The following is a 56619-nucleotide window of genomic DNA, read 5'->3' as shown; positions in this document are numbered from 1 at the left end:
TCCAGCAGATTTATGCGCGCCGGGCGCCACAAGCGGTCCCGTTAGGCTTTGCTTTGACCCTGGTCATGGGATTGATAGCCGTGGTCGCGGCGTCCGCTTTGTCGCCGGTGTTGGGTGCCTTTGTCGGCCTGACCGCCTTGGCGGCTCTCTGGTCGGGGGCGATCCTCGCGTCTCTGGTCGGGGATCGGCTGATCGATCCCGTGATGCCGTCCATAGGAGGCCTGTTCGTCTTCATGACATCCTCCGTGAGCTCTTACGCGCTGGTGGCCCGTCGCGAAGCTCGCATCCGGAGCCGCTTCGAGCAACATCTGGCGCCCGCGGTTGTGAAGCGGATCGCCGAGAATCCGGGCCTCCTGAAGTTGAGCGGCGAGAAGCGCGAGATCACCGCGCTGTGGACCGACATCGAGGACTTTACCGCGATGACGCATCGCGCAGGGCCCGAGCAGCTTGTCGCCGTGCTCGACGAATACATTGAAGGGATGGCGGCCATTGTGATGAAGCATGGCGGGATGGTCGACAAGATCGTCGGCGACTCCGTCCACGCGTTCTTCAACGCGCCGCTCGATCTCAAGGATCATCCGCAACGCGCGCTCGACTGCGCCGAGGAGATCCGGATATGGGCGAAGGAATTCCAGTCACGGAACGAACCGTCTCACATCGGCTTTGGCCGCACGCGTATCGGCATCGAAACCGGTGAAGCCATTGTCGGCGATATCGGGATCAGGTCGAAGCTCGACTACACGGCCCACGGCGATTCCATCAACTCGGCGGCGCGCCTGGAGGCGCTCAACAAGCGCTATGGATCGACCATCTGTGTCGGCCCATTCGCGGCCGCGCGCTGCACGACGACCCTGTTCCGGCCGCTCGGTGTCGCGTCACTGCGCGGCCTTGACGTGCCCGTCGAGGTTTTTGAACCCTGGCCGCCGGAGGCCTCGGCGGATTGGCGCGAACGATACATTGCGGCGTATCGGATGATCGAAAGCGATAAGGCTGGCGCGGCGCTGTTGTTTGAAGGCTTGGCCGCGGAATGTCCCGGCGACCCCGTTCCGCGGATGCTGGCCGCGGAGTTGCGATCCGTACTGTCGGCGTAGACAGGCGGCGCTCACAGCCTGGTCGGCGCACCGCTTCCGAGAATGGCGGCAATAGCGGAATTGCCCTCCGCCTCGAGCGCTGTGATGCGCTCCCGCGCCCAGAGATAGGCTGAGTCGAAAATCTCGGTGTGGCGTTCGAATTCGGTTACGCCGACTCCGGCCGGAATCGGTGGCCGCATGACGTGATCGAGCGATGCGGCCGGGATCGTATCATAGCGCTGGTGGGCGACGAGACTCCGCCACAGCACGTTGATCGCGTTGGGCGCCGCCGGAAGCAGCTTCTTGCGGAACGGCACCAGCATCGCGGCAGCCAGTTCCAGCCGGCCGGGCAACGCCGCGTAGTCGACGTCAAACGTCTCGACCTCGGGTTCGCCGAAATGCACGACCAGATTGGGGCCGCTCTTGAGTTGATGCATCGGGTCCAGCGGGACGTTGTCGATGAGGCATCCGTCGACCAGCATCGCGCCGTCCTTGGTGTAGAACGGCGGCAACAGCCCGGGTATGGCGCTCGATGCGCGCACCGCCTGCCAGAGCAACCCTGACTGGATCAGTTCGAGGCAGTGCGTCGAAAGGTTGGTTGCGACCGCCGCAAACGGCCGCCAGCAATCCTCGATCCTGCACTCCGCCCCGTATTGTTCGGCGAGCGCGCGATCGAACGCCTTGTGATCCAGCAACGCGTATCGTGGCCAGGTCGGGCGGCGGAAGCTGCGGCTCTTCACAAAGATCTCGTGGGCGCCGCGTTCGAGACGATCAGCCTCGAAGTTTTTGGCGAAGCCGGCGGCCATGGCGGAGCCGACGCTGGTTCCGACAAAGATGTCGAACATCACGCCGCGTTCGCGAAACGCCTTGTAGATGCCGGCATGGGCGGATCCGAAGCTACCGCCTCCCGCGGCCACGAATCCAATCGCACGCCCGGACAGAAAACGGATCAGGCTGTCGATATCGAGCTGATCCTCGAGCGCGACGTGATGGTGCATGAAGCAGGGCAGGCGCGCGAGCCACGCCGTGGTGCCACTGACTTCGCCGCTGCGGCGGTCATGGATGCGCACGATCCGCCGGGCCGACACCGGATGCACCTGGCAGGCGAAGGTTTCGATATCGGTCAGGCCTTCCGCAGGTGCATCTCCGCGACATGCCAGCACCACCATGTCCGCCTGCCGGATCGCCTTCCGCGTCCAGGCCGGCACCTCACCGCTGCCGAGATAGATCACGAGCGGCGAAACCTGCTCGAGCTTGTTGAGCCAGTCGGTGACTTCGGGGGCATCCAGCTCCCGGCCGGGAAACATCGAGCTGACGCGGGCTGGATCGACGATCTGGGCGTTGGTCCTGACGAGGGTCTCGCGCATGCGTCGATAAAAGTCGGCTGGAATCGGCTCAAATCCGCCATCGATCAGCGCCACCGTGCGCGCCATCGGCGAGGTGCGGGTCGTTGGAATCTGTTCCGTTCGCTTTGCAAACCGAAGCGCGAGCGCTGCAAGCAGCGCCTCGGCAATCGCCGGCGTGTTCTCCGCGAGGCTTTGGTAGGCGGCGCGCGTCAGCACGAGCACGCTGGTGTCGCGGATGGCGATCACATTGGCGGTACGGGCAAGGTTGGCGAAGAACCCGACCTCACCGACCAGTTCTCCGGCGCGCAGCTCGGCGATCGGGAGGGAGTCGCCGGTTCGGCGTACCGCGAGGGCACCGTGCAACACGATGTAGAGTGAGTCGGCAGGGTCCCCCTGCGCCACCAGCACTTCGCCGCGGACGAGGTCTTGCCGGACCATGGCATCAAAGGTCTTGAATCGCTGCTCCGGCGTGAGCGCCTTGAACAACGCGAGGTCCTCCGACAGCCTCCCCCACGCAAATACCGGACCTGGCTTGCTCATCGGCGCCTTCCACTGCGAGGCTGTGATGCTATCGCCGAAGAGGCTGGACTGCGAGCGATATCAAGGTCCGCGTCGCTTGCTGCGGCAACTGTCGATGGCTGGGCGTGGCTCCGGACAGGCGGTAAAGGCCGATCGTTGCTGCGCAGCAAAACGCGATGCGGCACTGCAACGACCGTCCAGAACAAAAGAGACCGCCTGTGGAGGCGGTCTCTTCCGTGGTGTCAGCACCTTCAGCCTTTAGAAGGGGAAGATGTTGCGGATCAGGTTACGGAGCCAGCCGAGGCCGTCGCCCCCACCGGTGCCGTTGCCGCCGCCGCCACCGGTGCCGCTGCCGTGCCCGCCGGCAGGTTTGCCGCCGTTAACGATGGAAAGCGCTTCGTCGTTGAGAAGGTCGTGGTTCATGCTCGTCTCCTGTTCTGTAGCGAAGGGATGATCCGCTTCTTCTATGGTCAGGAGACTAAGACCCGCGCGCGGCCTCGCGCGGTGACTGACGTCACGCTGCGAAAGGCGTTCGCGCCGGGTGATTCATATCACTAAAGCAATTGGCGCTTGGCGAAGGAAGCAAACATTCCCGGCGTGTTGCTGAGCTCGTCATAGCTTCCGGTCTGCACCACCTTGCCATCGACCAGCACGATAATGCGATCCGCCTGGCGGACCGTGGAGAGCCGGTGCGCAATGACGATCCGCGTCACATTGAGGTTGCCGAGCGAGTTGCTGACGATCGCCTGCGACTGGTTGTCGAGCGCACTCGTCGCCTCGTCAAACAGCAGAACGCGCGGCCGGCGCGCGACCGCGCGGGCGATCATGATGCGCTGCCGCTGGCCGCCCGACAGCGTATTGACGCCTTCGGCGACCACGGTGTTCATGCCCATCGGCATCGCCTTGATGTCGTCCTCCAGGCCGGCGAGCCGCGCCGCCTCCCAGGCTTGGTCGAGCGGCAGCTGGACGCCCACCGCAAATGTTATCGTAGAGGCTGCCGGTTGCCAGCTTGCCGTTTTGCAGCACGACGCCGAGCTGACGGCGCACCGCGCTGATGTCGAGCGTGTCGATGGCCTTGCCATCGAGGAACACCGTGCCGGACTCCGGCTTCTCGAACCCCAGCAGCAGCCGGAACAACGAGGACTTGCCGCTGCCTGACGGACCGACAATGGCGACGTATTCGCCTTGCGCGATTCGGAGCGAGACATTCTCGAGCACCGGCGGGCCACCTTGCGTATAGCGGAAGGTCACGCGCGACAGCTCGATCGTTCCGGACAGTTCGCCGGGAGATTTCCGTTCGTCCGACAGTTCGGCTGTCCCCGAAATCAGGGGCCGAAGGCGGGTGATGCGGGGGATGGCGATCAGCGATTCGCTGATGCCGGATGCCCAGGCGCCGATCGAGGCCATCGACTGCCCGAAGGCGGAAAAAAATGCCAGGAAGCCGCCGACATCCAGCAGCAGCTTGCTCTGCAGATATGTCGCCGCCGCGAAGATGATGAGGGTGGCGATCAGCGGATACGCCGTCTCGAAAACGCCAAGGGCATTGGAGGCCTTCTGCGACGAAATGAAATTGCGCTTCTGCCCGGCGAATTGCTTCGACCATACGGCGAGCGCACGCGCGGTCGCGTCGGCGACGCGCAGCTTTCCGATGCCGGCGATCAGTTGCAGCACGAAGCCGTCGATCTTGCCCTGCTGGGTAAAATACTTGTTTTCGTAGTAGAGGCGCAGCGCGCTGGTGGCGACGATCAGCAGCGCCCGAATCAGCGTCAGCAATAGCGCGATCAATCCCAGCTTGACATCATAGTAGAGCATCAGGGCGATGCTGAACCAGGCGAACACGCCCATCAGCATGCTGCGCAGCGCACGCCCGGTGAAGACCCGGCGCGCCGCGTCGATGCCCATCGAGCGGTCCACGAAATCGCCGACGGTGTATTCACGAAACAGCGACGTCGGCAGCCTGAGGACCCGATCGATCACCGCGGCCTGCAACCGCCAATCCATCAGGCCTTCGACCTTCAGCATCGCGAGCCCCTCCATGGTCTGGATACTGGCGATGGCGAGGGCCGTGACGGCGAGGGCGAGAGCGCAAAACGTGAGTTGATCGAGTTCGCTGCGGGGGATCACCGAATTGATCAGGACGTTGGTGATCAGCGGCGTCACCAGCGACAACAACCCGATCGCGACGATCGAAATCGCGATGCGAAGGAAGCTGCCGGTGGAGTGCCGGAACGAGAAGGTCAGTAGATCCCGGAACCGAAGCGGGCGTGCCGGAAGCGCCGGATAGAACGATACGGCCTCCGGCGCCAATTCCATGGCGACCGACCGGTCGACCGGCCGCCGCGTTCCCGTTGTTGTGTCGAGCATCACATAGCGGCGGTTTCCGCGGCGAATGAGCGCGACCGGATTTCGCGCCTCGCCGTGCCATGCGACCAGCGGCCCGGCGTCTTCGGTCCACCACTCGCCCCGCAACAGTGTCCGGCGCACGCGCAAGCGTGCCGCGCGGGCGATTTCCACCGCACCATTAAACCCGGCTTCGGCAAGCACGGAGCGGGGCGGGACGGAGAACGGCATCTTGATCGCTTCCACGACGATCCGGCAGGCGTTGAACAGGGGATCCGCCGAGTCGGTCGCCATCTCGGTATGGGTGGAGCGCTGCACGACGACGTCGGAAAGCCGTTCAAAGGATTCCGCGGTCTGCGTTGTGATCAATTCGGTGCGAAGCACCAGACGCCGTGCCTCGCGCTCGACGTCGCGCGCCAGATATTCCCTGATGCAGCTGGCCACGCTGAGATGGAACTGGTCGATGGCGCGCCACAATTGGTCGGCGTCCGGCATCGTCTCACTGCCGCGCGTACTGCAGCCCGATTGACCCGCTTCGATCCACATGCCTGACGTCAGCGGCAGTGGGGGTCCGTCAGCGGTGAGCGACGGTTCAAGCCCCATCGGCTTTGCCGTCCCGCCTTGCAGGGAGACCCAGACCATGCTGCGCGCCGGGCCGCGGCGCCGTTCGCCCGGCGGGATCTCGGCCGCGCCATCGCTCGCGACTTCGAGCATGTCCCAGCTCGGGTTGGGTCCGGCGATCAATCGCGCAAGCCGCCTGATCCAGGTGGTGACCGGGTCCGGGGACTGAACGTCCATGCGCGGCACAAGCAGGGCCTCGGTGCCGGGGCTTCCGACCGCGAGCACTTGAATTTGCGGATCCGACCGGTTGAAGCCTTCCTGCAGGTCGAGGATGATCTCTCCACTCTCGGCCCGGAACAGATGGTGCCGGGCGCCGTCGGTACTGCCTTCGACAAGCCGGACCGCGAAGACATCGACATGCCCCGCGGTGATCTGGAGCGCATAGCCGCGGTGATCAAGCAGCTTTGGATGCCGTCCATCGAATGCGATGTGGACCGCCGGATGGGTGGTCGCTTCCTGATTGGCCATCGCGTGGGCCTGCTGGAGGAGAGATTCACTCATTCCTGCGCCACTAGTCTTGCGTACGTGCCCTGAAGGCCCATCAGTTGTTCGTGGGTGCCCCGCTCGACGATCTTGCCCTGTTGCAGCACGATGATCTCGTCGCAGTCACGGATGGTGCTGAGGCGGTGCGCGATGATGATGCAGGTGCAGCCGCGCCGCCGCAGGTTGTCATCGATGATCTTTTCGGTGATCGGATCGAGCGCGCCGGTGGCCTCATCGAGCACCAGGATGGAGGGATTGGAGACCAGCGCCCGGGCGATCTCGATCCGCTGACGCTGGCCGCCGCTGAAATTGGTGCCGCCCTCGTTGATATAGCAGTCGTAGTTTCCCGTTCGCGTCGCGATGTCTTCGTGGATCACGGCATCCTTCAATGCCTGCGAAAGGTCGGCCTCGGTGATGGTCGAGTCCCACAGCGTGAGGTTTTCGCGTGCCGTCCCCTCGAACAGGAAGATGTCCTGGTCGACATAGGTGATCGAATTCGCAAATACCTGCGGCGGAATCTCAGGCAAATTCCATCCGTCGACGCGAACCTCGCCAGCCCAGGGTTTGTAGAGACCGCATATCAGCTTTCCGAGGGTCGATTTTCCACTGCCGGAAGCGCCGACAAGGGCCACCCGCGAACCCGGATGGATGTCGATCGAGATGTCGTCCAGCAGCGGCGGCTCCAGGATCGAGTAGCCGAACTTGATATTGCTGAGCTCGACCCGGCCGGTCAGTTTTGGCGGAAAGCGCTCCGGTGCGACCGTTGGCTTGTCCGACTTTCCGAGCGGATAATTGTAGACGTCTTCCAGGCGCTCCAGCCCGCCCTTGATGGTCTGCACGTTGCCGAAATAATTGACGAGTTCGGTCACCGGTTCGGAGAAGCTTGCCATCAGGGACTGGAAGGCCACGAGGCCTCCGAGGGTCAGCGATCCCTCGATGACGCGCAGGCCGCCAACACCGAGAATCGCGGCCACGGTCAGTCCCGTGAACAGCGTCGGCAGCATATCAAGATAGATCGAGGAGGCGCCGAGTTCCTGCTCGGCGTTCAATGCCTTGGCCTGGATGCCGGCCCATTGGCCGAACGCCTCGTCCTCCAGTCCGCTGGCTTTGAGGGTTTCGATGCTGCGCACCGCGCTGACGGTGGAGCCGACAAGCTTGCCTTGCTCGAGCGCTAGACTGCGGCTGAGGTCTTCGCGACGTCCTCCGATAAACTTCAACGCCAGCACATTCGCCAGCGTCATGCTCACGCCAATGATGGCCAGCGGGAGATCGTAGATGGCCATCGCCGCGGCGAAGAAGACGATCGACGTCAGATTGAGCGCATTCGATGCGACGCCGCTCGAGAGCAGGCGGCCGATCTGCTCGTTCGCGCCCACGCGGTTGGAGATATCGCCGGCGTGACGCTGGGTGAAGAACTCGACCGGCAGCGCCATGACATGCCAGAGAAAGCGGCTGACCATCACGACCGAAAGCTTGGTCTGCAGCCGCAGCAGCAGCGATTGGCGCACCAGCGTCAGCAGCGCGCGGATGATCGCGGTCAAGGCCATGCCGATCAAGAGCGGAATGAACCAGCTGCTGGTGCGCTGGATCAGGATGTTGTCGATGAATATTTTCGAAAAGCCGGCAGCGACGATGGCGGGCACCACCAGCGCGAGGCTTACGAGCACCAGCAGGCCGACGGGGGTCTTCGAGGAGCGCAATTCGCGCAGCAGCAATCGCAAGCCTTGCGGCTTGCTGCCCGACCGCTGGAATTCAGCCGTCGGCTCCATGGTGAGCGCAACGCCGGTGAAGGCGAGGTCGAGCTCGGCCATGTCGGTGCGCCGGCGTCCGGTCGCGGGATCATTGATATAAACGTCGTTGCCGTCGATCCCTTCGAGCACCACGAAATGATTGAAGTTCCAATGGATGATGCACGGCATCGGCAGTTCGTGCAGCGTCGTCGGCTCCTTGCGAAAACCCTTGGCATCGAAACCAAAGGTGCGCGCCGCCCGGACGATGTTGCTTGCCTTGCTGCCGTCGCGCGAGACGCCGCACGAAACGCGAAGCTGCTCCAGTGGAATCCACGCGCCGTGGTGCGCGAGCACCATCGCCAGCGCAGCCGCGCCGCACTCGACGGCTTCCATCTGAAGAATAGTCGGTGTCTTCTTGACGTTCCGGCGCCAAAATAGCCTTCGGAACCGGTGCCAGAGGGAAGGCGGCCGGAACTGTGGCGGAAGCGGTTGCTGCGGCGGGGCGCTATCCATCTATTCCGGTCAACCGCCTGATGAGGGGCACCACCAGGTCGAGCGGGCGTTGCCGTCGTGTGGTGATCTCCGCGCGCGTCAGCGTTCCGCTGCTGAGGCGGATCGGCGGCCCCTGTCCAACCGCCCAGCGATATCCGCTCACGGTTTCGGGGTCCTGCTCCAGGCTGACCGTTGCGGCGTAGGCGGCTCCTTCCTTTGAAAACCGGGTAACCAGATTGTCGTTGTGGAGTACGGCTGCCATTCCCTGCGGCGTCATCGGGAAATCCGAGATCGTCACGACGGTGCCGACCATGGTCCCGAATTCCTCGCGCTTCACCGTGCTTGGCTCGATGCGGACCGGCATTCCGAGCTTGACGTTCTTGCCGCGCTCGGCGGGAATATAGATCAGGGCTTCCAGCTTCTGGCCCTCGCTTTCGATCGCGACGACAGGTGCGCCGACCGCAAGCACGGCGCCCGCGGAGACCTTGATTTCGAGCACGCGACCATCGACCGGGCTGACGATTTTGGTGTTCAGGGTCAGCAGCCCCGCCGCGGAATCCATCTGCCGGCGGGCGTCATTGAGAGCAAACTCGGATGTCTGGTTCTCGCGTTCGCGCTGGGTTTCCAGATCGGTCTGTGTCGTCCGGAGCTTCAGGATCTCGTTGAAGGTATCTTCTTTTCGTTGCTGGGCGTCGGTGAGGTCACGGCGCCGCTCCTCAAGCGTGCGCCGCGTCGTCAATCCCTTCGTCATCAAATCCTCGAGGGTTTTGACATCGTTCGTCAGATAGTCGATGCGCTGCGTGGTCGCCTTGATGACCTGGTTGAACGCGGCTTCGAGCTTCGCAAAATTCTGTGCCTTCGACGCGAGCTCGCGCTTGGTCTTGTCGATCAGGTCGGCGTGCTGGCGTTCCTTCTCACGGAAGACCTCGACGGCAGCCTGGTGGCGTTGCTGGATATCGGTCTGAACGATCTCCGCGATCGGTTGTCCCTGGGTAACGCGGTCGCCGACCATGACGCTGATGGTCGCCAACCTGCCGGCGGCGGCAGAAGACGCCTCGACGACACGGCCGCCACCGCTGATCAGAATGCCCTGGCCTTCAGCACGGGTAGGGACGCGGCCGACAATGCCCCATGTGATCGCGGCGACAAGGGCGATGCAAATGGCGAATACCAGCATCCAGTCGAACGGTCTGGTAATGCGGACGAGATGGTCAAGCTGTTCGGGCGAAGCGGCGCGCTGCAGCGCGACGGCGCGAAATGTCCGCTGCGAGAGATCGGTCATTTTCCCGGGTCCGTAACCAAACCGGGGATGGCCTCCCCAGCCGCGAGCGGTCGCTGATTTTTCTCATCACGCACAGCTCTATTCCTCTCGGGGCAGATAATACACAAAAGGCGATGCAGAACAACCAAACGGGCCTGCCCACCCACGCCGGAACGCGCGTTCGTCGTGCAAAAATGACGCAGGCCAGCTCCGGTCCGCCCTAGCAGCGCATGCAATCGCGAACTATGCTTGGCGACCAGGTCCGAGGCTGATCCAATGGGCGTAACCGCCGTCTGGAAAATGATTGGCAGAGTGGTGGGGGGCGGCAAGAAACCCGCTTGCGCGCCTAATGCGCGATCCATGACCGGCCTGCGTCGCGAATGGGGGCGGCCGCTCGCCCTCGGAATCATGATGCTCCTGCTGGCGCCGAACGTGTCCAGCAGCGGCGTCCTCAGCGAAAGCGATTTCAAAAAGGTCGAAGCCATAAAGCCGCTATTCCAGAACTTGATGGGTGATCTCGTTCAAACCGCCAAGCGACCCGATATTTCCACGGGCGATGCCGATTGCATTACGTCGACAATCCGGGAACTGCTTCAGATCTCCGAGGAGCTTTCGAGTTACGAGTATCTCATCACGATCGAAAAGGAGATCACTGACTTTGGCGAAAACAGCCCGGTGAAGGGCGTCGTCAAATTCGCGATCGAAAAGACGAATACGATTCTTGCCGAGGAACGAAAACGATTGGTTCAGTTGTCGGACCGCTGTTCGCGCTTCCCCCTGGCCTTCGGCAAAACGCAGCAGGCGCTGCAGTTCATCGATACGACAACCAATCTTCTCAATTCCATTCAGGTACGTTTGTGAACTAGTCCGCTAGTGCCATAATACAGCTTCAAGCCACAGCCACTGTGATGCGTGTCACAAACTTCAGGCCATCGCTACGGCTCGGCTATTGGCGGAGCGCGTTCGCGTTGCCAGGTTACGCTACGATCGCCATCAAGGGGCAACGAGTCGGCCGCGCGGTGCCAGGTCTAAATGGCCGGCTTTGCCCAGTTCTGATACATCTTCAGCAGTGCCACGATATCCTGGCCGCGAAAGCCTTCGGCCAGCGCCAGGGCGTAGAGTTCGCGGGTCGCGGAAGCCGACGGTGTGGGCATCCGGGTCATCCGCCCGAGTTCGACCGCGAGCGCAAGGTCCTTCTCGCCCAGCTCCATCTTGAACCCCGGCGAGAAGTCCCCCTTGATCGCGTTCGGAAAGCGCTTGGTGAAGTGATGCGAGCGGCCCCCGCTGACCGACAGAACGTCATAGAGTTTGTCCGGCTCGACGCCGGCGGCCACGCCGAGCGCAAAGGCCTCCGCCGCGACCAGGACGTTGCCCATCGACATCATGTTGTTGACGATCTTGACGACCTTGGCGGTACCGACCGGGCCGGTGTACTTCCAGTCGTTGCCGAGCAGTTTCAGGATCGGCTCGGCGCGGGTCACGTCGGCCTTGTCGCCGCCGGCGATCAGGATCAGCTGGCCGGCACGCGCCTCGTTTGGGCTGCCGCTGACCGGACAATCGACCATCGCGATCCCTTTGGCGGCCGCTGCCTCGGCGGCCTGCCGCATCGTCTGCGGATCGATAGTACTCAGCTCGATGCACAGGGTGCCCTTCGCCGCATGGGCGACGATGCCGTTGGCGCCTAGCCAGGCTTCTGTCACCGCTTTCGGATCGGGCAGGCTGGTCAGTACGATTCCGCGGCCCGAGAGCGCCTCGGCGATGCTCGATGCCATCCGAAAGCCGTCCTTGGTCAGGCGCGCCCGCTGATCGGCGTTGACGTCATAACCGACGACGTCGAGGTTGGACTCCCTCAGTCGCCCCGCCATCCCCGATCCCATCTGCCCCATTCCGATGACGGCGACCTTCTCAGACATGGCTTTCTCCCGTTTGTTTTGTTGCGAGCCATCACTGCGGAAAACTCTTCGGTGCATCCTATACAGGCGCGTTGGTGCCAAAGCGACGCTGCAGCCCCGCCAGCGGCGCAAGGGCGTGCGCCGTCGGCGCATGGTGTGGAGCATTGTACTTCGGGTACCTACAGGGCGTGGCCGCATTGGCGCGCAGCCAAGTCAGGGATTGCAGCGGGTTTGATGACGGCCGATTTCCGGGATTAGCCTGCCGCCGCAAACCGGACATGCTGCCGAGATGCCAAAATCGACGTGATTGCCCCGATAGTAAGCGACTTTGCCCGTTGAATGTGAACCGGAACGCCAAGTACCGACACATATCTCAGGATTTCGAAGTTCGCCCAGGGAAATGGCATGAGGCCCACGGATTGGAGATTTCGGAGCGCGCTTTTTGCCGCCACGATATTCCTGGGTTATTCAGCTGCATTCCTGGGTTATTCAGCCGCCGCTGATCAGTGTGATTCTGCGCAGGACCCCGAGGCTGCGATCGCTGACTGTACCCGGGGCATCAAGTCGGGGAAATCGAAAGGGCGCGATCTGGCGGCTTACTACAACAATCGAGCTGTCGCTTTTCGCGCCAGGGGCGACAACCACCGCGCCATCGCCGACTTGAATGAGGCGATCCGGCTCGATCCTAAATTGGCCATGGCCTTCAACAATCGAGGTGCCGCATACAACGAACAGGGCGACAACGACCGCGCCATCGCCGACTTGAATGAGGCGATCCGGCTCGACCCAAAATTCACCATGGCCTTCAACAATCGAGGCAACGCCTACAACGCCAAGGGCGACAATGACCGCGCCATCGCCGACTTCAATGAGACGATCCGGCTCGACCCCAAACTCGCCAGGGCCTTCCAAAATCGGGGTAGCACCTACCACGACAAGGGCGATAACGACCGCGCCATCGTCGACTACAATGAGGCGATCCGGCTCGAACCCAAACACGCCAAGGCCTTTCTCGGTCGAGGTATCGCCTTCGGCGCCAAGGGTGACAACGACCGCGCCATCGCTGACTTCAATGAGGCGATCCGACTCGATCCCAAATCCGACATGGCCTTCGACAAGCGAGGCAACGTTTATCTCGAACAGGGCGACCTCGACCGCGCCATCGCCGACTACAGTGAGGCGATCCGGATCGATCCCGAAGATGCCAGCGTCTTCAACAGCCGAGGTGCCGCTTATCGCGCCAGGGGCGACTACGACCGCGCCGTCGCCGACTACAACGCGGCGATCCGGCTCGATCCAAAGTCAGTCAAGGCTTTCGTCGGCCGAGGTGTTACTTATCACGCCAAGGGCGACTTCGACCGCGCGATCACCGACTACAATGAGGCGACCCGGCTCAATCCGAAATCACCCCTGGCCTACTTTGCTCGCGGGCGCTCATATCTCTTTGCTGGTTCGGCCGAAGAGGCGCTGGCCGATCTTACCCAGGCAAGTGCGCATGCACCGGACAATGCCTATCTGGCCCTGTGGGTCGAGATCGCCAGTCAGCGAAACAATCTCCCGAGCCGCCTGGCGCAAACCAGTTCCCGGATCGACATGAACGTCTGGCCGGCGCCTGTCATCAGATTGTTCATGAGCCAGATAACGCCCGCTGCTGCACTTGCTGCCGCAGACCATCGTGACGCCAGCAGGAAGAGGGGGCAGGTCTGCGAGGCGAATTTCTACAGTGGCGAGCTCTCGCTGACGAAGGGGTTGAAAGACGAAGCAACCCGCCTTTTCCGTCTGGCGGCCAGCGATTGTCCGCGCAGTTTCCACGAGTGGGAGGCCGCCAACGCCGAACTGAAGGCGCTCGGCGTAGTGCCATGAGCATGTGTTTCACGCTAGATTCTTGATGTGACGCGTTTTCTTAACGCGAACCGGTGTCCGCTTCGCTGGAAAACGCTTTAGTTCACCGTCGCGCCTGATGACTGGATGATTTTCGTCCATTTAGCGGTTTCATCCGCGAGGAATTGTCCGAACGCCGCGCCTGAAATATTAGCCGGCTCGGCACCGAGTTCGGTGAACCGCTTCTGCACGTCGGGCATCTTCAGGATCGCGTCGACCTCGCTCTCCAGCTTCGCAAGCACCGGCGCGGGGGTTTTCGCCGGTGCCACCAGCCCGAACCAGGCGGAGGCTTCGAAGCCGGGCACGCCGGATTCTGCGACCGTGGGCACATCGGGAAGGGCGCTCGCACGTTTGGCGCCGGCCACGGCGATCGCCTTGATGGTCTTGGCTTGAACCTGCGGCAGCACGGCCGGGATGTTGTCGAACATCATGGGAATATGCCCCGCGATCAGATCGTTCATGGCGGGGGCCGCGCCGCGATAGGGGAGGTGAACGATATTGATGCCGGTCATGCTCTTCAGCAATTCGCCCGCAAGATGATTGGTGGATCCGTTGCCCGACGATCCGAAGTTGATGGTGCCCGGTTTTGCCTTGGCGAGCGCGACGAGTTCGCCGACGTTCCTGGCTTCAACCGACGGATGCACCATAAGCACGATCGGCACCGAGGCGACCAGCGCTACCGGAGCGAATGCCTTGGCGGGATCGTAGGGCAGGTTCTTGTAGAGCGCTGCGTTGATGGTGAGCGGCGGTGGTGCCGTCAGCAGCAGCGTGTGACCGTCCGGCTCCGAAGTCGCGACCGCATCCGCGCCGATGTTTCCGCCGGCACCGGCGCGATTTTCAATCAGGAATGTCTGGCCGGTCCGCTCGGTCAGTTTTTGCGCCACGATGCGGGCGATGATGTCGTTGGAGCCGCCGGCTGGAAACGGTACGACGATCTTGACGGGGCGGGATGGATAATCCTGCGCCGTGGCGGTGCCACCGAACAGGAATGCGCTGAAGGCGACGAGAATAGCGCGACGACGAAATGACCCCATGCTGCGTTTCCTCATCCCCTGCATCCGTCTTGCTGTCGCAAGATCTTATTGGTCGCTGATGGAGGAGAATTGCAGGAACAGCATGAATGTCAACCATGCGTTGTCCCGCACCGTATTGCCAACAGCCTTCGAACTCGCCGAAGGCACGGTTCGCACATTCCAGATTGCATTCGCGAAGGCGCGGGACGACGATGACATCGTCGATTCACGATTGTCGGGCTGACGAACATGGCTCCATATTGGCTCGTTCGGTTGAATGATCTGCTGGCGTGGCTCAATCCAGCGCTGGGCGGTGTTGCCGCCATTCTGGCGTTGCTTGTCATCGCAACGGCTGCCGAACGTTTGCCCCGGAATGGGTCCAGTGCAATCGCTGAAGCGGCGCGCCCCGTCAGTGTAGTTTCGCCGGCCGAATGTGTTCGCGCGGCCTTGCCGCCCGAATTGCGGGATCTACGACTCCACGACTAGGGGTGCGTGCTTTTGCGCCGGAGCCTTTTCCCTGCGGGGGATCGTTCCGATGGCGATGCCTCCCAGGATCAGGAGCATCGCGACCACCAGGTCGGCCGTGACCACTTCACCAAGAATGATCGCTGAACTTGCGACCCCGACGACGGGTGTCGCGAGCAGCCCGAGCGATGTGACGACGGCGGGCAAGCTGCGATTGACCGTCGCCATGGCCCAATAGGCCAAAGCCGTTCCGATGATCCCGCTGAAGAGAAACAGTCCAACCAGCTGCGCATTCCACTCCAGATGCGGAACACCGTCCTTTAGAAACGCCAGCACGGAGACCACCAGCGTGGCGAGCAGCGTTTGCCAGAACCCGAGCTGGAAGGGCGTCGAAATCCAGCGGTGCGCGCGCACGTAGACGATGCTCACCGCCCAACACAGGGCTGCCAGCAGGATGCAGCCGCTGCCGGCCAGGGTGTTGGCGTCGGCCCAATTGTAGGCGAATGGATTGAACATGAGGGCGAGGCCGGCAAGGCCGACGGCCATTCCCAGTGAACGCGATGGCGTCATTTTCTCGCCGAGGAACAGCCAGGCGGCAGGCATCACCCAAAGCGGTGTCGTGTAGCCAAGGACGATTGAACGGCCGACCGCGGCGTATTGCAGCCCGAATGCGACCAGCGCTGAAAATGCCACCATGTGAAATATCGAATTGACGAAGATCACAGGCAGATCGCCGCGACGTGGCACGATCATCTCGCCCCGCGCGAACAGAAGCGCGGCGAGGGCCACGGTGGCGATGGCGCAACGAATCGCCGTGATCCACAGCGGCGAAGCGCTCTGCACGAGGGTCTTGGTAATCGTCCAGTTCAGGCCCCAGGCGATCACGATCACCGCGAACAGCAGGAATGCGCCGCGGCGCGACAGATGGGTCTGCATGATGATCCCTATTGGCGGATTGGGCCGCACAAACCATAACCTTGACTGGCACGATTGATAGGTCCATTTTCAGGAAAATCATGGAGCCAGTTTTGTCCAGCCTGCTCTCCGGAACGATCGATCTGAAGTTCGTCCCGCAGGATGGCGGGAGCCTGACACGCCAGATCTACGATCGCCTGCGCACCGCAATCCTGTCGGGCGCCTTGCCGCGCGGATACCGGCTGCCGTCCAGCCGGGTGCTGGCGGAGGATTTCGCCGTCTCGCGAAACACGGTCTCCACCGTCATCGATCAGCTGGCGGTGGAGGGTTACATCGTCGTCGCACGCGGACGCAGGCCGGTGGTCGCGGCGGTCGAGAAAATGCAGCTGGTCTCCGGTGATCAATCTTTGGATCATGAGCCTTCCGGCTTCATGCGGGTCTCCCGTTGGGCGAGGCAGGTCAGCCGGTCGGACTGGCACTTCACGAACGAAGGAGGGAGTCCGCGGCCATTTGCTCCGGGGCTCGCCGATGCCCGCGAGTTTCCACACGAGGTGTGGGCGCGCTGTCTGCGCCGTGCGGCCCGCAGCAGGCATGCGGCGGGAATCAGGGCCAACCATCCGGCGCTTCGCGCGGCGTTGCTCAGCCATCTCGTGGAGCATCGCGGCGTCAAGGCCGACGCGCGCAGGCTGATCATTACTTCGTCGGCCCAGGCGGCCATCGAATTGATCTCGCGGGTCCTGCTCAATGAGGGCGATCTGGCGTGGATCGAAAGCCCGGGATATGGCGGCGCGCGCGTGGCGCTTGAGGCGACCGGTGCACGGGTCAAGGGAGTGACGCTGGATCGCAGCGGGTTGCGCCTCGCGGGGCGGACGGATCGTCCGCGGCTGATTTTCTGCACACCCTCGCATCAATACCCGACGGGCAGGCTGATGCCGATCAAGCGGCGGCAGGAACTTTTGGCGTTCGCCGCGGAAGCGGGCGCGGCTGTTATCGAGGACGACTACGACAGCGAGTTTCATTTCGACGGCCGGCCGGTGGTCGCGTTGCAGGGCATCGATACCGCCGGCAACGTCTTCTATGTCGGGACCTTCTCGAAACCGATGTTGCCGGATATCCGCGTGGGCTATGCGATCGTGCCCGACGGCCTCGTTGAGACATTCGAGAGGATGCAGCGGCATACCGGCCAAATGGTGATGGGTGCGATCCAGCTCGCGCTGGCGGAGTTTATCGGCGACGGCGATTTCGCAGCCCATATTCGCCGGATGACCCGCATCTATCGCGGCCGCCGTGACCGGCTGACACATGCCCTGGCTTCAGCGGCCGGAAGCAAGCTCGCGATCACGCCGCCGGCCGGCGGCATGCAACTTCTCGCACGGCTGGAACCGGGATCGGATGATTGCCGTCTCGTGGCCGATCTGGCCAAGGTTGGCATTACGGCGCGGCCGCTTTCCCGCCACTTTACCGGCAAGACCGCCGAGCACGGGTTGTTTCTTGGATTTGCCGCCTGGAATGAAACCGAAATCGATGCCGGTGCCGAACTTATCGGCAAGACGATCGCGAGGAATCTCCGCGGGCGATGATTCAGGCCGCAGGACGGAAATGCCCGGGTGAATGTTTGGTATCGCGCCGGATCAGGCGGCGAAGGGTGGACGGCTCCGCATAGCCGACTTGCCGGGAAATTTGATCGACCGACAGGCGCGTGGTTTCGAGCAGGTATCTGGCGGTCTCAAGCCGGATGCGTTGAACGAACTGAATGGGCGAGACGCCGCAGGTCGCCGCGATGCGCCGGGCAAATGTGCGCGGCGCGAGCGCGACGGCCTCGGCGAGTTCCTCGATCGCAAAATCGCGTGCGATATTTTCCCGCACCCATTTTTCCGCCCTCGCGATTTTCGGGTCCTGGCTCGCCAGATAATTGATCGCCATGAACGGCACCTGGGAGCGCCGTTTATCCAGCAGCAGATAATTGGCGCAGGCGCTGGCCAGCTTCGGTCCGGCAAACTTGCCGACGATCGCAAGCATCAAATCCATCTGCGCCATCGCCGCGCCGCCGGTCGCAATTGGCCAATCGGCGACGACAATCCGGTCGCTCACGAGTTCGACCGTCGGATAGCGCTCGCGGAACAGCGGGCCGAGCCACCAGGTCGTGGTCGCCCGCCGGCCGTCCAGCAATCCGGTTTCCGCGAGCAGGAAAGTGCTTGCGCACGCCGCCGCGATCGCGGCGCCGGCTTCGAACGATTGAATCAGCATGTCGCAAGCACGCCGGCAGGCCGTGCTCTTCAGTTTCGCGTCGAGTTCGTCCGCTGACGCAACTCCGAGGCCAAGGCCCGGGACAATGACGAGGTCGGCGCCACGCAGCCTTTCCCGTTTTCGGCGCGGGCCCAGGCGCACCGTCGTGACATCGAACGCCATAGCGCGTTTGGCCGTCTTGCTGATCTGGTTGGCAGTCGCCATCACGTCATGGGTGATGGCGGCGCCGGAAGCCAGGCAGCCCTCGATTTCAACGACCGTCACCCTGGTCATGTCCAAAAATCCCCGATCAATGTCATTTTTGACACTAGGCAATCCGGCGCGGTATCGCAATGATCGGCATCAAGGCTGACGCGGCGTCCTCAAATCCGGCGGCGCCGATCGTTGCGCGCAGGGAGTGATGCCAGATGCCAAAGCGATCCGTGAAGCAGGACGACCCGCTCGAGGATTTCAAGCGCCGCGATATTGCACTGGATGGTCTCACCAAGGCGGTGCATGTCGCCGGCAGTGGGCCCGCGGTGATCGTGATGACGGAGATGCCAGGCATCAGCCCTTACGTCGCGCGTTTCGCCCGCTGGGTGCGCGACGCCGGGTTCACGGTCTACATGCCTTCGCTGTTCGGCCGCGATGGCGCTGTTCCCAATGTGGAAGAGGGCACCGCCGTGTTTCAACGCGCCTGTGTCAGCGCTGAGTTCCGGGCCTTGGCCGCCAATCAATCAAGCCCGGTGACGCAGTGGCTGCGGTCGCTGGCGAGATTTGCGCATGGGGAGTGCGGCGGTCCCGGCGTCGGCGCCATCGGGATGTGTTTTACAGGAAATTTCGCGCTGACGATGATGCTGGAGCGATCGATGCTGGCGCCGGTCCTGTCCCAGCCGTCGCTGCCGCTGAACGATCCGGCCGGCATCGAAATCGCGCCGGATGAAATCAAGGCCGTCCGCGAACGGCTCGACCGGGAAGATCTGACCGTGCTGGCCTATCGCTTCGAGGGCGACAAATTCTGCATGGCGCAGCGCTTTGCGGCCTATCAGGAGGCGCTTGGCGACCGCTTTATCGGCCGGGTGCTTCCCGACAATGTGGCGAACACCGATGTTCCCGAGTTCTTTGAGCGCTACGTCTCGACGCCGCACAGTGTCGTGACCGCCCACCTGATCGACGAAGCCGGCCAGCCGACCATCGCAGCCCGCGACGAGATTTTGGGCTTCTTCAAGCGGCGTCTGGCCCCCTGACGCGCCAGCGCCGCACAACTGCCAAGGAAGGATCATTCGACAGCGCTTCGGAAGTCTCGACCAACCCGTCAATTTGCATCAAGCTGACGCGTCTGCGTAATGTCACGCACCAAAGTCGGCAGGATGCAATTGCAGCTTGTCATCAGGCATTGTGAGAATTGTTCATGAGCGCTGAAATCAAACCCTATCGCATCTCGGTCGGCGACGATGTGCTCGACGATCTGAAGTCGCGGTTGCGGAACACGCGCTGGCCGGAGGCCGAATTGGTCGACGACTGGAGCCAGGGCGCGCCGTTGAAATGGATCAGGGATATTTGCCGGTACTGGGCCGACGAATATGACTGGCGCGCCCGCGAGGCACGCCTCAATCGCTTTACGCAGTTTACGACCGAAATCGACGGCCTCGATATTCACTTCCTGCACGTCCGCTCGCCGCATCCGCAGGCGATGCCGCTGATCATCACCCATGGCTGGCCGGGCTCCGTGGTCGAGTTCCACAAGGTAATCGAGCCGCTCACCAACCCGACCGCACACGGCGGCAACGCCGCCGACGCGTTTCACGTCGTTTGTCCGTCGCTGCCCGGATTCGGCTTTTCGGCCAAGCCAACCACGTCAGGCTGGGGAGTCGATCGCATTGCCGCCGCCTGGGCGGTGCTGATGAGCCGTCTCGGTTATGCGCGTTACGGCGCGCAAGGCGGCGACTGGGGCTCGGCGGTGACGACCGCGCTGGGCGCGCAGGATGGCGAACATTGCGCCGGCATTCACATCACGCTGGCGATGTCGGCGCGCCCCAACGTGGACGGTCAGCCGACGCCGGAGGAGGCGCGGGCGCTGCAGGGCATTAAATACTATGCCGACTGGGATTCCGGCTATTCCAAGCAGCAATCGACCCGGCCGCAAACCCTGGGCTATGGGCTGACGGATTCGCCGAGCGGCCAGGCGGCGTGGATTCTCGAGAAATTCTGGGCGTGGACCGATTGCGACGGGCATCCCGAAAACATCCTCAGCCGCGACGAACTGCTCGACAATGTCATGCTGTATTGGGTGACGGCGACCGCGGCCTCGTCGGCGCGTCTCTATTGGGAGAGTTTCGGGCCGAAGCGCCGGACACCCCACAAGGTGACGATCCCGAGCGGGGTTGCCGTGTTTCCCAAGGAGATCGTCACGCCGGTACGGCGGTGGATGGAAGGAAGCTACACCGATATCCGGCACTGGCGCGAAATGCCGAAGGGCGGCCACTTCGCAGCCTTCGAGCAGCCTGAGCTGTTTGTGCGCGAGGTGCGTGACTTCTTTGGGACGTTGCGCCAGCCTATGGCGCGTTGATCCGATCGTTCAGAGATACCAGGCGAGGACGGCCTTGAGCAGCGCGTTCTCGATCACCGGCAGCACGACGATCTGATTCATCCCGGCCGCGCGCGCTGCCTGCGCCGCAACTGACTCATCGACCTTCAGATGCTCGTTGATCGCGGGCATGCCCGTCGCCCAGGCCCCGCCGATGCTGCCTTCGCCTTTGCCGATGCTCTTTGACGCGTAAATCGATTCAAGCTCGGTATTCCTGCTGCAATCGCCGGAATGAAAGACCAGTGCCGATCGCGATGGATTCGGTACCCAGATTTCAAAACGCTTGGCGATCGGGGTGGCCTGCGCGGACAGGAACGTCATCACCCAGGTTTTTTCAGGTGACGTCGTGTAGGGAATGCCGACGCCGCAATTGATGCCGATTTCGGAAGCTTCTTCCCAGCGCAGGAAACGCTTGGAATTGTGCAGGTCCTTGATGATCAGCGGCATGCCGGCTTTCCAGGTCCGCCCGGGCAGGCCAAAGCCCCGCGGAAACTTGGTGTGCCGTGAGTTGAACTCGAACATGTCAGCGGTGCCATAATAGCCGTCGACAAGCCCCATTTCGTGGCTGACGTCGGCATCATTGTGCCAGAGTTCGATGGCGCCGACGTGCTTCTCGTCGTCGCCGCAGAACAGCACCATGACAGCCATCAGGAATTCACCGGCGAACACCGGCAGCGCCACGCCACAGGTCAACCCGGCTTCGATCGCCTCGTCGGTCCGTTTGAAGTAGGAGTTGGCAAATTTGGTGAGAATGACCGGATGTCCGGAGGCCCAGGCCTTGCCGGGCAACCCTTCATCAAAGGCAAACAGCGCATTTTCGCTGATAGCCTTGAACTCCGAATACTCCTCGCTGCAAAGACTGCCGCCGAACTCCAGACGCGTGCGGGTCCGGTCCGGCACCCACAGTTCAACCACTCGAATGAACGTCTTCATCGGGCCGCACCTATCGCCTCATCGACGACCAGCATCGGCGATTTAGCGACGGTGTGTGCGATCAAATTACAGGCAAGGCGCGCCCAAAGATCGTGCGAAGTGTTAACCGGCGGGAGGGAACCTCAATTGCGATAGGACGGATCGGTGCGGTCCAGCTTGCGCAGCAGCGCGGGCCAGGCGAGCTCGCCATTCCGGGCGGGCCGGTCGACCCGCGGTCGCATCTTGTCGTAGGTTTCTTCGAGGACGTTTTGCGGCGGATAGATCAGTTTGGTGTTGCAGGATAGCGCCATGATCTGCACCTGGCAGGCGCGCTCCAGCCGGAACAGCACGTTGAATGCGGCCGGGACGGTCCGGCCGACGACAAGCAGGCCGTGGTTGCGCAGGATCATGGCTTCATGATCGCCAAGGTCCCGCACCAGCCGCGCGCGCTCGTCGACGTCATCGGCGATGCCTTCGAAATCATGATACGCGACGTGGAGGAACCGCATCGAAGTCTGCGCCAGCGGCAGCAGTCCGCACTCCATCGCCGAGACCGCCATGCCGGCCGGGGTGTGCGTATGCGCCACGCAATCCATGTCGTGCTTGGCCATGTGGATGGCGCTGTGAATGACGAAGCCGGCGACATTGACGTCATAGTCGGATGCATTGAACAGCGTGTTGCCGTTGACATCGACCTTGATCAGGCTGGAAGCATCGATTTCTTCGTACAGCATGCCGTATGCGTTGATCAGGAACTGGTCCGTAGTTCCCGGCACCCGGCAGGAGATGTGGTTGGCAACCATCTCGGTCATCCCGTACATCGCCGTCAGACGGTAACAGGCCGCCAGATCCACTCGTGCCTGCCATTCCTCCGCACTGACCTGTTCGCGAACCGATCTCACGACCTTGATGGCAGGCGAACTGACGGGGGGATTCATGGCGTTTCTCCACTAGGCGGTATTTATTGGGTCGGGCAGGGCCCGATAATTCAGGCGTACGATAGCTGCAGAACTCGCTGCGCCGCAAGGCAAGCCATGCCGGTTTATTGCAGGGCTGACGGGCGAAATCCGAATGCACCGGTTGGCGCAAATCCGCCTCGATGCCAGTATCGCGTGTCCAGCGTTCAGGTTTGGGACGATCGAGGGAGTACCATGACTGAAGGCCGCTATCGGCTGATCGGATCGACCGCGTCGCCTTACGCCATCAAGCTGCGCGCACTGATGCGTTATCGCCGGATTCCTTTCGACTGGGTCATCATGACCAAGGCGCTGCGCAAAGCGACCGAACATCTGCGGCCGAACCTGATCCCGGTGCTGCAATATCCTGATGGCACGTTTCGTGGCGAAACCACGGCGCTGGCCTATGATCTGGAAAGCCGCCACCGGGACCGGTCCGTCATCCCCGATGACAAGGCGGTCGCATTCGTGTGCGACCTGCTGGAAGACCTAGCCGACGAATGGGCGGTCAAGCCGTTGTTTCTGTATCGATGGTGGGATCCGGAGGATCAGGCCTATGTTTCGCGCTGGGCCGGCGAAGAGTGGTCGGTGTCGGAGGCTGTAACCGGCAGCCCTGAGGAGACCGAGCAGTTCCGCCAGCGGCAGATTTCACGGATGGTTATTCTCGGTGCGACCGCGGAGAACAAGCCGCTGCTCGAAGAAAGTTACTTGCGGATGCTTGCCGCGTTCGAGCCGCATGTCGGCATGACGAATTATCTGTTCGGCAGCCGGCCGTCGCTTGCCGATTTCGCCTGGTTTGGCCAGCTCAGCGAGATGGCGACCGATCCGACGCCGATGCGGATCATACGCGAGAAGGCGCCCTTTACCGATCATTGGGTACGGCGGCTGGACGACGCTTCCGGTGTCGAGGGCGAATGGTGTCCGCGAGAGCAGGCGCTTGGCGGAATGGCGGAGGCGCTGTTGAGAATTGCCGGTGAACTCTATCTGCCGTTCCTTGTCGCAAACGCGGAAGCCTTCGCGAAAGGTCTCGATCGGCTGGAGATCAATGTCTGGGGCCTGCCTTACGCGCTGGCGCCGTTCAAATATCAGGTGAAGTGCCTGCAACAGCTTCGCGAGAAGTTTACCGCGCTCAATCCGGATGATCGTGCAGCGTTACAGCCGGTGCTGGAAAGCACTGGGTGCTGGCCGCACCTAATCACCCGCTGAGGAAAGGGACGGAAAGTCTGTCACGGCAGGCAGAACGAACCCGTTAAGAATGGCCATCGGGACATGATGTCGGTAGTTGAAGGCATTGATGACGACGACAAGATCAAGCCTGGGCACCACGAAGAGACGCTGGCCGCCACTGCCGAAGCCGGCGATCCAACTCAAATCGTGACCGTTCAGTAAGGAGCGGCCAAGCCACCAGTGATAGCCATAGTATAACGCTCCACTTCCCTCGGCGTTTACGTGGGGCGTCGTCGACTCGCTGATCCATCGGGCGGGCAGCAATTGTCTGCTATTCCAGCATCCCGCATCCGCGACGAGTTGGCCGAACTTGGCGAGATCGCGTGGCCTCAGCCGTAATCCGGCAAATGCCGCAACATCGGCACAGCCGCTGAAATTCAGCCACTCAAAGTCGGTGATGCCGAGCGGTTTGAACAACTTCTCGCTGGCGTAGACATCGATTCCCTGGCCGACCGCTTTGACCAAAGCAGCGGCCAGCAGGCTGGTGGCGCCACCGCTGTAGTTGAACGATACGCCGGGCGGCAACGCCATGGGCCGCTCCAGCACGTAACGATAAGGGTCCTTCGCTTCCAGAAGTTGCCGCTCGTTGTTGGCCTGGCTTTTCCAGCTCCGACTTTCATCCCACCGAAGTCCATGCGACATCGTCAGCAGGTGCCGGAATGTGATCCGCCGCTTCTTGGCCGTGCTTAGATCGGCATATTCGGAGAAGTAGTCGACGACGGGCGCTTCAAGCGGAGGAAACCTGTTCTCGCTCACCGCCATGCCGACCAGGAGTGATACCACGCTCTTTGAAATCGAGCGAATATCGTGCTTTTGAGTTGGAGAGAATTGAACCTGGCCGCCCCAATCCATCCAGTGCCGTTCGATACCGGGGAAGTAGCGCTCGAACACAAGCTTTCCCCGTCGTACGACGACGACAGCGTGAACATTATGCTTTGGCCATCGCCTTAGAAGCGTACCGAGCCCGGCAAGTTGAGCGGCATCGAGACCGACTTCGGAAGGAGAGGCAACGGCCCATCCGTCCTCTAACGCTGGTGGCATGGAGCATTCTCTCAAAAATTCTCAGCCCGCGAATTCCCAACACCTAGCTTGGGCACGACGGGAGTGCAATTTTTCCAAATGTTTCTTTATGGCCCGCCAGCGGCATACTTGGCCGGGGAGAAGGTCCACCTCAAATGCGATTCCGCGATCAATCCTTCGGGAAATCTTTGCGCATCGCGATTTCGGCCGCGTCGCCTGGTGAAAGTACGTTGCCGTCGAATGCCGGCTGGCGTTCGGTGACGATGTCGTAGAGCGAAATCTGCTTGATCGGCTTGGCCATCAATTGCCGGATGCAATCCGCCAATGTTCCATTGTAAACGAGATACGGCGTCTTGCTGGTGACCCGCTCATTCCTGAGCGAGGGCCACTTTTTCAGGTCGGCAGGCGCGTCATAGGCAATCGGGAGGCTTTCTCTGAACATGCCCCGGTTCCGGCGTTTCAACCACCAGACAGGTTAGCCAAACCTGGTAAACAGATTGAAAACATCAGCCGGGCAGGCTCACTTCCGGTGCCGGCTGCCCAGCGCGGCTGCGATCGAGTCTGGGTTCTTGATGCGCTCGATCAACAGGTCGATGCGGTCGCCGCCCCAGAACAGTTCGCCGTTGAACACCATGGTCGGCACACCGAACACGCCGAGTTCCTCCGCCTCGTCGACGATGCGGTCATGTTCGGCCCGAGCCGGGCCGTGGACGTAGGCTTTGAATTCCTCGGCCGAACCGCCAACGGATGCAATCACGCCGGCAATATCCGACAGTTCGTCGATTTCGAGATCATGGCTCCAGAAGCGCCGGAACACCGTGTCGTGGTAGGAACGAAACAGGCCATGACGCTGCGCGAACAGCATGCCGGCGCTGGCATAGAAGGCATCATAGATGCGCCGCGGGCCCTTCATGGTGAGGCCCTGCGCGTTGGCATAGCGCCGCGCATCCATATAGGCGTATCGCACCTTGCGCCAGAAATGCGGCGTGCGCTCTTCCACGGTGCCCATGAATTCGGCGACGCGTAGCGTATAGGGCAGCCATTCCAGCTCGACGCCGTATTCTTCCTCGAGTTCGAACAGCCGCTTGTTCGCGACGAACGCGTAGGGGCTCTTGTAGTCGGTGTAGATGCGCACGCGTGGTTTCGTCATCGCCATTCCCTGTCCCGATGGGCAATTGTTTCCGATCCAAACGACGGAAGCAATCTGCGGGAATCCCTGAAGGGTTTCATCGAGACAAACGAATGGGCCCCGGTGCATCTAAGGCATCGCGGGGCCCTACATCTTCGTTATAGGCGAAGGATTTCTGGTACACACCAGTGCATTTTCAAAATCGAAAGCGCTTGGCCTTTGCACTCCGATCCTGCGGATATGTTTGGATTTTAGACAGCGCAAACGGGCTAGCAGCTGCTGATCACCCAACTTGCGTCGAGACCTTGCTGTTGAGCAAGATCACTGGCTTGAGCCGGTGGCATCGTGCTCCTCTCCAAGAGTGGGCCCGACGGACTTTCGTCCGCCTCCGCCGCTTGCTGTTCGACCATATGATCGGACGCCAATTCCCGCGAAACAGGGAGCCGAATGCTCCGCTACCCCGACAGGTGCAGCGTTTGAAATGCTGCGGCAGATATCGTCAGGTGTCAAGTTTATGCTGAGAAAATTCTCACTTGGGTTCCCGTGCATACGCCCGCCGGATGGAAGATGGTTCCGCTCTTGAGCGCCATTTTTAAAGCGATGAACTCATGCTTTGGTCTGGTGGTACTGGTTGAAGTCGGGATCATGAGTCATTGCCCAGTAATCGACGAAACGCCACGGCATCGCTGAAAAGACTCGACCTTGAACGTTGCGGTAATAGGTCGTCATGCCCGGATGAGACCAGATCAACTGCTCATGCTCGGCGTCGACTTTTTCGATGTACTGATCGTGCGCGTCGCGGCGAACATCGATCGCGGCGATGTCGCGTTCGATCATCTCGACCAGGCAGGCACTGATGTAGCGGCTCTGGCACTCCGACTGGAAGATTACGCTGCCGCCATGCGCGGGCCCGGAGTTCGGGCCGAGCATCACGAAGAAGTTTGGAAAATCAGGCACGGTGAGGCCGAGATAGGCGGTCGGGTTATCGTTGGCCCAGGCCTGCCTGAGGTTCTTGCCGTCACGGCCGGTGATGTTGAGGCGCGCCGCCATCTCGGTGACCTTGAATCCGGTCGATATCACGATGATGTCGGCCGGCCGCGATTTGCCGTCGGAGGCGACAATGCCGTTACTTGTGAAATGATCGATGCTGTCGGTGACCAGTTCGACATTCGGCTTTGTCAGCGTCTTGAACCAGTTGTTATCGAGCAGGATGCGCTTGCCGTAGGGCGGATAAGTCGGCACGCATTTTTCAATCAGGTCGGGACGGTCCTTGAGTTCGGACAGGATAAAATCCGTCAACTCCTCGCGGTGGCGGTCGTTGCCCTTGTTTACGGCGCGGTCGGGATGCGGCCAGTTCGGGTCCTTGCGCAGGAACGGCAGTAGCCCGTCGCCGTAGCGCCAGAACATGTTGAAGCGGTACCACTGCACATAAAATGGCAGATGGGCGAGCAGCCATTGCGCGCCGTCGCTGATCGGGTCGGAATAGCCCGCGACCGGTCGTGCCCATTGCGCGGTCCGTTGATAGACGGTCAGCGATGCCACCTGGCCCGCGATCGACGGCACCAGCTGCATCGCGGTGGCGCCGGTGCCGATGACGGCGACATGCTTGCCGTCGAGCTTGATGTCGTCCGACCATAGCGCTGAATGCAGGGTCCTCCCTTTGAAATCCTCCTCGCCCTTGAAATGCGCGGGCGATGGGTCGTTGAGCTGGCCGATCGCGCTCACGAGCGTGTTCGACTCAAGGATCTCTTCGCTATCCGCCGTCCTCAGCGTCGAAATCCAGCGCCGCTTGTTCTCATCCCAGCGCGCAGACGTCAGTTCGGTGTTGAGGCGGAGGTGCTTTCGAATGTCGTATTCAAGCGCGACCTTCTTGAGATAGTCGAGCAATTCCTGACGCTGCGCGAAGTAGCGCGTCCATGGATTACGGGCGCCGAACGAGAAGGAGTAGGAGTGGTTCGGCGTATCGACGCCGCAACCGGGGTAACGATTGACATACCAGGTGCCGCCGAGTTCGGCGTTCTTCTCGACGATGGTGTAGGGAATGCCGAGGCGGCCCAGCGCGACGCCAAGCGCGATGGCGCAGACGCCGGCGCCGACGATCAGCACATGCTGCTGCGCCAGTTTGTCGTCGGCCGGAGGTTTGGTCCAGCTGATGTCGCGGGGGATAAAGCCCATTTCCTCGCGCATCAGCGGCGCATATTCCGGCGTGACGTTTTCGCCGAGCGTCGCGCGCATCATCTTCAGCATCAGTTCGTCGCCGGGATCCGATATCACGGGCCCGGGCTCGCCATTGGCGAACAGCTTCACGACAGCAGCGCGGATTTCGTCCTGCACTTCGCGGGGCAGGCCGGCCTCGGGGTCGGGGATCAGGCGAACGTCGCGCCTCGGCTTGTACGGCGGCTCCAGCCAGCGTTCGTCGCCGGTCATGTGGACCAGCACCATCAGCAGCACGCGGATATCGCCTTCGGCGATAGCCGACGGCAAATCGAGTTTCTTGCGGGGTATCTCGATATTCATGCTCGTATCCTTGTTACGTGCCAGGCGCTTCGCGCAGGCCGCCATAGGCGGCCCAGGTGGTGCCGGCGATATATCCGGCGTCGACCGGCAGGTTGATGCCGGTGACACCGCTGCTCATCGGTGACAGCAACCACGCAATCGCCTGCGCGACCTCGATCGGCTCGACCAATCGGTTCATCGCTGTCGGGTTTTCCAGCAGGCGCTTGTTGAGCGCGCCGGAGGCAATGCCGGCTTCGAGCGCCGCGGTGCGGGTGAAGCCGGGAGAGACGGCATTGACGCGCACGCCGGTACGTCCCCATTCGGCGGCAAGCGTTTGCGTGATCTGGATGACGCCGGCTTTCGCGGCCGTATAGGCGTGGATCGGCCCGGAGGTCATGCCCGCGACCGAGGCGACATTGACGATGGCGCCGTGCCGGCGCTCGGCCATTTTGACGCCGACGCTGCGGGCGACCAGAAATGTGCCGCGCAGGTCGATATTGACCTCGCGGTCCCATTGATCCATCCGCACGCGCTCGACCGGATGCATCTTGCCGAACACGCCGGCGGCATTGACGAGGCCGCTGATCGGGCCGTGGGCGGTCTCGATATCGGCGATGCCGCTGACGACGGCGCTCTCGCTGGCGACGTCGAACGGGGTAAGCCACAGGATCGTCCTGGTGCCGGCCAGTGGTTCCGGCGCAATGTCAGTGATCACAACACGCTGGCCCTGTTCGGCCAGCAGCGTCGCGGTTGCAGCGCCAATGCCGCGGCTTCCGCCGGTGACGAGAACGATCCCCTCAGCGCTCATGGTCGTTGCCTTTGTCGGCTGAATTGAAGAGCCCGCGCGTCATCAGCTTCTGGTAGGCGGAGATGACATGGTCGGGCACGGCCGTGACCGCACCGTCCGAATAGGAATACCGCCGGCTCAGATAGCCGCGCGCGCCCATCAGTATTTGGACGATGGCCTCGAACTCCTCGTCGCTATAGCTGTCGACCGTGCCCGCAAGCCGAGCACGCTTCAGGATACGAACATAGGCCGTCGAGATATTCTCGAAATGCTTCTGGTAGCCGATCGGCGCAAAGAACTCGGCCTCGTTGAGGATGCGCAGGAATTCCGGCACCTCGCGGATGAAGTCGAAGAAGGCGCTGAAGCGTTCGACTTCCTGCTGCGCGGTCTGCGCCGTGCCGGTGCGCGCACGAATGAAGCGCACCATGTCGATGCCGATTTTCGGCAGCAACTGATCCAGCAGTTCCTGGCGGTTTTCGAAGTGATTGTAGAACGTGCCCTGCGCGACGCCGGCTTCCTCGGTGATGCGGGCGACAGAGGCTTCGGCATAGCCGTATTTGCCGACGATCTTGGTCGCGGCATCGAAAATCTTGCGCTTGGTCCAGGCGTTGCGCTCGACGCGGTTGAGCTTTGTGACCTTGCCGGAATTGGCTCGCGTTGCCTGCGTCATGAAGCCTCCAGTTCGGCGCGCAGCACGCGCTTGAGCACCTTGCCCGACGGGTTGCGTGGCAGGCTTTCGCGGATGATCAATTGCTTCGGCACCTTGAAGCCGGCGAGCCGCGTGCGGCAATGATCGGTGAGGGCAGGCAGCTCCAGCGCCGCGCCTTCTCCCAGCACCACGATCGCGACAGGCTTTTCGCCCCAACGCGCGTCCGGCATGCCGATGACCGCGCATTCGCGCACCTGCGGCAATTCATAGATCACGCGTTCGACTTCGGACGACGCGATATTCTCGCCCCCGGAAATGATCATGTCCTTCTTGCGGTCGGTGAGATAAAGAAAGCCGTCTTCATCGAGATAGCCGATATCACCGCTGCGGAACCAATCGCCGAAGAAAGCGGCCGCGGTTTTCTCGGGATCTTTCCAGTAGCCTTGGGTGACCTTCGGTCCGCGCAGGCAAATTTCGCCGTTTTCGCCGGGTGCCAGGCGATGGCCGGCATCGTCGCGGATCTCGATCTCGACATGGGCGATGGCGCGGCCGGTCGATCCGATCTTTTCGATCTCACGGCCGGGCTCCATGAAAGTGTCACCGCCGCAGGTTTCCGTCAGGCCATAGGCGTCGATATAGCGGGCGTTCACAAAATATTCGGAGAAGCTGCGGATGCGCGCTTCCGGTGTCTTCTCGCCGCCGCCGATCGCCCATTGCAGGCTCGAGACGTCGTAGCGATCGCGGGTCAGGCAGGTGAGGATCGCGGTGGTCATCACGGGCGCAAACCAGGCCGCGTTCAGCCTCTCGGCTTCGATCGCCGCCAGCGCCTGCTCGGGTTCGAAGTTGCGGTGGATGGAAAGCATGCCGCCATGCCAGAGCACGGCAATCCCCGGCAGATCCAGCGCGCCGACATGATAGAGCGGGCCGACCACCAGCAACCGCGTATCGGCGTTCAGTCCGAGCACCAGCGTATGGTCCGCCGACTTCCAGTAGATGTTCTCATAGGTGAGCATCACGCCCTTGGGCCGGTCGGTGGTGCCTGACGTGTACATCAGCCGCATCAGGTCGCGCGGTTGTCTTGGATGCATCGGGGCGGGGGCGATGTCAGGCGCGAGCCGCGAGATGCCGGATTGCGCGGCCTCATTGAGCAGCACCACGGGAACGTTACCTGCTGCAATGCCGGCCAGCTCTTCGTCCGCGATCAAAATGCGCGCGCCGGAATTGCCGACGATGTAGCCGACCTCGTCGGCCGACAGCCGATAGTTGATCGGCAGAAACACCGCGCCGATGTGGCTGGTTGCAAACACCAGTTCGAGAAACGCGGTGCTGTTCTTCATCAGCACCGCGACGACATCGCCCGCGCCGATGCCGCGCGAGGCGAGCCAGCCGCCCACGTGGCCGATGCGGCGGTGGAGGTCGGCGTAGCAGATCTCATCGCCGCGGTATTTCAGCGCACAGCGGCCCGGCGTGCGCCTGGCGTGAAAGGCGATGAAGCTCGAAAGGTTGATCATTTCTCGGCTCAAAAGGCCGGATTCCGGCCTGATCTCCCGTTGGATGAATTATGACTCGTAATTCATATTTGGCTTGACGTCACCCCCTTTGCTCTGAAATCTTGGGAGTATGGGGGCAGCACGATCCCCGGCTGGGATTTGGGCAGGAAACTGGGAACGCAAACCCGAGAGGGAGGGAATAATGACGAGAACCCGCAAACCGGGCATCAGCCGCCGTTCAACGCTGGCGCTGATGGGCGCCGGTGCCGTGACTTTCGCGACACCGTGGGTGGCGCGGGCGCAGGCCAAGACCATCAAGGTCGGCATGCCCACCATTCTCTCCGGCCGCGTGGCACAACTCGGAACGTCATCGCGCAACGGCGTGATGCTGGAAGTCGAGAAGGTCAACGCCGCCGGCGGTCTGGCCGGACGGCAGATCGAGATGGTGATCCGCGATTCCAAGGGGCAGCCGCAGGAAGCCGCCCGCGTGGCGCGCGAACTGGTCAACACCGATGGCTGCGAACTCCTGATCGATGCCGAGGCGTCATCCGGAGCGTTCGCCGTGCACGAAGTCGCGCGCGATCTCGGCGTGCTCTGCATTCACACCAATTCGGAAACCTCGGCGCTGACCGCCGATCCCAAGCAGCACATTCCCAACGCGTTCCGCACCGCGCGCCAGGGCGTGCATGACTCGATCGTCGGCGGCAGCTACGCGGCGGCGATCTCCAAGGCGAAGGGCCTGAAGAAATGGGCCACCTGCGCGCCCGATTACGCCTATGGCCGCGACACCACCGGTGAGTTCACGCTGTATCTGAAGCGCTTTGCGCCTGACGTCGAGATCATCAGCGAGTCCTGGCCAAAGCTGTTCCAGCCTGATTACACCGAGGTCGTCACCAAGATCCTGCAGGCCAAGCCGCAAGCGCTGTATTCCTGCCTGTGGGGCGGCGACCTGACCTCCTATATCGATCAGGCCAACATCTATGCACTGTTCACCCAGATGGAGGTGTTCGCGGTCAACATGGCCGACTACACCGCGCTCACCGTGGTGAAGAACCTGCCCAAGGGCATTCATTCCGGCAACCGCTACATCAAGACCTATCCTGCGACCGCGGAGAACGCGGCCTGGGGCGATGCCTACAAGGCGAAATACAACGAGTACCCGACCAACTGGTCGTGGGAGAACGCAACCGCGATCATGTTGCTCGCCGAGGCTTCGAAGAAGGCGAATTCCGCTGACGGCAAGAAGATTGCGGAAGCATTGCGTGGCCTCAAGATCAAATCGCCGTTCGGCGCCGACGGCACCGTGACGATGCGGGCCGAGGACCAGACCCTGATCGGCTATGCGATCGGGTGGGGCACGACGATCCCGCAAGAGCCCTACGTGCCGGAGGTCAAGCCGGGCGACTGGAAGACCATTCTCGAACTCGAAGCCGAGTGGAAGAAGAGCAAGGGTTACACCTGATCTATCCGCGAAACGGAGGCAGCGCAGGCCGCCTCCGTTCACCGCTCCATGGTGCTTTCACGCGCCGTTCTTCCGGCACGCCGTAACGGATATTTTCCTTGGATCTCGATACACTCACCGGCTGTCTCGCCAGCTCCGCCTGTCTGGTGACGCAAACCACCAGCGGCTTCATCATCGGCATGTTGCTGTTTCTCGTCGCCGTCGGGCTGACGCTGATTTTCGGCGTGCTCAAGGTGGTGAATTTCAGCCACGGCGCTTTCTACATGTTCGGTGCCTATTTCGCGATGACGGCCTATCAGTTTACCGGCAGCTTTGCGCTGGCGATGCTGTGCGGTGCGGCCGGCACCGCGCTGCTGGGCCTGATCTTCGAACGCGTCTTCATGAGCCGGGTCTACGGCCGCGACGTGCTGATGCAGGTCCTCGTCTGCTACGCCTTCGTGCTGATATTTGACGATGTCGTACGGATGATCTGGGGACCGGAATTCAAGTCGATGGGCATGCCGGCGGCGTTCCAGATTCCGCCGCTGTTCATCGCCGGCGGCGTGGTGCCGCCATACTATCTGCTGCTGATCGCCGTCGCGCTGGTGGCCGCGATCGTTCTCGGCCTCGGTCTTGCCCGCACCCGGATCGGCAAGGTGATCCGCGCGGCGGCGCATAATCCGGGCATGGTGTCCGCGCTCGGCATCAACACCGGCCTGATCTATGGCGGCGTGTTCGCGCTCGGCGGGATGCTGGCGGGACTGGCCGGCGCGCTCGCCGCACCCGTCCGTTCGCTGACGCCGGGAATGGGATTTTCGGTGCTGATCGAATCCTTCATCGTCACCGTGATCGGCGGCATGGGCTCGATCCTGGGCGCGCTGATCGGCGCGCTCCTGATCGGCATGATCCGCTCGTTTGGTTCGCTCGGCTTTCCCCTGTTTACGGAAGGCCTGATGTATCTGTTCATGGTGATCGTGCTGGTCTCCCGCCCGACCGGCCTGTTCGGCAAGGAGGTCGCGTGACCGAATTGCAGGCCGAACAGGCGAGCAAGGTGCTCGACAACTCCGTTACCAAGTCAAGGCCGCGCCCCAATCGGGATGCGCTGATTGCGGTTGCGGTCTTTGTCGTGCTTGCCCTGCTGCCGATGCTCACCAGCAGTAAATTCCTGCTCGACTTCGTGATCCGTTGCGCGGCCTATGGGCTGTTCGCGACGTCGCTCAACCTTCTGGTCGGCTACACCGGCCTGACGTCGTTTGGCCACGGCATGTTCTTTGGCCTTGGCGCCTACGGCTTCGGGCTGATGATGCAGAAGACCGGTGTCGCCGTCCCGGTGGCTTTCGTTGCCACGCTGGCGATCACGTTCGTCGTCGCCCTCGTCATTGGCGCCATTTGCGTGCGGCTGAAGGAAATCTATTTCGCCTTCGTGACACTGGCGTTCCAGATGCTGATCCATTCGACCATCCTGTCCTGGGTGTCGCTGACCGGCGGCGATCAGGGATTGCGCGGCGGCATTCCCCGGCCGCCATTTTTGGGCATTGATCTATCGAACCATCTGCATCTGTACATTGTCAGCTGCGCGCTCTTGGTGATCGGGCTGTTCTTGATGCACCAGATCGCGCAGTCGCCGTTCGGCTACACGCTGCGCATGATCCGCGACAACGCCACGCGGGCGAGTTTTATCGGCATCGACGTCTGGCGCGCCAAACTGACGATCTTCGTGCTCGCGGCGCTGTTCGCCTCGACCGGCGGCATCATCATGGCGCTGTTCGTCTCCGGCGCTTATCCGGAGTTTGCCTATTGGACGATTTCGGGCGAGGGCATCTTCATCAACATGCTGGGCGGCGTGACCACATTCCTGGGGCCGATGGTCGGCACCGCGCTGTTCCTGATCCTCAACGATACCGTCACCCGTGTGACCGAATATCACGGCATCGTTCTCGGCATCGTGATCCTGTTCTTCGCCATCGGCCTGCGCAAAGGCCTGATGGATTTCGTGATCGAATGGTACGCGCAGCGCCGCGAGCGTTCCGGGGAGCGCGCATCATGAGCCCGGCGGCAAAGGCGCGGGTCAGCGTGGTAACGGGCGGCGCCAGCGGGATTGGCGCGTCTTGCGCGCGGGAGCTCTCCGCGAGCGGCGATCTCGTGATCGTTGTCGATCGCGATTTGGCGAAGGCAGGGGATGTCGCCGCGGAATTTGGCGGCAGGGCCTACGTCGCCGATGTCGGGGACGAGACCAGCGTCGAGGCATGCGCGGAAGCGATTGAGCGCGAATGCGGGCCGGTCGACGTGCTCGTCAACAGTGCCGGGATCATCCAGGTGCCGGTGCGGCCGCACGATTTGCCTATGTCGGCCTGGGACGACGTCGTTCGTGTCGACCAGCGTGGCACCTATGTCGCCTGCCTCGCCTTTGCCCGGCGCATGATCGCGCGCCAACGCGGCAGCATCGTCAACATCGCCTCGATCGCCGGCATGCGCTCGATGCCGTTACATGCCTACGCCCCGGCCAAGGCGGCCGTGATTGCGATCACCGAATGCCTCGCCGCGGAGTGGGGCCCCTCCGGCGTACGGGTGAATGCCGTTTCTCCGGGCTATACGCTAACGCCGGCGCTCAAGAACGCGATTGATCGCGGCGAGCGGGATGTCTCCGCGCTAACAGCCAATGCCGCGCTGCGCCGTCTGGTCGATCCTTCCGAAATCGGTCGTGTTGTCGCCTTTCTTGCCTCCGATGCCGCGTCCGCGATCACGGGCGCCAATTTGCCGGTCGATTGCGGCTGGTTGGCCGGTATATCATGGAGCACCTATGGCAGACTTCGGGAGGCGAATGGCTAGCCATGCTGGAAATTCGCGCACTCTCGAAATCTTTCGGCGGCGTCAAGGCGACCGACAACGTGACGCTGGACTTTGCTGACGGTTCGTTGACCGCTGTCATCGGCCCCAATGGTGCCGGCAAGAGCACATTCTTCAACCTGATCACCGGGGCGCTGAAGCCGGATTCCGGCCAGATCCTGCTCAATGGCGTCGATCTGGCCGGGCGCTCGCCGCCCGAGATCGTGCGCCATGGCATCGGACGCGCGTTCCAGGTCGCAAGTATTTTTCCTTCGCTCACGGTGCAGGAAACGATGCTGGCGGCCGTCGGCGCCGATCAGCGCCGCGCCGGTGTTATGCATCGAAGATTTCCGCTGGCTGAAACCCGCGACCGCGCCGAGCACGCGATGGAATTGCTTGGGCTGGCCAGCAAGCGTAATCGGACGGCGGCGACGCTGTCGCATGGCGACCAGAAGCTGCTCGATATCGCGCTGGCGCTGGTGCTCGATCCGAAGGTCCTGCTGCTCGACGAGCCCACCGCCGGCATGGGCACCGAAGAGCGCTGGCGCATGATCGACAAGGTCAGGGAGCTCTGGGAGAAACAGAAGATCACGGTCGTCTTCATCGAGCACGACATGGATATCGTGTTCAAGATCGCGCCCGAGATCGTGGTGCTGTGCTACGGCCGGATTCTCGCCACCGGCAAGCCCGATGCGGTTCGCCGCAACGAGGCCGTCATCGAGGCCTATCTCGGCACCGAACATCACGCGGAGGCCGCGATATGAGCGCGCAGCCGGTGGTGCAGGTCGAGGACCTCGACGTTTTCTACGGCAGCAGCCAGATCCTGTTTGGCGTCGGCCTGTCGGTGCGGCAGGGCGAGACCATGGCGCTGCTCGGCCGCAACGGCGCCGGTAAGTCGACCACGATGAAGGCGATCATGGGCCTGGCGCCGGCGCGCCGCGGCAAGGTCACCCTGCGGGGCAGGACCGTATCCGGGCTGAAGCCGCATCACATCGCCCGCGCCGGCCTCGGCTTCGTGCCGGAGGATCGCCAGATCTTCCCCGAGCATACGGTCGAGGACAATCTGGAGATCGGTGCCAAGAAGGGCCCTGACGGCCAGGACGAATGGTCGATCCGGCGCATCTACGACGTATTTCCGCTGCTGGAGCCCTTGCGGTACCGGATCGCGGGACGCCTCTCGGGCGGCGAACAGCAGATGCTGGCGATTGCCCGCACCCTGATGGGTAATCCGGCGCTGCTGCTGCTGGACGAGCCGAGCGAGGGGCTGGCGCCGATCATCGTGCAAAGGATCGGCGAATTGCTGCGACAACTTCGCGGCACCGGCGCCACGGTGTTGATCGCCGAGCAGAACATGCATTTTTGCCTTGGCCTTGCGAGCCACGCGACGGTTATCGACAAGGGCCAGATCGTCTACACATCCGGTATCGAAGAGCTGAAAGCCAACGAAAACATTCGTCAGCGCTATCTCGCGCTGTAGCTTTCGGCCCGACCAGGTGTGGGGGAACAATGGCAGTCAATCGGATGCTAACGCCGACGCATGAGGCACCGTACCGGGGTCTGCGTGTGCTTGATTTCGGGCAGGGCATCGCCTCGCCCTACTGCGCGATGCTGCTCGGCGTCTACGGCGCTGACGTTATCAAGGTCGAGCCGCCGGAGGGGGATTGGTCGCGTTTCCTGGGAACGACCTATGGAAACCATACGACGCTGTCGGCGGTCTATAACCGCGGCAAGCGCAGCCTCTGCCTCGACATGAAGCACAAGGACGCGATCGCAATCGCCCGGAAGCTGGCGAAAGATTGCGACGTTTTGATCGAAGGCTTTCGCCCCGGTGTCGCCGCCAGGCTTGGAATTGGCTACGAGGAACTCTCGCGCGACAATCCCGGTTTGATCTATCTCTCGGTGAGCGCATTCGGGCAGAGCGGACCTTACTCAAAGCGGCCCGGATCGGATTCCGTTGCGCAGGCGTTTTCCGGCCTGGTGTCGATCAATGTCGGCAACGACAAGACCCCGCACCGCGTCGGCACGACCGTCTCCGACGTCGTGACCGGCGTCTACGCCTTCCAGGCGATATCAACCACGCTGTTCGCGCGCGCGACCACCGGCACCGGCCGCTGGATCGACGTCAATCTCTGCCAGTCGACGGCGGCGCTGCTCGGCCACAAGGTCGCCGAGCATGTTCTGGAGGGCGGCGCACCGCGGGCGCTCAACGTGCCGGCAGGTTCCTACCAGACCAGCGATGGCTGGATGATGGTGACGCTGGTCAACGAACCGCAATACAAGCGCCTGTGCGCGGCCATCGAGCGCGACGACCTCGCCAGCGATCCGCGCTTTGCGGACTTCGCCAGCCGGGCCGACTCGGCCGACACGTTGATCTCGCAGCTGCGCGAGGTTTTCCTGGCGCGACCGACCGAGGCGTGGCTGTCGCGGTTGCATGCGGCCGATATCATTGCCGAACGCATCCTCAATCCCGGGGAGTGGCTGCGCAATCCTCACGTCGAAGCGACCAATGCGTCGGTGTGCCAGGATACCCCCGGCGTCGGCCCGGTCTACACGCCGCGCACGCCGGGTATTGCCAGCCTTTCTGAAGACGCACTTTGCCCCGCGCCGGATATCGGACAGGATAGCGTAGCGATCCTGACCGAGGCCGGACTCGATCGCAGCACCATCGATGATTTGATCGCAGCCGGCGCGGTGCGTCAGGCCAGACAATAAGGAAGCGGCATCATGAGCGCTGAACTCGTTCGCTACTCCGTCTCGGACAAGATCGCGGAGATCATGCTGGACCGGCCGCCAGTCAACGCGCTGAGCATGCCGCTGATCGATGCGTTGCTGGCGGCGCTGCAGAAAGCGAAGGACGATCCGTCGGTAGCATCAGTCATCATCGGCAGCCTGCACAAGGTGTTCTGTGCCGGGCTCGATCTCGACATCGTCAGGGGCAAGCCCGGGATCGAAACCAAGAAATTCCTCGAGCGACTGTATTTCGCACTCAACGACACCCAGTATCGCATGGGCAAGCCGACCATTGCCGCGGTCGACGGCGCGGTGCGGGCCGGCGGCATGACGATTGCGATCTCCTGCGACATGATCATCGCCGGCGACGCCTCGACATTCGGCTATCCGGAGATCGATGTCGGACTGATCCCGGCGATCCACTTCGTGCAGCTGCCGCGGCTGGTCGGAAAGCACCAGGCGTTCGGGCCGCTGTTTCTGGGCGAGCCCTTTGATGCCGCGACTGCATTCCGCATGGGCCTTCTGAGCGAAGTGGTCCCGAAGGGGACCGCGCTCGACCGCGCCCGCGATATTGCGCGGAAGCTCGCCGCCAAGTCGCCGATCGTGATGAAGATCGGCCGCGATTCGTTCATGCGGGCGGTCGATGCCGATTTCCGCCGTTCGGTGGAGAACACGGCCGAGAGCTTTGCGCTGGTGGCGACGACCGAAGATTGTCAGGAAGGGTTGAACGCGTTCGTCGAAAAGCGGACGCCAAACTACAAGGGACGCTGATGGCCGGACTATATTTCGAGGAGTTCGAGGTCGGCCGGGAATTCCATCATGAATTCAGCCGGACCGTCACCGAGATGGACAATACGATGTTCAGCCTGCTGACGATGAATCCGCAGCCGCTGCATATCGATGCGCATTTCTCCGAGAATACCGAATTCGGCCAACGGCTGTTCAACAGCCTCTATACGCTCGGCATCATGATCGGCATGAGTGTCTACGATACGACGCTGGGCACAACGGTCGGCAATCTGGGCATGACCGACGTCAAATTCCCGAAACCGGTGTTTCATGGCGATACGCTGAAATCCTATACGAAGATCATTTCCAAGCGTGCCAGCAAGTCGCGGCCGACGCAGGGGATCGTCGAGTTCGAGCACACCATGACCAATCAGCGCGGGGAGGTGGTCGCGAGCTGCCGCCGCACCGGCCTGATGCATTGCAAACCAAAGGCGTGAATTGATGCGATCCTTCCTGTTCGTTCCCGGCGACAGCCTGCGCAAGTTCGAAAACGCCAGGAAGACCGCGGCCGATGCGTTGATCCTCGACCTCGAGGATTCGATCGCGCCGGACGAGAAGGTCGGGGCGCGCCGCACCGTGCGCGAAATGCTCGATGCGCGTAACCCGGGCCAGAAGATCTATGTTCGCGTCAACGCGCTCGATACCGGCATGACGCTGGGCGATCTCGCCGCCGTGATCCCGGGCCGGCCCGACGGTGTCGTGCTGCCGAAATGCGCCGGCGCTGCCGACGTCAATAAACTGTCCCTGTATCTCGATGCGTTTGAAGCTGCATCTGACATCGAACACGGAACCACCCGGATCGTGACCGTGGCGACGGAGACGGCGCGGGCGGTGCTCAAGCTGCTCGACTTCGAGAACATCAGCCCGCGGCTGTGGGGGATGATGTGGGGCGCGGAGGATCTTGCGGCGTCGCTCGGCGCCTCGCGCAACCGGACGGCGGGCCGATATCACGGGCCGTTCGTGCTGGCACGCGACCTCTGCCTGATCAGCGCCGCGGCCGCCGGCGTCGTCGCGATCGATACCATTGCCACCGACATCAACGATCTCGAAGGCTTACGGGAAGAATCAATCGCGGCGCGTCAGGACGGCTTCCTCGCCAAGGCGGTGATCCATCCCAGGCACGTCGATGTCGTCAACGCCGCCTTCCTGCCGACGGACGAAGAGATCGCCTGGTCGGAGAAGATCGTCAAAGCCTTCAACGACAATCCGGCCTACGGCGTCGTCAAGATCGACGGCAAGATGATCGACAAGCCGCATCTGCGCGCCGCCGAAAAGATCTTGGCACTGCGGGCTAAGTAGGGTGGGCCAAGGCGCTCTTGCGCCGTGCCCACCATCTACTTCGATGGCCTGAATGGCGGGCACGCTGCGTGCGACAAATTGGCCCGTCGGGCAAAGTTTCGCTTTTCCGGAAGGGCAAATCAGGAGCACATATATCGCCATCCCGTCCTACTCAGAAGGGCGTCGGCCGTCGTCACGGACGTTGGGCGGGTTGCGGTGGACGCTGGTTTGCGCTGAGACGACGGCGTGGATAAGCGTACGGCAAAACCGTGTGGTCCTGGCGCCCGTTGCAGGTGTCAAGCTGTCGGTAGGCGAGAGCTGAACGGCAGCGACGGAGTCAACCAAGAACTCGTCTCCGGGGAGATCACGGCATAAGCCGTAAAGCCATTGCGCAGGGAAGGCCGGGTGTTCACCGCTGCCCTGTATGCTCGTGTGCACACTTTTCTGTGCAAACCGCACACGAGACCGCGGGTGCAGCGCGCACCCGGTCTTCCCTGCGCCCTCTGTTTTCGAGGGCAAGGAAGTTCTGGCAAAGCTCGGGCGCAATGCGTCGCGAGAATGCGGCCACATATACAGCTGTCGTCACCCGCGCAGGCGGGTGACCCAGTATTCCAGAGACGCTTATGATAGAACCGAGAAGCCGCGGCGTACTGGGTCCCCCGCTTTCGCGGAGGACGACACCATTATTGGCGCTGTACCATCCCCGTCATTGCGAGCGCAGCGAAGCAATCCGGCTATCCGTTCTGCCGAGGTATGGATTGTTTCGCTGCGCTCGCAATGACGTAGATCGATAGCGGGGTATCAAGTGGACCGGCGCCCCTGCCCGAAGTGCATGGCCCCAGACGCGCGGTGTGAATTGACTCCAAGGCTTAACCGGCTGCAAATGCAGCCAACCAATAACCGCGAGGAAAGCACCATGGTTGACGCGCTGATCATCGACGCCTGCAGGACACCGCGTGGCATTGGCAAGGCCGGCAAGGGCGCGCTCGCGGGTATCCATCCGCAGCAACTCGGCGCCACCGTGTTGCGGGCGCTGGCCGAACGCACCGGGATCAATACCGCTGACGTCGACGACATCATCTGGGGTACCAGTTCCCAACGCGGAGCGCAGAGCGGAAACCTCGGCCGGATGTCGGCGCTGGATGCCGGCTATGACGTGCGCGCCAGCGGCGTCACGCTGGACCGGTTCTGTGGTTCTGGCATCACCAGCGTCAACATGGCGGCCAACGCCATCATGGCGGGCTCCGAGGATCTCGTGATCGCTGGTGGCACCGAGATGATGTCGATGGAGGGGCGGCGCGGCGAGGGACCGTTCATGATGGACAATGGCAATCTTCGTCTGCGCGCCCGGCATCCGCAATCGCATCAGGGCGTCTGCGCCGATGCCGTGGCGACGCTGGAGGGTATTTCGCGTCAGGACGTCGATGGACTCGGTCTGGAGAGCCAGAAGCGGGCGGCCGCCGCCATCAAGGGCGGTCATTTCGACAAGAGCCTCGTGCCGGTTCACCGCGAGGACGGCAGCCTTGCGCTGGACCGCGAGGAATATCCGCGCCCGCAGACCACGCTGGAAGGCCTTGCCGGGTTGAAGCCCGCCTTTACCGCGGTCGCGGACTATCCGCTCGACGACAAGGGCACGACCTATCGTAATCTCATTCTGGACAAGTACCCTGATCTCGACATCAACTTCATGCATCACGCCGGCAATTCCTCCGGCGTCGTCGACGGCTCGGCGGCCATTCTGCTGGCTTCGCCGAATTATGCCAAGGCGCATGGCCTGAAGCCGCGGGCACGCGTGGTCGCGATGGCGAACATGGGAGACTCCCCGACCTTGATGCTGAATGCGCCGGTGCCGGCGGCGCGCAAGGTGTTGGCCAAGGCCGGCCTCACGCTCGATGATATCGACCTGTTCGAAATCAACGAGGCCTTCGCCGTCGTCGCCGAAAAATTCATCCGCGACCTCAAGCTCGACCGCGACAAGGTCAACGTCAATGGCGGCTCGATCGCGCTCGGTCACCCCATCGGCGCCACCGGCTCGATCCTGATCGGTACCGTTCTCGACGAACTCGAGCGGCGCGACCTCAGGCGTGGCCTGGTGACGATGTGCGCCGCCGGTGGCATGGCGCCGGCGATCATCATCGAGCGAGTCTGAAGCGTTATCGAGCGAAGGGAGCGCGTCAAATCAAGCTACGGGAAACTGCAGTTCGAACGCGACGCCCTTGTCTGATGGCAAAAGCCGGATCGATCCGCCGTGACTTGCCATCACGGCCTGGACGATGGCGAGTCCCATTCCGGTGCCGCCAGTGTCGCGGCGGGTGGTGAAGAACGCATCGAATATCTTCTCCCGGTTGGGTTCGGATATCGGATCCCCGTCGTTGCTCACGGTCATCTTGACCGAGGCGCCTTCATCGACCGCCGCCAGTCTCACATTCCCGGCGTTGTGACGAATGGCGTTGTCGGTCAGATGCGAAAGGACGATGAGCGCCTTCTCATTGGACATGCCGATCGAACGTTCGAGGCAGCCGGTGGCGTCGATCGCGCGGGTGGGAAAACGGCCCTTCAGTCCGCTGATGACCTGGCTTAATTCGGTGTGCTCGTTCTGCGGCGTGGTCTCGGCGCGCGCCAGTTCGCGCAGCCGCTGCGTCATGGCTTCCAGGCGCTCGGTGTCGCCCAGAATGTTCGATACGAAAGTCTTCTGCTCCGTCAGTGTGAGATTGTCGGTCTTGCTCTGCAGCGAATCCAGCAAGAGTTCTGCGGCGCCCTTGATCGAGGTCAGCGGCGACTTCAGCTCGTGGGTGAGATGCGACGAGAAGGTCGCGATGTAATCCGATCGCCGCGACAATTGCTCGGCCATATCGAGAAAGCTGTGTGACAGCTGGGAGAATTCGCGGGTGCCGTAATGCGCCAGCGGCTGAAAGGCGTCGCGGTCGCCGCGGCTGATACGGGCGGCGCGATCGACCAGTTCGCGCATCGGCCGGGTGATGGTGCGGGAAAACACCAGGCCAATGATGACCGTGGCGAAGATGACGGCGAAGCCCGCAAGAATGAACTTCCCGCGTTCCTGATAGAGATGGTCGAAGATGTTGCTCGGCGTCCTCGATAAATAGACGACGCCGGCAACGCGGTTGTTGACGAGCACGGGCATGGCCGAGAACACGTGAACGCCGACGCCGCGGCTGATCGAGTAGATCGGCGGCGGGGGCTTGTCGGGGACCCTGATCCGCAACGCGGCGCGATACTGGCCCTGCAGCGCCGTCGCCACCTCCTCGATATGCGCCAGCGATTGGCCGACTTCGTTGCGGCCGGCGATCACGACGCCGCGGGGATCGAGGATCCGGAAACCCGCCAGCGTGACCTTCTGTGTTTCCAGGATGATCGGCATCAGCCGGGCACCGATCTCGACATAGGCCTGAGATGCGGGAGCCGCGGCCGGAAGTGCGTCGGGCCGCCGCCTCAGCAGGTCAGCGCCGGCGGCAAGGTCGAGTGCCGGCCGGATTGGCGTCATCTTGTCGTCTGACACGGGACGCGCTTCGGGCGGGAGTTCAGCGCCAAGGACAACCCCGGCATTGAGGCGGGCTTCCACGTCACGCGCATAGACCGCGGCCAATACCCGGCTTTGGGCAATCAGCTCGGCCTGGGTCTGGTGAATGAGCTGGTTGTCATAGAGCCGAAAGAAGAACAGTCCGACCAGAGGCAGTGCGGCCACAGCGGCCAACGCGGCAAAAATGATCATTCCGACCGACGGCCGCCATTTCTCGCCGGCCCGTGACGTCATGCGTACGGCTCGCATCGGCCGAGCTTGAAGCCAACACCGTGGATGGTCTCGATGACATTGTCGCAGTTCACCGCGGCAAGCTTGGCGCGAATATTGCGAATGTGGCTGTCGATGGTGCGGTCCGACACCTGGATGTTGAGCTGATAGGCGGCATTCATGATCTGCTCGCGGCTGAAGACTACCGACGGCCTGGTCAGAAAAGCCCTGAGGATTCCGAATTCGATGGCGGTCAGGCGAAGCGGTGTGCCGGCGAACGCCGCAACATGCTGTTCCGGATCAACCAGCAGCCCGCCCTGGGAAAGCGCCGCCGTCGCCTTTGTGTCCGACCCACGCTGCGAGGTGCGGCGCAGGATGACATTCACCCGCGCGACGAGTTCGCGCGGACTGAACGGCTTGGTGACATAATCGTCGCCGCCGATCTCGAGGCCCAGGACGCGGTCGATCTCTTCGTCGCGTGCCGAAAGAAACAGGATCGGAACGTCCGAGGACTTACGGATCTCCCGGCAGACATCCAACCCATCGAATTCCGGCATGCCGATATCGAGAATCATGAGGTCCGGCCGGTCGGCGGCGAAGCGGGTCAAGGCTTCCTTGCCGTCCCGCGCCTCGAACACGGTCATCCCGGCCTTCCGGAGCGCGACCCGGATGACTTCGCGAATATGCAGGTCGTCATCGACGATGAGGATACGGTGTGTCAAACGTCTCTCCGGACAAAGGTCGTCGTCAACTTGCGGTCGAACTCTTCTGTTGGGCGTCCAGAGTACGCTGGAGCCGCCAGCTCCGAAAACCCCGGGCGCGCCAGGAAGCCCAGTCATCGCGATGCTGTTCTACAAGGTAGTTGCGGCGAAAAACAAGGTTTGGATCGAAGCTGCGGAGGGCAATCGCCCTGTCGATGGCCGGCAAGGCCTGAGGGCCGAGGTGAAACAGATAGTTGATGTCGACCGTGAGACCCTTGCCCGAGACCTCGCGGCTATGATCGACATTGTAATTCGCGATGATGGCAGGGAAATTGACCAGCGAGCAGACATAGAGCGTTGCTGTCAAAGTGATGAGGTTCGCGCGGATCAGCCAATCGTTCGAACGATTGAGCCTGATGCGGGCAACGATGAGCAGCAGTCCAAACGCGACAAGCAGCATCCAGATGAAGGCTGCGACACGCCACCAGGTCAGCAGGTAGGTCTGCACATAGAGATCGAGCCGCAGGATGGATGACGCAACCAGCAGGACGTTCTGCGCGACCCAGAGATAGACGAGCGGCCGGATCACGCTCGACTGTTCAGCCGGGCCGCCAGGTCTCATTGCGATGAGCACGAATCCGGCAGCCAGCAACGCCGTCAGAATCAGGGGATAGGCGCCGCGATGCGCATAGGCCGCAAAGCTGATATCGGCCGGCAGCGTCGCGTTGCCCCACAGAAAGAACACGTCCAGGACGGTTTGAACCGCAAACAGCAAATTGAACAGGATCAGCGAACGCAGGATAGTCGCCGCACCGAGGAAGTCGACGCTGGGAGCTGGCTTCTCCTGCACCTCGGTTGCTGCCACGACCAAATCGGCCGGCACCTCGGACTTGCGGCGCCACCGGACGTGGATAAAGGGCCAAACCAGCGACAAGGCGGCCGCCCAAAACAGCACCCGTCCCAGGCTGATATGGGAGGTGGCGCTGCCGGGGTTCAGCAGGCTGATCCATTTCTCCAGCAGCGGGTTGGCCGATACGAACAGCAATGCGAAAATGCCGCTGAGAACCACCGGAATGAACCACACAGTGAAACCTGCCGTCAGCGCCGGGAGATTGAACGCGCTGATGGCGTCCCGGAGCAATCTGAACGGGCCGACCAGATAAAGGTCGCAGAGCGCGGCGGCTTGTTCGCCAATACCGGAGAGTTTGCGATTCGTCGTTAGCGAGAGGCCAACGCCGAGCGCCACGACAATGAAGAAGAGTGAAGTTGCATTGAATTCCTCGACGGCCGGGATCAGGGCGGCGAGCACGAGGAGGCCGGCAAGCAGAACCTTCGCTTTGTTCAGCCTGGTGAAATTGGCGAGCAGCGCGCCGCCGGTTAGTGCAATGGCGAAGATAACAGCGGATATTCCGGTTCGCTGGCCGTAGAACAACCAGTCGGCCAATGCCGCGAGGGCCAGGGCAATGGCCGGCTTGATTGGGAAAGTGTTTTCGCGAATAGAGCCCGCCTGGGGTGCCGGCGTGGAGAATTCTGCCATCATTGCGCTGCCTGTCTGGAGGGAAAACTGCAGACCAGCGCCGTCGAGGGATGTTCGCAGAGCCAACAACCATCATTGGCTAGACGTGGGGGAATGGGCATTCGAAGATCGTCACCGGTTTGCAAGACGAGCTATGCGCGGCCATTGTGCAAATGCCGGGAAGGCTGTCTGCAAGACTTCAGGATTCTTATGCAGTTTCTGTGCAGCCCCGCTTATGCGCTCGCGCGGCAATAACAAGTTTGATACGGCGATGGTCTCGCCTGTCAAACGCACACAGCATCGTCCTTCATGCAAATCATCAAACGTATCGGCGTCGGCCTGGTCTGGTTCGCGGGGCTGGCTTTCATTTTCGTTGCGGCGAACAAGAACGATCCTTATCTGATTGCGTTGCGTGGTACGGGTAACATCGTTCTTGTCGTGGTGAGCGTTGGCGTTCTCGCTTTCCTGATTCACGGCGGTTACTTGCACAGGCGTGGGGTCACGGGAAAACTGCTGGTCCTGCTGTGGTGCCTGCCGTCGCTGTCAATGCTAGGCGCGGAGGCGTCGTTCGAGTTGCGAAAACGAAACGTTCTGCAGACCGACGTCGTACAGGCACGCAGCCTCGGGCAGCATTTCATGGTGGGGTATTCATCGTTCCCTGAAGTGGCTGCCTTGGCTGAGAAAGGCCTGATCGCCGGCATCTACATCACCAAACACAATGTACGAAGAGCACCGGAGACGCTGAAATCCGAAATCTCGGCGCTTCAGGAAAAACGACGTGCCGCCGGCCTGCCGCCATTGATCGTCGCAGCCGACCAGGAAGGCGGCATCGTCTCGCATCTGTCGCCGCCCTTGACCAAATTGCCTGCGCTCTCGACGCTGGCGAGCCTTCCGCCGGATGTTCGCACGGAGAAAGCGAAAGCGTTCGGGCGAACTCATGGACAGGAACTGGCGGCGCTTGGCGTCAACCTCAATTTGGCGCCGGTGCTGGATTTGCGACCCGACGCGAAGCGTAACCGGTTCGATTTCAACACATTGATAGGCCACCGCGCGATTTCCGACGATCCGGCAATCGTGGCCGACATCGCCAGGTCCTATGTCCATGGGCTTGAGGCCTTTGGCGTCGGTGCGACCGTGAAGCACTTTCCGGGACTGGGGCGGGTTCGTGCCGATACCCATCACTTCAGTGCCGATCTCGACACGCCTCTGGCGGAGCTCGAAGCGTCCGACTGGCGGCCGTTTCGGGATGTGCTGAGGGGCTCCAGGGCGCAGCTAATGATCGGGCATGTGACGCTGACCGCTGTTGATCCCGACCGCGCGGCGTCGCATTCCCGGCTTGTGGTTGACGGCATCGTTCGCAAGAAGTGGAATTATCAAGGCGTCATCATGACTGACGATCTGGTGATGGGCGCGATCTATCAGAACAATGTCTGCACGGCGGTGGTGGAAGCGCTCAATGCCGGCGTCGATCTGCTGCTGGTCGCCTTCGACGGTACGCAGTTCTACCGGATCTTCGCGTGCGCCAAGGAGGCGTCTTCTCAAGGGAAACTCGATTCAATAACGATGCGCGACAGCGAGGCACGGCTAAAGCGGGCATTCCCGCCGGATTGAGCGAGACGCTCCTTACGGTCTCGGTGCTGGAAGGCCCGGCGTTTGCCATGTAACATCATCTGACGACGCGCCGGTCGTCGCCGCAGGTACCATCGCGGCGGGCCGGAAAAGACGTCCTCGGGGTGGTGTAATGCAGTTCGGAATCTTCGATCAAAACGATCACGGGCCCTATCCGCTCACCGAACAATATGAAAATCGGCTGCAATTGATCGAGTTCTACGATCAAGCCGGATTCCGTACCTACCACATGAGCGAGCACCATTCGACGCCGCTCAATTTAGCGCCGTCGCCAAGCGTGTTCCTTGCAGCGGCCGCGCAGCGCACCAGGCGTCTGCGCCTCGGCGCGCTGGTCTATGTATTGCCGGCGCACCATCCGCTGCGGCTGGCCGAAGAAATCTGCATGCTGGATCATCTGAGCCGGGGCCGGATCGAGGTCGGGATCGGCCGAGGCGCGTCGCCGCACGAGCTGCATTATTTTGGCGTCGATCCGGACCTGGCACAGGCGATGTATGTCGAGGCCTACACCGTCATCATGCAGGCGCTGACGCAGGCCGAGGTGAATTTCCAAGGCAAGCACTATCAGTTCACGAACGTGCCGATCGACATGAAGCCGGCGCAGCTTCCGCACCCGCCGCTATGGTACGCGGTCCCGGTGCCCGAGGGCGCGGTCTGGCCGGCGCAAAACAGGATCAACATCGTTTGCGGCGGGCCGCTGCCGCGGGTACGTGAGATTACCGACCGCTTTCGCGCCGAATGGGCTGCGGCGGGCAATTCGCCGGACCAGCTGCCGCTGCTCGGGATCAACCGCTTTGTGGTGGCGGCCGATAGCGACCGGGAGGCGATGGCGCTCGGTCGCCGTGCCTGGCCGGACTTCTACAGCAGCTTCATGAAGCTCTGGAAGAAGCACGGTACGCAGCCGCGTTTCGCCCGGCTGCCCGAGGACTTCGATACGATGGTACAAAACGGCGGTGCGATTGCGGGATCACGGGGCACGATCCGGGAGCAGGTCAGAACGATGATCGAGGAGGCGGGCGCCAACTACTTCATCAGCCAGTTTTCGTTCGGCAACCTCAGCCAACAGGAGGTATTGCACTCCGCTGGCATCTTTGCGCGCGAGATGCTGCCCGTGGCGCGGGAGCGCGTGGCGCAGACCGCCTGGGAACACCAAGGATGATCATTCGCGTTATTGCATCGAGCCGATCCGTCGAAATCGATGACCCCAAGGCATTCTCGGTCCGCATCGAAGGGGCGATGGATGCCGCCGTGCAGGAAAAGCTGCTCGGCAGCGTGGCCTTGCGCAGCGATCGCGAGCATGCCTGGATTTCCGAGCAGGTCTTGCGCGATTGGCCTTCGCTCGCATACGAGCCGTGGTGGCAGGATGGCCTGTCGAACATGATCGCAGCGGTGCAGAAATTCGGCTGGGTCGATCAGGTCAACCATTCGATCCGCGCGCACATCGAATATGCGCCCTAGCGGTTTTGCGGACCGCAGCCTCCCTCAGTAACGCGTGCTGAGCGCAGGTTTGTAGTCCTGCCGCTTGGACCACGACGCGTAATAGGCAACGCCCGCCATGATCGCGATTCCGGCGATGCTGACCAGGAAATGCATCGCGAGCGAATTCGGTCCCGTGATCAGGAAGAAATGCCCTGCAAAGGAAAGGAAGACACCGGCGCAGAAGACGGGCAACCATTCTTCTCCGCACTTCACGATCGGCCGCAGGGCTGGCCGTTGAAATCCATGCCAGTCTCTCGGGACCGCGAACGAGAAGAGGAAGGCAAGGGTGAGGAAATGAAGTACCCTGTAAGGGGCCAGATTTTCCTTTTCATTTGGAAGGAAGAAATTGAGCACGGCGTCAGGAACGATTCCAGCCAACTGCGGCAGGTTTCCCGCTACGGTCACGATCAACGCGAACAAGAGATAGAGCAAGGCCAGTATGCGCAGGATCGAAAGATCCTGGAGCGAACGAATCGCCCGCATTTGCCTTTCGCTGCCCAACGCAAACCAGGCGCCGAGCACGAACAGCAACTGCCAGGAGAACGGATTGAAGTACCAGTGCCCGTCTGGAAATGAGGATAGATTCCAGTCGAATTTGCGAGCGGCGACGTAAAGGACAATCGATGCGGCCGCCGTCAGGCTGGGCCGGCGCAACATTCCGAACAATACGACCGGAAAGAATGCCATCAGAACGATGAAGAGCTGCAGCACATCGAGGTTGAGCGGCTTGGCCTGGAGCAGCAGGCCGTAAATCAATGTCCGGATCGTGTGGCCGAGGATCCCGGCGACATTGAATTCGTGGATGATTTCGGGCGCCGCCGATTTCCTGGCGACGTATCCGATCAAGTCGATATAGATCACGAACAGGACGACATAGGCGGCGTATAGCTGCCATACTCGCCTGAAAATGCGGGTAGCGGTGACCAGGAAACCGCGCTCCAGCATCATTTTTCCATAGAGGATTGCGGCGGTATAGCCGCCGACAAACACGAACAGGTCGGTTGCGCCGCTGAATCCGAAATTCCGCAGGGTCAACACGCTGACCGCGTTATGCGGAATGTGATCCAGAAATAAGAACCAGGCAGCGATACCAAGCAGCAGACTGAGCCGGGGATCGCCGTCGCGTGCGGCAATCTCGGCCTTCATTGACGGAAACATGGAGCGCAAGAACTTTGCAAGTCGGAGAAAATCGAATCGCCTATGTAGCGCAATTGTCTGCGCCGGCCGAGTAGACTTTGCGTGAAGAATACTTAAGGAAACCGGCGGCGATCAAAGCCCGGTAATGATCACGTTATTTTGACGACGGAATAGGGGCACGCGAGTTCAGACGGTTTCATGTTTTCGCAGGTCGCGCCGGTGGTCGAATTGGTCGGCCTGCAGATCGGCGCTTGCCGTGCCAATGTCGGGAAGCGCGGCTTCGTTCAGAATGTCGGCGGTTACGTCCTCGACGGAGGAATCGACGATTTCATGGATAAAACTGACGTTCCTGTATTCACCCGACGCAATCCGCGAGATGACCTCGCGCCGGGTAATTTCAGGATCGACAATGGCTTCTCGGCCGCGACGGCCGTAATCGATCATCACGACGAAATACTGCATATTTGGCAATCTGTCAGTCACCCGGGAACGGATGACTGCAGTATTGCTGAAAACCGGAAAAAGTCAAGCGAAAATTCGGTAAAACAGCAATCAAGTCGGGGTGTGGACTGTTCCCGGCGGCCGGTCGGCCGAATCACTTGATGGCTTTACCTGCCGAATCGGTTCCCTTTCTCCGGCATCCCGTCCGCTATTTTGCCTTCCCGGCCTTGCGTGTCTTCGCAGCTGCCTTGGTGCGCAGGCGTTCGATCTGGCCCCGCGGCAGGGTGACGCAGATCTCGCCGATCCATTCGAGTTTCACGCCCGTGATCGGCTTGGCGTTGAAGCTCTTGAGATTGACCAGAGGTGAGGACTTTCCTCGCTCGATCGTCTTCAAATAGCGCTCGCCGGTCTTCAGGCGCACGACAGCCTCTTCACCGTAGAAGCTCGACAGCGGATGGCGCTGCTCGCGGAAAACCACGATAACGTCGCCATTTTCGTACTTTGGCAGCATGGAATCGCCTGCAACTTCAAAGGCGATGGTCTCTTCGGCCATCGGGAAGGGCAGTTCGACCTCGCCGAGGCCTTCCGGCGGCACCTGTTCATGCTCCGGCTCGATCGTTGCGCCGGCGCCGACCCGGCCCATGATCGGCACCGAATTCAGCCCGAGATACTCCGTGATCGGCGCGATCTCGGACGCCTTGATCAGGCGTATCCCGGACAGGATTTCCGAGACTGCGCCCGCACGGACACCCATCGCCTCCGCCAGGCCCCCCTTGCTCTTGCCTGTCCTCTCAAGTGCCCGTTCGATCATTTTGACGTCCAGCATGGTTCTTCCTTTCCCGAATTTCGGAAACACTAGCAGTTACGATAACCAGAAATCAAGCTTGACTTTTCGTTCGGAATATCGGAAATAGATGGAGGCGTCGGGCGGCGTTCAAAGAAACAGGAAATTCGCTAATGGAACCAACAGACTGGGCGCCCGAGCACTCGGGCGCGCTGCGGGAGCTTTTTGCCCTGCATTTGTCCTTTGCCAGGATCGCGGCAGCTATCAACAGGAAATTCAACACAGCTTACTCGCGCAATGCCGTGCTGAGCCGGGCCAGGCGGATGGGGCTCGCCTGGAACGATCGCTCCGAATCGTCGCCATGCGTGCAGCCGCGGTTAGACCGGCCGGGCGAAATACACCTGGGAGAGTCGAGATTACCCAGGTTTCCATGGCCGATGCCACCGTTTAGGGGGACGAAGCTGGTCAGGCTGCGCTGCGTGGAGACCGAACCGCTCCATCTCTCCCTGATCGAACTGGAACGCGGCAATTGCCGCTACCCTTACGGTGGGGACGAAGAGGGCGAAGCCATCACCTTCTGCGGTCATCCACGCCGGCCCGGCTCGAGTTACTGCACACCGCACTTTCATCTGAGTCGCGGCCCCGGCACGCCGTCGGAACGCACGGCGTGCACCGTCTTGCTCAAGCTGGTCGAGACGGCATGAACGGCAACGCCAAGTTCTTCCGGGCGCAATCCAAACCCCATCGTTCTTGAAAGGAGATCATCCGACATGCCGAGAGCCAAACGGAACAAGCCGTATAACCCTGCAAAGGCACATGACCGGAAATCCCGGGATTTGCCACGCAATGCCGAGGTCGCGACCGTCGAGGTCGACAATCCCCTGGCGCTGGAGCCGGGTGAGAAGATCGTTACCCTGCGCTCCATCCGCAACGATCCGCTTGCCCGCCTGCATTCGCATCGCCAGATCGACGAGGCGCAGTACCAGGGCGGGCGAGCCTTTCAGAGCGACTGGGAGAGAGCCGAACGCGGCCCGCGCGCGGTCGATCCGACCAGGGAGTACGTGGATGGCGGGCAGATGCGGGAGCCGATCACCGAGGGGCAGCGAAAGGCCGTGCTAAGGCTCAATCGCGCCGAGCGCGAGCTGGGTGCCGATGGTTCGGCGCTGGTGCATGACGTCCTGGTTCATGGCTTGACCATGGAGCAGGTCGGGCAGAGGCGGGGACTGCGCACGCAGCGCTGGAAGGACTATTTCGCACGCCGGTTCTGCGAATGCCTCGACCGGCTGGCGCTGATCTACGGGTTCGCGACAGCCAATCCGGCAAAAACGCCCCCACGATGAAGGTTATTCCAGCCCTGCGCGGCGGAAACCCTCCAAATAATGCTCTCGATCGGCGTCGAGCCTCCAGGGCAGCTGCGTCGCAATCCAGGCCAGCGAGATGTTGGGCTGGGTCCGCCGCAGCTCCTCGAGCGCAGCTTTGGCGACGTCGATCTTCCCGGCCATGCCGGCGGCCACCGTCAGCACCCGGTAGGCGCCGCTGAGATCGCCGCGCTGGCGGGTCGCTTCGCGGGCGAGCGAGATCGCTTCAGAATAGTTCCTGCCGACGAACTGGGCATAGGCGGCGACGCCGTAATAGATCGCGGACGAAGGGTCGCGCGGGCTCTGGCGGATGGCGCGTTGCGCGGCCGCATAGGAGTCCTGCCACCGCCCGCAATAAGACAGCGCCAGCGCGTAGTATCCTTGCGCCAGTGAGAAGTTCGGGTTGAGCTGTAACGCCAGCTCGAATTCGGCCAGCGCGTGGTCGAGGCGACGCGTGGAGAAATAGACGCTGGCGAGCGCGGTATGCGCCCACGCATCCTCGCTGTCGGCAGCAATGGCCGCAAGCGCCGCGCGTTCGGCGATGGGGGCTACGGTCGCAATGTCCGCCCAGCCCAGATGCACACCGAACATGTGGTTGGTCGCGATCAGGGCCAGCGCCTGGCCGTAATTCGGATCGATCGCAATCGCCTGTTCCAGGAGCGTCTGAGCGGCGGCGCTGTCCGTCCGCGTCACGCGCCAATGATGCGACAGCGCCCGCATGACAAGGTCCCACGCGTCCACGCTGTTGGGTGGTTTGCGCCGGCTGCGGAAGTTTTCGGCGGCATAGATCTGCGGCTCGATCGCCGCGACGATGGCATCGGTGATCTCGTCCTGCACGGCGAATACGCCGACCAGATCGCGGTCGTAATGCTCTGCCCAGAGGTGGCTGCCGGTCGCGGTGTCGTTGAGTTGCGCGGTGATGCGCACGCGATCGCCGCTCTTGCGCACGCTGCCTTCGAGGACGTAGCGCACCCCCAGTTCGGCGGCGACCTGCTTCAGATGCACCGCCTTGCCCTTGTAGGAAAACGACGAGTTGCGGGCGATGACGAAGAACCAGCGCAATTTCGACAACGCGGTGATGATGTCTTCGCTGATCCCGTCAGAGAAGTATTCCTGTTCCTGGTCGCCGCTCATGTTGTCGAACGGCAATACGGCAATCGCCGGTCGATCCGGTAACGGCAATGGCCGGGGGGCCGCTTCGGCAGCTGCTTCGGCCGGCTCGGGGGGCGGATCGCCATTCACGTGCTCGTTCACGGCTCCCACGAAACGAAGACCCTTTCGCGGAATTGTCCGGATCAGCCGTTGCTCCTTGCCGCAGTCGCCGATGGCGTTTCGGGCGGCGTTGATGCGGCTGTCGAGCGTTGAGTCCGACACGGTCCGACCGCCCCAAACCAGCGCGATGAGATCGTTCCGGCTGACGACGTGATCGCGATGCATCAACAGATGAACCAGCAAGTCGAACACTTGCGGCTGCATCGCAACCAGTTCGCCGTCGCGGCGCAACTCGCGAAGATTGGTGTCCAGAGCGTACTTGTCGAAGTCGAATTTCACGTGCGTTGTCGCATCCATTCTCAACAAACAATCAAGTCCATCTCATGGAGAGATCAAGCGTCAGGCAAAGTCTTGTCGGCGCTCTTCAGTCATTCTGCAAGAACCGAAGTCGCGATCCCATTGCTCTCCACGGAGTTAGTTTCATGTCCGAAGCCCGAGCCATTGGCTCAATCATGCCGACAAATCGAATGCTCAAATTCACTGCATTTCTGTTCGGCGCTGTGGCCTATTTCACATTTCTCTTCACGATTTTGTATGCGATCGGGTTCGTGTCGGACCTGGTAGTGCCGAAGGCTATCGATACCGGCGCGAATTCGCCCGTTTTTGAAGCAATCGCCGTCAATCTCGCGTTGATGTCGCTGTTTGCCATTCAACACGGCGTGATGGCGCGTAAGGGCCTAAAGCGATGGTGGACGCAGTTTATTCCGAAACCGTTCGAGCGAAGCAGCTATGTTCTGTTTGCCAGCCTGACGTTGCTTCTGCTGTTCTGGCAATGGCGGCCGATTCCGGCCGTCGTCTGGCAGATCGAAGAGCCCGAAATGGCCGCAACGATCGCCATATTATCATTTATCGGCTGGGTGGTGGTGTTTACCAGCGCATTCCTGATCAATCGTTTCGAATTATTCGGACTGCATCAGGTCACCAACCACCTGACCGGTCGGCAGATGCCGCCACCGACCTTCCGGGCGCCGCTGCTCTGCAATTTCATGCGGCATCCGATCTATCTCGGCTTCATCATCGCGTTCTGGGCCGCGCCCACCATGAGCGTCGGACATCTGTTTTCGCGGCGGTGACCACGGCCTACATCTTCATCGGGATATTGCTCGGAGCGCGGGCTAGCCGACAAGTTTGACGACGACTATCTTCATTACAAACAGCGGGTATCGAGCTGTTCCAGTGGCGCAGATAGATCTGATTGGACCATTCAATTGTCTGCAAGGAGGCAGAAGCTATGAAGCATACGGGACATTGTTTCTGTGGTGCGGTCGAAGTGCAGGTGACGGGTTCGCCGGAGGGCATGGGGTACTGCCATTGCATCTCGTGCCGGTCGTGGTCCGGCGGGCCGGTGAACGCCTTTACGCTGTGGAAGCCGGAAGCGGTGGAGATCACATCGGGCAAGCAACACGTCGCGACATTCGAGAAGACACCGATGAGCCAACGCAAATACTGCGCGAAGTGCGGCGGGCATCTGATGACGAACCATCCTACGCTAGGTCTGGTCGACGTCTTCGCGGCGACGCTCCCGACGCTCCGCTTCACGCCGGGCGTGCACATCAATTATGCCGAGACCGTGCTGCCGATGCGTGACGGCTTGCCCAAACTGAAGGACTTTCCCGCCGAGTTGGGTGGTTCCGGTCAAGCCGTTCCCGAATGGGGGAATGAGCTTTCCATAACGGGAACGACGTGGCGAACCGGGTTCGCCGTGCAGTCGCCTTGTGAAGTGTCGCCGCTCGATCCCGGTAGTCCTGGATCGGGCGGCGTTCGCTTTTTGGGAGAGAGCTATGTGAGAGGCAGGTCCCGCCCTGCAAATTCGGGGTTTGGCGTTACCTATGGGCTTCCGGTAAAAGCCTTGAAACACCTTCGCGGCGGCGACTATCTGTTCCGCCAGGCAAAATAACACGAGGAAATGCCCGACATGACCGCCAGACCGCAATTGCCGGAGCGCACGCCGCGCGCCAAGGGCGAACCGACCGCCCTCGATGGTCT

General features: G+C 61.9%; 52 protein-coding genes and 1 pseudogene (2 of these 53 only partly in view). 27 read left to right on the top strand and 26 right to left on the bottom strand.

The features are described from left to right. Window positions 1–1091: the 3' portion of a CHASE2 domain-containing protein gene (locus tag ABIE49_RS09300; RefSeq protein WP_192738712.1), read on the top strand. The gene continues 1024 nt to the left of window position 1, outside the view; 1091 of the gene's 2115 nt are visible here — the last part of the coding sequence; its start codon lies beyond the left edge, outside the window; it ends in the stop codon at window positions 1089–1091. A gap of 11 nt (window positions 1092–1102) precedes the next feature. Here the strand turns inward: ABIE49_RS09300 and ABIE49_RS09295 are convergent, their stop codons facing one another. The 6 genes from ABIE49_RS09295 to ABIE49_RS09270 all read right to left on the bottom strand — a co-directional run bounded on the left by ABIE49_RS09295 (window position 1103) and on the right by ABIE49_RS09270 (window position 9883). Beyond that, a complete protein-coding gene (locus ABIE49_RS09295; protein WP_192738711.1) occupies window positions 1103–2956 on the bottom strand; it encodes a patatin-like phospholipase family protein in 1854 nt (617 codons plus the stop codon). A 237-nt stretch (window positions 2957–3193) separates the two neighbouring features. After that, on the bottom strand, window positions 3194–3358 hold the full coding sequence (locus ABIE49_RS09290) for a hypothetical protein (protein WP_192738710.1): 165 nt from the start codon (window positions 3356–3358) through the stop codon (window positions 3194–3196). A 131-nt stretch (window positions 3359–3489) separates the two neighbouring features. Then, entirely contained in the window at window positions 3490–3822 is a 333-nt protein-coding gene (locus ABIE49_RS09285) for an ATP-binding cassette domain-containing protein (protein ID WP_354067432.1), read from the bottom strand. After that, the gene (locus tag ABIE49_RS09280; RefSeq protein WP_354066700.1) at window positions 3716–6397 is read right to left on the bottom strand and encodes an ATP-binding cassette domain-containing protein; all 2682 of its coding nucleotides are present in this window, start codon (window positions 6395–6397) and stop codon (window positions 3716–3718) included. The genes ABIE49_RS09285 and ABIE49_RS09280 overlap by 107 nt, the downstream gene beginning before the upstream one ends. After that, the gene (locus ABIE49_RS09275) at window positions 6394–8511 is read right to left on the bottom strand and encodes an NHLP family bacteriocin export ABC transporter peptidase/permease/ATPase subunit (protein WP_502915990.1); all 2118 of its coding nucleotides are present in this window, start codon (window positions 8509–8511) and stop codon (window positions 6394–6396) included. Before ABIE49_RS09275 ends, ABIE49_RS09280 begins: the two co-directional genes overlap by 4 nt. 103 nt (window positions 8512–8614) lie before the next feature. Beyond that, window positions 8615–9883 (bottom strand): NHLP bacteriocin system secretion protein, encoded by a 1269-nt coding sequence (locus ABIE49_RS09270; RefSeq protein WP_192738708.1) that lies wholly within the window; start codon window positions 9881–9883, stop codon window positions 8615–8617. Between the two features lie 255 nt (window positions 9884–10138). Between ABIE49_RS09270 and ABIE49_RS09265 the strand changes: the two genes are divergently transcribed. After that, window positions 10139–10723 carry a hypothetical protein gene (locus ABIE49_RS09265; protein ID WP_354066699.1) on the top strand — a complete coding sequence of 195 codons (585 nt, stop codon included), beginning with the start codon at window positions 10139–10141 and terminating at the stop codon, window positions 10721–10723. A 167-nt stretch (window positions 10724–10890) separates the two neighbouring features. Here the strand turns inward: ABIE49_RS09265 and ABIE49_RS09260 are convergent, their stop codons facing one another. Next, window positions 10891–11832, bottom strand: coding sequence for an NAD(P)-dependent oxidoreductase (locus ABIE49_RS09260; protein ID WP_354066698.1), 942 nt, complete (start codon window positions 11830–11832; stop codon window positions 10891–10893). 327 nt (window positions 11833–12159) lie between these two features. On the opposite strand from ABIE49_RS09260, the gene ABIE49_RS09255 reads away from it, so the two are divergent. After that, the gene (locus ABIE49_RS09255; RefSeq protein ID WP_192738706.1) at window positions 12160–13617 is read left to right on the top strand and encodes a tetratricopeptide repeat protein; all 1458 of its coding nucleotides are present in this window, start codon (window positions 12160–12162) and stop codon (window positions 13615–13617) included. A gap of 77 nt (window positions 13618–13694) precedes the next feature. Here ABIE49_RS09255 and ABIE49_RS09250 read toward each other — a convergent pair whose 3' ends face one another. Beyond that, entirely contained in the window at window positions 13695–14669 is a 975-nt protein-coding gene (locus tag ABIE49_RS09250; protein ID WP_192738705.1) for a Bug family tripartite tricarboxylate transporter substrate binding protein, read from the bottom strand. On the opposite strand from ABIE49_RS09250, the gene ABIE49_RS09245 reads away from it, so the two are divergent. Next, window positions 14668–14892: a hypothetical protein gene (locus ABIE49_RS09245; protein ID WP_192738704.1), complete on the top strand. Its 225-nt coding sequence runs from the start codon at window positions 14668–14670 to the stop codon at window positions 14890–14892. The two genes, ABIE49_RS09250 and ABIE49_RS09245, sit on opposite strands and share 2 nt — an antisense overlap. Before the next feature lie 224 nt (window positions 14893–15116). Here ABIE49_RS09245 and ABIE49_RS09240 read toward each other — a convergent pair whose 3' ends face one another. Then, a complete protein-coding gene (locus ABIE49_RS09240) occupies window positions 15117–16049 on the bottom strand; it encodes a DMT family transporter (protein WP_192738703.1) in 933 nt (310 codons plus the stop codon). Between the two features lie 80 nt (window positions 16050–16129). Here ABIE49_RS09240 and pdxR point away from each other — a divergent pair, with 80 nt between their 5' ends. After that, on the top strand, window positions 16130–17608 hold the full coding sequence (gene pdxR / locus ABIE49_RS09235) for a MocR-like pyridoxine biosynthesis transcription factor PdxR (RefSeq protein ID WP_210337459.1): 1479 nt from the start codon (window positions 16130–16132) through the stop codon (window positions 17606–17608). A 1-nt stretch (window position 17609) separates the two neighbouring features. Here the strand turns inward: pdxR and ABIE49_RS09230 are convergent, their stop codons facing one another. Next, window positions 17610–18548, bottom strand: a complete 939-nt coding sequence (locus tag ABIE49_RS09230; RefSeq protein WP_192738702.1) for a GlxA family transcriptional regulator — start codon at window positions 18546–18548, stop codon at window positions 17610–17612. Between the two features lie 134 nt (window positions 18549–18682). Here ABIE49_RS09230 and ABIE49_RS09225 point away from each other — a divergent pair, with 134 nt between their 5' ends. Both ABIE49_RS09225 and ABIE49_RS09220 read left to right on the top strand, forming a co-directional pair. Then, a complete protein-coding gene (locus ABIE49_RS09225) occupies window positions 18683–19501 on the top strand; it encodes a dienelactone hydrolase family protein (RefSeq protein ID WP_192738701.1) in 819 nt (272 codons plus the stop codon). A 164-nt stretch (window positions 19502–19665) separates the two neighbouring features. Beyond that, window positions 19666–20823: an epoxide hydrolase family protein gene (locus ABIE49_RS09220; RefSeq protein ID WP_192738700.1), complete on the top strand. Its 1158-nt coding sequence runs from the start codon at window positions 19666–19668 to the stop codon at window positions 20821–20823. Between the two features lie 9 nt (window positions 20824–20832). Here ABIE49_RS09220 and ABIE49_RS09215 read toward each other — a convergent pair whose 3' ends face one another. Next, entirely contained in the window at window positions 20833–21774 is a 942-nt protein-coding gene (locus ABIE49_RS09215; RefSeq protein WP_192738699.1) for a GAF domain-containing protein, read from the bottom strand. Between the two features lie 122 nt (window positions 21775–21896). Further along, window positions 21897–22691 carry a class II aldolase/adducin family protein gene (locus ABIE49_RS09210; protein WP_192738698.1) on the bottom strand — a complete coding sequence of 265 codons (795 nt, stop codon included), beginning with the start codon at window positions 22689–22691 and terminating at the stop codon, window positions 21897–21899. A 213-nt stretch (window positions 22692–22904) separates the two neighbouring features. Between ABIE49_RS09210 and ABIE49_RS09205 the strand changes: the two genes are divergently transcribed. Continuing rightward, window positions 22905–23915: a glutathione S-transferase N-terminal domain-containing protein gene (locus ABIE49_RS09205; RefSeq protein ID WP_192738697.1), complete on the top strand. Its 1011-nt coding sequence runs from the start codon at window positions 22905–22907 to the stop codon at window positions 23913–23915. Here ABIE49_RS09205 and ABIE49_RS09200 read toward each other — a convergent pair. The 7 genes from ABIE49_RS09200 to ABIE49_RS09170 form a co-directional block, all read right to left on the bottom strand. Next, window positions 23901–24977: a serine hydrolase domain-containing protein gene (locus tag ABIE49_RS09200; RefSeq protein ID WP_354066697.1), complete on the bottom strand. Its 1077-nt coding sequence runs from the start codon at window positions 24975–24977 to the stop codon at window positions 23901–23903. The genes ABIE49_RS09205 and ABIE49_RS09200 overlap by 15 nt on opposite strands. Before the next feature lie 148 nt (window positions 24978–25125). Continuing rightward, complete coding sequence (locus tag ABIE49_RS09195) at window positions 25126–25398, bottom strand: hypothetical protein (protein WP_192738695.1); 273 nt, start codon at window positions 25396–25398, stop codon at window positions 25126–25128. Window positions 25399–25476: 78 nt separating this feature from the next. Next, on the bottom strand, window positions 25477–26106 hold the full coding sequence (locus ABIE49_RS09190) for a 2-hydroxychromene-2-carboxylate isomerase (protein ID WP_192738694.1): 630 nt from the start codon (window positions 26104–26106) through the stop codon (window positions 25477–25479). 585 nt (window positions 26107–26691) lie between these two features. Beyond that, complete coding sequence (locus ABIE49_RS09185; protein WP_192738693.1) at window positions 26692–28602, bottom strand: flavin-containing monooxygenase; 1911 nt, start codon at window positions 28600–28602, stop codon at window positions 26692–26694. A gap of 13 nt (window positions 28603–28615) precedes the next feature. Continuing rightward, window positions 28616–29389, bottom strand: coding sequence for an SDR family NAD(P)-dependent oxidoreductase (locus ABIE49_RS09180; RefSeq protein WP_192738692.1), 774 nt, complete (start codon window positions 29387–29389; stop codon window positions 28616–28618). After that, a complete protein-coding gene (locus ABIE49_RS09175) occupies window positions 29379–30038 on the bottom strand; it encodes a TetR/AcrR family transcriptional regulator (RefSeq protein WP_192738691.1) in 660 nt (219 codons plus the stop codon). Before ABIE49_RS09175 ends, ABIE49_RS09180 begins: the two co-directional genes overlap by 11 nt. Continuing rightward, window positions 30035–31528 (bottom strand): AMP-binding protein, encoded by a 1494-nt coding sequence (locus tag ABIE49_RS09170; RefSeq protein WP_192738690.1) that lies wholly within the window; start codon window positions 31526–31528, stop codon window positions 30035–30037. Before ABIE49_RS09170 ends, ABIE49_RS09175 begins: the two co-directional genes overlap by 4 nt. Window positions 31529–31709: 181 nt before the next feature. Between ABIE49_RS09170 and ABIE49_RS09165 the strand changes: the two genes are divergently transcribed. The 11 genes from ABIE49_RS09165 to ABIE49_RS09115 all read left to right on the top strand — a co-directional run bounded on the left by ABIE49_RS09165 (window position 31710) and on the right by ABIE49_RS09115 (window position 42720). Then, on the top strand, window positions 31710–32969 hold the full coding sequence (locus ABIE49_RS09165) for an ABC transporter substrate-binding protein (protein WP_192738689.1): 1260 nt from the start codon (window positions 31710–31712) through the stop codon (window positions 32967–32969). 98 nt (window positions 32970–33067) lie between these two features. After that, window positions 33068–33970: a branched-chain amino acid ABC transporter permease gene (locus ABIE49_RS09160; protein ID WP_192738688.1), complete on the top strand. Its 903-nt coding sequence runs from the start codon at window positions 33068–33070 to the stop codon at window positions 33968–33970. Further along, the gene (locus tag ABIE49_RS09155) at window positions 33967–34995 is read left to right on the top strand and encodes a branched-chain amino acid ABC transporter permease (RefSeq protein ID WP_502915873.1); all 1029 of its coding nucleotides are present in this window, start codon (window positions 33967–33969) and stop codon (window positions 34993–34995) included. Before ABIE49_RS09160 ends, ABIE49_RS09155 begins: the two co-directional genes overlap by 4 nt. Next, entirely contained in the window at window positions 34992–35777 is a 786-nt protein-coding gene (locus tag ABIE49_RS09150) for an SDR family NAD(P)-dependent oxidoreductase (RefSeq protein ID WP_192738687.1), read from the top strand. Before ABIE49_RS09155 ends, ABIE49_RS09150 begins: the two co-directional genes overlap by 4 nt. Before the next feature lie 2 nt (window positions 35778–35779). Continuing rightward, window positions 35780–36538, top strand: a complete 759-nt coding sequence (locus ABIE49_RS09145; protein ID WP_192738686.1) for an ABC transporter ATP-binding protein — start codon at window positions 35780–35782, stop codon at window positions 36536–36538. Further along, on the top strand, window positions 36535–37251 hold the full coding sequence (locus ABIE49_RS09140; RefSeq protein ID WP_192738685.1) for an ABC transporter ATP-binding protein: 717 nt from the start codon (window positions 36535–36537) through the stop codon (window positions 37249–37251). Before ABIE49_RS09145 ends, ABIE49_RS09140 begins: the two co-directional genes overlap by 4 nt. 29 nt (window positions 37252–37280) lie before the next feature. After that, window positions 37281–38486 (top strand): CaiB/BaiF CoA transferase family protein, encoded by a 1206-nt coding sequence (locus tag ABIE49_RS09135; RefSeq protein WP_192738684.1) that lies wholly within the window; start codon window positions 37281–37283, stop codon window positions 38484–38486. Window positions 38487–38498: 12 nt separating this feature from the next. Next, entirely contained in the window at window positions 38499–39275 is a 777-nt protein-coding gene (locus ABIE49_RS09130; protein ID WP_192738683.1) for an enoyl-CoA hydratase/isomerase family protein, read from the top strand. Continuing rightward, window positions 39275–39730, top strand: coding sequence for a MaoC family dehydratase (locus ABIE49_RS09125; RefSeq protein ID WP_192738682.1), 456 nt, complete (start codon window positions 39275–39277; stop codon window positions 39728–39730). The genes ABIE49_RS09130 and ABIE49_RS09125 overlap by 1 nt, the downstream gene beginning before the upstream one ends. Before the next feature lie 4 nt (window positions 39731–39734). Next, entirely contained in the window at window positions 39735–40592 is an 858-nt protein-coding gene (locus ABIE49_RS09120; protein WP_192738681.1) for an HpcH/HpaI aldolase/citrate lyase family protein, read from the top strand. An 895-nt stretch (window positions 40593–41487) separates the two neighbouring features. Next, the gene (locus ABIE49_RS09115; protein WP_192738680.1) at window positions 41488–42720 is read left to right on the top strand and encodes an acetyl-CoA C-acetyltransferase; all 1233 of its coding nucleotides are present in this window, start codon (window positions 41488–41490) and stop codon (window positions 42718–42720) included. 30 nt (window positions 42721–42750) lie between these two features. Here ABIE49_RS09115 and ABIE49_RS09110 read toward each other — a convergent pair whose 3' ends face one another. The 3 genes from ABIE49_RS09110 to ABIE49_RS09100 are packed head-to-tail and all read right to left on the bottom strand — an operon-like array spanning window position 42751 to window position 46623. Further along, entirely contained in the window at window positions 42751–44343 is a 1593-nt protein-coding gene (locus ABIE49_RS09110) for an ATP-binding protein (protein WP_192738679.1), read from the bottom strand. Then, the gene (locus ABIE49_RS09105; protein WP_192738678.1) at window positions 44340–45041 is read right to left on the bottom strand and encodes a response regulator transcription factor; all 702 of its coding nucleotides are present in this window, start codon (window positions 45039–45041) and stop codon (window positions 44340–44342) included. The genes ABIE49_RS09110 and ABIE49_RS09105 overlap by 4 nt, the downstream gene beginning before the upstream one ends. A gap of 25 nt (window positions 45042–45066) precedes the next feature. Continuing rightward, entirely contained in the window at window positions 45067–46623 is a 1557-nt protein-coding gene (locus ABIE49_RS09100) for a DUF4153 domain-containing protein (protein ID WP_354066693.1), read from the bottom strand. A 222-nt stretch (window positions 46624–46845) separates the two neighbouring features. Between ABIE49_RS09100 and ABIE49_RS09095 the strand changes: the two genes are divergently transcribed. The 3 genes from ABIE49_RS09095 (at window position 46846) to ABIE49_RS09085 (ending at window position 49620) form a co-directional block, all read left to right on the top strand. Next, a complete protein-coding gene (locus tag ABIE49_RS09095; RefSeq protein WP_192738677.1) occupies window positions 46846–48147 on the top strand; it encodes a glycoside hydrolase family 3 N-terminal domain-containing protein in 1302 nt (433 codons plus the stop codon). 130 nt (window positions 48148–48277) lie between these two features. Then, window positions 48278–49321, top strand: a complete 1044-nt coding sequence (locus tag ABIE49_RS09090; RefSeq protein WP_192738676.1) for an LLM class flavin-dependent oxidoreductase — start codon at window positions 48278–48280, stop codon at window positions 49319–49321. Continuing rightward, complete coding sequence (locus ABIE49_RS09085) at window positions 49318–49620, top strand: hypothetical protein (protein ID WP_192738675.1); 303 nt, start codon at window positions 49318–49320, stop codon at window positions 49618–49620. Before ABIE49_RS09090 ends, ABIE49_RS09085 begins: the two co-directional genes overlap by 4 nt. Before the next feature lie 24 nt (window positions 49621–49644). Here the strand turns inward: ABIE49_RS09085 and ABIE49_RS09080 are convergent, their stop codons facing one another. The 3 genes from ABIE49_RS09080 to ABIE49_RS09070 form a co-directional block, all read right to left on the bottom strand. Next, window positions 49645–50799, bottom strand: coding sequence for an OpgC domain-containing protein (locus tag ABIE49_RS09080; protein WP_192738674.1), 1155 nt, complete (start codon window positions 50797–50799; stop codon window positions 49645–49647). Between the two features lie 165 nt (window positions 50800–50964). Next, on the bottom strand, window positions 50965–51240 hold the full coding sequence (locus ABIE49_RS09075; protein ID WP_192738673.1) for a hypothetical protein: 276 nt from the start codon (window positions 51238–51240) through the stop codon (window positions 50965–50967). A gap of 187 nt (window positions 51241–51427) precedes the next feature. Then, window positions 51428–52045, bottom strand: coding sequence for a LexA family transcriptional regulator (locus tag ABIE49_RS09070; RefSeq protein ID WP_192738672.1), 618 nt, complete (start codon window positions 52043–52045; stop codon window positions 51428–51430). A 131-nt stretch (window positions 52046–52176) separates the two neighbouring features. Here ABIE49_RS09070 and ABIE49_RS09065 point away from each other — a divergent pair, with 131 nt between their 5' ends. Further along, entirely contained in the window at window positions 52177–52707 is a 531-nt protein-coding gene (locus tag ABIE49_RS09065) for a GcrA family cell cycle regulator (protein WP_192738671.1), read from the top strand. A gap of 66 nt (window positions 52708–52773) precedes the next feature. Next, complete coding sequence (locus ABIE49_RS09060) at window positions 52774–53343, top strand: DUF6456 domain-containing protein (RefSeq protein ID WP_192738670.1); 570 nt, start codon at window positions 52774–52776, stop codon at window positions 53341–53343. A gap of 3 nt (window positions 53344–53346) precedes the next feature. On the opposite strand, the gene ABIE49_RS09055 is transcribed toward ABIE49_RS09060, so the two are convergent. After that, complete coding sequence (locus tag ABIE49_RS09055) at window positions 53347–54930, bottom strand: winged helix-turn-helix domain-containing tetratricopeptide repeat protein (protein ID WP_210337458.1); 1584 nt, start codon at window positions 54928–54930, stop codon at window positions 53347–53349. On the opposite strand from ABIE49_RS09055, the gene mddA reads away from it, so the two are divergent. The 3 genes and pseudogenes from mddA to ABIE49_RS09040 all read left to right on the top strand — a co-directional run. After that, window positions 54918–55706: a methanethiol S-methyltransferase gene (gene mddA, locus ABIE49_RS09050; RefSeq protein WP_354066691.1), complete on the top strand. Its 789-nt coding sequence runs from the start codon at window positions 54918–54920 to the stop codon at window positions 55704–55706. The two genes, ABIE49_RS09055 and mddA, sit on opposite strands and share 13 nt — an antisense overlap. A gap of 158 nt (window positions 55707–55864) precedes the next feature. Continuing rightward, a pseudogene (locus ABIE49_RS09045) lies at window positions 55865–56284 on the top strand (GFA family protein); the annotation flags it as partial. Window positions 56285–56548: 264 nt separating this feature from the next. Continuing rightward, window positions 56549–56619: the 5' end (the start) of a CaiB/BaiF CoA transferase family protein gene (locus ABIE49_RS09040; protein ID WP_192738667.1), read on the top strand. Its footprint extends 1192 nt past the window's final position; 71 of the gene's 1263 nt are visible here — the first part of the coding sequence; the start codon lies at window positions 56549–56551; its stop codon lies beyond the right edge, outside the window.

Origin of the sequence: Bradyrhizobium sp. OAE829, assembly GCF_040546575.1 — a bacterium.
GTDB lineage: Bacteria > Pseudomonadota > Alphaproteobacteria > Rhizobiales > Xanthobacteraceae > Bradyrhizobium.
The sequence above is the reverse complement of the archived record's forward strand: the minus strand, read 5'-3'. Positions and strand labels throughout refer to the sequence as shown.

Coding starts and splice junctions, on each gene's coding strand:
- ABIE49_RS09295 (WP_192738711.1), bottom strand. CDS start 2,956: ATGAGCAAGCCAGGTCCGGTATTTGCGTGGGGGAGGCTGTCGGAGGAC.
- ABIE49_RS09290 (WP_192738710.1), bottom strand. CDS start 3,358: ATGAACCACGACCTTCTCAACGACGAAGCGCTTTCCATCGTTAACGGC.
- ABIE49_RS09285 (WP_354067432.1), bottom strand. CDS start 3,822: ATGAACACCGTGGTCGCCGAAGGCGTCAATACGCTGTCGGGCGGCCAG.
- ABIE49_RS09280 (WP_354066700.1), bottom strand. CDS start 6,397: ATGAGTGAATCTCTCCTCCAGCAGGCCCACGCGATGGCCAATCAGGAA.
- ABIE49_RS09270 (WP_192738708.1), bottom strand. CDS start 9,883: ATGACCGATCTCTCGCAGCGGACATTTCGCGCCGTCGCGCTGCAGCGC.
- ABIE49_RS09265 (WP_354066699.1), top strand. CDS start 10,139: ATGGGCGTAACCGCCGTCTGGAAAATGATTGGCAGAGTGGTGGGGGGC.
- ABIE49_RS09260 (WP_354066698.1), bottom strand. CDS start 11,832: ATGCACCGAAGAGTTTTCCGCAGTGATGGCTCGCAACAAAACAAACGG.
- ABIE49_RS09255 (WP_192738706.1), top strand. CDS start 12,160: ATGAGGCCCACGGATTGGAGATTTCGGAGCGCGCTTTTTGCCGCCACG.
- ABIE49_RS09245 (WP_192738704.1), top strand. CDS start 14,668: ATGCTGCGTTTCCTCATCCCCTGCATCCGTCTTGCTGTCGCAAGATCT.
- ABIE49_RS09250 (WP_192738705.1), bottom strand. CDS start 14,669: ATGGGGTCATTTCGTCGTCGCGCTATTCTCGTCGCCTTCAGCGCATTC.
- ABIE49_RS09240 (WP_192738703.1), bottom strand. CDS start 16,049: ATGCAGACCCATCTGTCGCGCCGCGGCGCATTCCTGCTGTTCGCGGTG.
- pdxR (WP_210337459.1), top strand. CDS start 16,130: ATGGAGCCAGTTTTGTCCAGCCTGCTCTCCGGAACGATCGATCTGAAG.
- ABIE49_RS09230 (WP_192738702.1), bottom strand. CDS start 18,548: ATGACCAGGGTGACGGTCGTTGAAATCGAGGGCTGCCTGGCTTCCGGC.
- ABIE49_RS09225 (WP_192738701.1), top strand. CDS start 18,683: ATGCCAAAGCGATCCGTGAAGCAGGACGACCCGCTCGAGGATTTCAAG.
- ABIE49_RS09220 (WP_192738700.1), top strand. CDS start 19,666: ATGAGCGCTGAAATCAAACCCTATCGCATCTCGGTCGGCGACGATGTG.
- ABIE49_RS09215 (WP_192738699.1), bottom strand. CDS start 21,774: ATGAAGACGTTCATTCGAGTGGTTGAACTGTGGGTGCCGGACCGGACC.
- ABIE49_RS09210 (WP_192738698.1), bottom strand. CDS start 22,691: ATGAATCCCCCCGTCAGTTCGCCTGCCATCAAGGTCGTGAGATCGGTT.
- ABIE49_RS09205 (WP_192738697.1), top strand. CDS start 22,905: ATGACTGAAGGCCGCTATCGGCTGATCGGATCGACCGCGTCGCCTTAC.
- ABIE49_RS09200 (WP_354066697.1), bottom strand. CDS start 24,977: ATGCCACCAGCGTTAGAGGACGGATGGGCCGTTGCCTCTCCTTCCGAA.
- ABIE49_RS09195 (WP_192738695.1), bottom strand. CDS start 25,398: ATGTTCAGAGAAAGCCTCCCGATTGCCTATGACGCGCCTGCCGACCTG.
- ABIE49_RS09190 (WP_192738694.1), bottom strand. CDS start 26,106: ATGACGAAACCACGCGTGCGCATCTACACCGACTACAAGAGCCCCTAC.
- ABIE49_RS09185 (WP_192738693.1), bottom strand. CDS start 28,602: ATGAATATCGAGATACCCCGCAAGAAACTCGATTTGCCGTCGGCTATC.
- ABIE49_RS09180 (WP_192738692.1), bottom strand. CDS start 29,389: ATGAGCGCTGAGGGGATCGTTCTCGTCACCGGCGGAAGCCGCGGCATT.
- ABIE49_RS09175 (WP_192738691.1), bottom strand. CDS start 30,038: ATGACGCAGGCAACGCGAGCCAATTCCGGCAAGGTCACAAAGCTCAAC.
- ABIE49_RS09170 (WP_192738690.1), bottom strand. CDS start 31,528: ATGATCAACCTTTCGAGCTTCATCGCCTTTCACGCCAGGCGCACGCCG.
- ABIE49_RS09165 (WP_192738689.1), top strand. CDS start 31,710: ATGACGAGAACCCGCAAACCGGGCATCAGCCGCCGTTCAACGCTGGCG.
- ABIE49_RS09150 (WP_192738687.1), top strand. CDS start 34,992: ATGAGCCCGGCGGCAAAGGCGCGGGTCAGCGTGGTAACGGGCGGCGCC.
- ABIE49_RS09145 (WP_192738686.1), top strand. CDS start 35,780: ATGCTGGAAATTCGCGCACTCTCGAAATCTTTCGGCGGCGTCAAGGCG.
- ABIE49_RS09140 (WP_192738685.1), top strand. CDS start 36,535: ATGAGCGCGCAGCCGGTGGTGCAGGTCGAGGACCTCGACGTTTTCTAC.
- ABIE49_RS09135 (WP_192738684.1), top strand. CDS start 37,281: ATGGCAGTCAATCGGATGCTAACGCCGACGCATGAGGCACCGTACCGG.
- ABIE49_RS09130 (WP_192738683.1), top strand. CDS start 38,499: ATGAGCGCTGAACTCGTTCGCTACTCCGTCTCGGACAAGATCGCGGAG.
- ABIE49_RS09125 (WP_192738682.1), top strand. CDS start 39,275: ATGGCCGGACTATATTTCGAGGAGTTCGAGGTCGGCCGGGAATTCCAT.
- ABIE49_RS09120 (WP_192738681.1), top strand. CDS start 39,735: ATGCGATCCTTCCTGTTCGTTCCCGGCGACAGCCTGCGCAAGTTCGAA.
- ABIE49_RS09115 (WP_192738680.1), top strand. CDS start 41,488: ATGGTTGACGCGCTGATCATCGACGCCTGCAGGACACCGCGTGGCATT.
- ABIE49_RS09110 (WP_192738679.1), bottom strand. CDS start 44,343: ATGACGTCACGGGCCGGCGAGAAATGGCGGCCGTCGGTCGGAATGATC.
- ABIE49_RS09095 (WP_192738677.1), top strand. CDS start 46,846: ATGCAAATCATCAAACGTATCGGCGTCGGCCTGGTCTGGTTCGCGGGG.
- ABIE49_RS09090 (WP_192738676.1), top strand. CDS start 48,278: ATGCAGTTCGGAATCTTCGATCAAAACGATCACGGGCCCTATCCGCTC.
- ABIE49_RS09085 (WP_192738675.1), top strand. CDS start 49,318: ATGATCATTCGCGTTATTGCATCGAGCCGATCCGTCGAAATCGATGAC.
- ABIE49_RS09080 (WP_192738674.1), bottom strand. CDS start 50,799: ATGTTTCCGTCAATGAAGGCCGAGATTGCCGCACGCGACGGCGATCCC.
- ABIE49_RS09075 (WP_192738673.1), bottom strand. CDS start 51,240: ATGCAGTATTTCGTCGTGATGATCGATTACGGCCGTCGCGGCCGAGAA.
- ABIE49_RS09070 (WP_192738672.1), bottom strand. CDS start 52,045: ATGCTGGACGTCAAAATGATCGAACGGGCACTTGAGAGGACAGGCAAG.
- ABIE49_RS09065 (WP_192738671.1), top strand. CDS start 52,177: ATGGAACCAACAGACTGGGCGCCCGAGCACTCGGGCGCGCTGCGGGAG.
- ABIE49_RS09060 (WP_192738670.1), top strand. CDS start 52,774: ATGCCGAGAGCCAAACGGAACAAGCCGTATAACCCTGCAAAGGCACAT.
- ABIE49_RS09055 (WP_210337458.1), bottom strand. CDS start 54,930: ATGGATGCGACAACGCACGTGAAATTCGACTTCGACAAGTACGCTCTG.